54 protein-coding genes and 1 tRNA gene (2 of these 55 cut by a window edge) are annotated in these 57,419 nt (G+C 44.1%); 26 read left to right on the forward strand and 29 right to left on the reverse strand.

The genetic code is table 11. The features are described from left to right. Together bchB and ACL6C3_RS30585 are read right to left on the reverse strand one after the other, a co-directional pair. Positions 1-329, reverse strand: the beginning of a protein-coding gene (gene bchB / locus ACL6C3_RS30580) for a ferredoxin:protochlorophyllide reductase (ATP-dependent) subunit B (protein WP_413163914.1). 1,198 nt of this gene lie to the left of the window's left edge; the window shows 329 of its 1,527 coding nt (coding positions 1-329); it begins with the start codon at positions 327-329; its stop codon lies beyond the left edge, outside the window. A 559-nt stretch (positions 330-888) separates the two neighbouring features. Continuing rightward, positions 889-1,794 (reverse strand): alpha/beta fold hydrolase, encoded by a 906-nt coding sequence (locus ACL6C3_RS30585; protein WP_413163916.1) that lies wholly within the window; start codon positions 1,792-1,794, stop codon positions 889-891. Positions 1,795-2,154: 360 nt separating this feature from the next. Between ACL6C3_RS30585 and ACL6C3_RS30590 the strand changes: the two genes are divergently transcribed. The 3 genes from ACL6C3_RS30590 to ACL6C3_RS30600 all read left to right on the forward strand — a co-directional run bounded on the left by ACL6C3_RS30590 (position 2,155) and on the right by ACL6C3_RS30600 (position 4,063). Then, positions 2,155-2,460 (forward strand): Mo-dependent nitrogenase C-terminal domain-containing protein, encoded by a 306-nt coding sequence (locus tag ACL6C3_RS30590; protein WP_413163918.1) that lies wholly within the window; start codon positions 2,155-2,157, stop codon positions 2,458-2,460. Between the two features lie 316 nt (positions 2,461-2,776). Then, positions 2,777-2,974, forward strand: coding sequence for a heavy-metal-associated domain-containing protein (locus ACL6C3_RS30595; protein WP_413163920.1), 198 nt, complete (start codon positions 2,777-2,779; stop codon positions 2,972-2,974). Positions 2,975-3,028: 54 nt separating this feature from the next. After that, positions 3,029-4,063, forward strand: a complete 1,035-nt coding sequence (locus ACL6C3_RS30600) for an isochorismatase (protein ID WP_413163922.1) — start codon at positions 3,029-3,031, stop codon at positions 4,061-4,063. A 35-nt stretch (positions 4,064-4,098) separates the two neighbouring features. Here ACL6C3_RS30600 and ACL6C3_RS30605 read toward each other — a convergent pair whose 3' ends face one another. The 6 genes from ACL6C3_RS30605 to ACL6C3_RS30630 all read right to left on the reverse strand — a co-directional run bounded on the left by ACL6C3_RS30605 (position 4,099) and on the right by ACL6C3_RS30630 (position 9,047). Further along, a complete protein-coding gene (locus ACL6C3_RS30605) occupies positions 4,099-4,773 on the reverse strand; it encodes a hypothetical protein (protein WP_413163924.1) in 675 nt (224 codons plus the stop codon). Positions 4,774-4,854: 81 nt separating this feature from the next. Continuing rightward, a complete protein-coding gene (gene ribD / locus ACL6C3_RS30610) occupies positions 4,855-5,976 on the reverse strand; it encodes a bifunctional diaminohydroxyphosphoribosylaminopyrimidine deaminase/5-amino-6-(5-phosphoribosylamino)uracil reductase RibD (RefSeq protein WP_413163926.1) in 1,122 nt (373 codons plus the stop codon). Positions 5,977-6,560: 584 nt separating this feature from the next. Next, complete coding sequence (gene eis, locus ACL6C3_RS30615; protein WP_413163927.1) at positions 6,561-7,739, reverse strand: enhanced intracellular survival protein Eis; 1,179 nt, start codon at positions 7,737-7,739, stop codon at positions 6,561-6,563. A gap of 243 nt (positions 7,740-7,982) precedes the next feature. Then, entirely contained in the window at positions 7,983-8,408 is a 426-nt protein-coding gene (locus ACL6C3_RS30620) for a ferredoxin (RefSeq protein WP_413163928.1), read from the reverse strand. A 2-nt stretch (positions 8,409-8,410) separates the two neighbouring features. Further along, the gene (locus ACL6C3_RS30625) at positions 8,411-8,794 is read right to left on the reverse strand and encodes a DUF1257 domain-containing protein (RefSeq protein ID WP_413163930.1); all 384 of its coding nucleotides are present in this window, start codon (positions 8,792-8,794) and stop codon (positions 8,411-8,413) included. Between the two features lie 43 nt (positions 8,795-8,837). Continuing rightward, entirely contained in the window at positions 8,838-9,047 is a 210-nt protein-coding gene (locus ACL6C3_RS30630) for a DUF2997 domain-containing protein (RefSeq protein WP_413163931.1), read from the reverse strand. Between the two features lie 319 nt (positions 9,048-9,366). On the opposite strand from ACL6C3_RS30630, the gene bioU reads away from it, so the two are divergent. Next, on the forward strand, positions 9,367-10,368 hold the full coding sequence (gene bioU, locus ACL6C3_RS30635; protein ID WP_413163933.1) for a (S)-8-amino-7-oxononanoate synthase BioU: 1,002 nt from the start codon (positions 9,367-9,369) through the stop codon (positions 10,366-10,368). A 932-nt stretch (positions 10,369-11,300) separates the two neighbouring features. Here the strand turns inward: bioU and ACL6C3_RS30640 are convergent. The 4 genes from ACL6C3_RS30640 to ACL6C3_RS30655 form a co-directional block, all read right to left on the reverse strand. After that, complete coding sequence (locus tag ACL6C3_RS30640) at positions 11,301-11,933, reverse strand: hypothetical protein (protein WP_413163935.1); 633 nt, start codon at positions 11,931-11,933, stop codon at positions 11,301-11,303. A gap of 187 nt (positions 11,934-12,120) precedes the next feature. After that, positions 12,121-13,254: a type II secretion system F family protein gene (locus ACL6C3_RS30645; protein ID WP_413163937.1), complete on the reverse strand. Its 1,134-nt coding sequence runs from the start codon at positions 13,252-13,254 to the stop codon at positions 12,121-12,123. A 132-nt stretch (positions 13,255-13,386) separates the two neighbouring features. Next, positions 13,387-14,490: a type IV pilus twitching motility protein PilT gene (locus ACL6C3_RS30650; protein WP_413163939.1), complete on the reverse strand. Its 1,104-nt coding sequence runs from the start codon at positions 14,488-14,490 to the stop codon at positions 13,387-13,389. A 203-nt stretch (positions 14,491-14,693) separates the two neighbouring features. Continuing rightward, positions 14,694-16,697 carry a GspE/PulE family protein gene (locus tag ACL6C3_RS30655; RefSeq protein ID WP_413163941.1) on the reverse strand — a complete coding sequence of 668 codons (2,004 nt, stop codon included), beginning with the start codon at positions 16,695-16,697 and terminating at the stop codon, positions 14,694-14,696. A gap of 69 nt (positions 16,698-16,766) precedes the next feature. On the opposite strand from ACL6C3_RS30655, the gene ACL6C3_RS30660 reads away from it, so the two are divergent. The 7 genes from ACL6C3_RS30660 to ACL6C3_RS30690 all read left to right on the forward strand — a co-directional run bounded on the left by ACL6C3_RS30660 (position 16,767) and on the right by ACL6C3_RS30690 (position 24,846). Beyond that, positions 16,767-17,015: a hypothetical protein gene (locus ACL6C3_RS30660; protein WP_413163943.1), complete on the forward strand. Its 249-nt coding sequence runs from the start codon at positions 16,767-16,769 to the stop codon at positions 17,013-17,015. Positions 17,016-17,224: 209 nt separating this feature from the next. Next, a complete protein-coding gene (gene grpE / locus ACL6C3_RS30665; RefSeq protein WP_413163944.1) occupies positions 17,225-17,986 on the forward strand; it encodes a nucleotide exchange factor GrpE in 762 nt (253 codons plus the stop codon). A 240-nt stretch (positions 17,987-18,226) separates the two neighbouring features. Then, a complete protein-coding gene (gene dnaK / locus ACL6C3_RS30670) occupies positions 18,227-20,311 on the forward strand; it encodes a molecular chaperone DnaK (RefSeq protein ID WP_413163945.1) in 2,085 nt (694 codons plus the stop codon). A 107-nt stretch (positions 20,312-20,418) separates the two neighbouring features. Then, positions 20,419-21,552, forward strand: coding sequence for a molecular chaperone DnaJ (gene dnaJ, locus ACL6C3_RS30675; RefSeq protein ID WP_413163946.1), 1,134 nt, complete (start codon positions 20,419-20,421; stop codon positions 21,550-21,552). 6 nt (positions 21,553-21,558) lie between these two features. Next, positions 21,559-21,816, forward strand: coding sequence for a sulfurtransferase TusA family protein (locus ACL6C3_RS30680; protein WP_413163947.1), 258 nt, complete (start codon positions 21,559-21,561; stop codon positions 21,814-21,816). Beyond that, positions 21,813-22,982, forward strand: a complete 1,170-nt coding sequence (gene rsgA, locus ACL6C3_RS30685; RefSeq protein WP_413163949.1) for a small ribosomal subunit biogenesis GTPase RsgA — start codon at positions 21,813-21,815, stop codon at positions 22,980-22,982. Before ACL6C3_RS30680 ends, rsgA begins: the two co-directional genes overlap by 4 nt. Before the next feature lie 226 nt (positions 22,983-23,208). Next, entirely contained in the window at positions 23,209-24,846 is a 1,638-nt protein-coding gene (locus tag ACL6C3_RS30690) for an adenylate/guanylate cyclase domain-containing protein (protein WP_413163951.1), read from the forward strand. Between the two features lie 125 nt (positions 24,847-24,971). Here ACL6C3_RS30690 and ACL6C3_RS30695 read toward each other — a convergent pair whose 3' ends face one another. Next, a complete protein-coding gene (locus ACL6C3_RS30695) occupies positions 24,972-26,204 on the reverse strand; it encodes an ATP phosphoribosyltransferase regulatory subunit (protein WP_413163953.1) in 1,233 nt (410 codons plus the stop codon). Between the two features lie 85 nt (positions 26,205-26,289). Then, positions 26,290-27,201, reverse strand: coding sequence for a J domain-containing protein (locus ACL6C3_RS30700; protein WP_413163954.1), 912 nt, complete (start codon positions 27,199-27,201; stop codon positions 26,290-26,292). 77 nt (positions 27,202-27,278) lie between these two features. Between ACL6C3_RS30700 and ACL6C3_RS30705 the strand changes: the two genes are divergently transcribed. Continuing rightward, entirely contained in the window at positions 27,279-27,410 is a 132-nt protein-coding gene (locus ACL6C3_RS30705; RefSeq protein WP_413163956.1) for a hypothetical protein, read from the forward strand. Positions 27,411-27,486: 76 nt separating this feature from the next. On the opposite strand, the gene ACL6C3_RS30710 is transcribed toward ACL6C3_RS30705, so the two are convergent. From ACL6C3_RS30710 to ACL6C3_RS30720, 3 genes are read right to left on the reverse strand one after another with little or no spacing between them, the layout of a single operon-like run. Continuing rightward, the gene (locus ACL6C3_RS30710; protein WP_413163957.1) at positions 27,487-28,323 is read right to left on the reverse strand and encodes an inositol monophosphatase family protein; all 837 of its coding nucleotides are present in this window, start codon (positions 28,321-28,323) and stop codon (positions 27,487-27,489) included. A 6-nt stretch (positions 28,324-28,329) separates the two neighbouring features. Next, positions 28,330-28,902, reverse strand: a complete 573-nt coding sequence (locus ACL6C3_RS30715) for a thermonuclease family protein (protein WP_413163958.1) — start codon at positions 28,900-28,902, stop codon at positions 28,330-28,332. After that, a complete protein-coding gene (locus ACL6C3_RS30720) occupies positions 28,892-29,260 on the reverse strand; it encodes a 2Fe-2S iron-sulfur cluster-binding protein (RefSeq protein WP_413163959.1) in 369 nt (122 codons plus the stop codon). Before ACL6C3_RS30720 ends, ACL6C3_RS30715 begins: the two co-directional genes overlap by 11 nt. 218 nt (positions 29,261-29,478) lie before the next feature. Here ACL6C3_RS30720 and ACL6C3_RS30725 point away from each other — a divergent pair. Continuing rightward, positions 29,479-29,565, forward strand: a tRNA-Ser gene (locus ACL6C3_RS30725). A gap of 213 nt (positions 29,566-29,778) precedes the next feature. On the opposite strand, the gene ACL6C3_RS30730 is transcribed toward ACL6C3_RS30725, so the two are convergent. The 3 genes from ACL6C3_RS30730 to ACL6C3_RS30740 form a co-directional block, all read right to left on the reverse strand. Beyond that, positions 29,779-30,651 (reverse strand): NF038130 family PEP-CTERM protein, encoded by an 873-nt coding sequence (locus tag ACL6C3_RS30730; protein ID WP_413163960.1) that lies wholly within the window; start codon positions 30,649-30,651, stop codon positions 29,779-29,781. Between the two features lie 512 nt (positions 30,652-31,163). Next, the gene (locus ACL6C3_RS30735; RefSeq protein ID WP_413163962.1) at positions 31,164-32,327 is read right to left on the reverse strand and encodes an LL-diaminopimelate aminotransferase; all 1,164 of its coding nucleotides are present in this window, start codon (positions 32,325-32,327) and stop codon (positions 31,164-31,166) included. A gap of 143 nt (positions 32,328-32,470) precedes the next feature. Beyond that, complete coding sequence (locus ACL6C3_RS30740) at positions 32,471-32,815, reverse strand: thioredoxin family protein (RefSeq protein WP_413168445.1); 345 nt, start codon at positions 32,813-32,815, stop codon at positions 32,471-32,473. A 265-nt stretch (positions 32,816-33,080) separates the two neighbouring features. Here ACL6C3_RS30740 and ACL6C3_RS30745 point away from each other — a divergent pair, with 265 nt between their 5' ends. The 3 genes from ACL6C3_RS30745 to ACL6C3_RS30755 all read left to right on the forward strand — a co-directional run bounded on the left by ACL6C3_RS30745 (position 33,081) and on the right by ACL6C3_RS30755 (position 37,081). Further along, positions 33,081-34,280 carry an RNA-guided endonuclease InsQ/TnpB family protein gene (locus tag ACL6C3_RS30745; RefSeq protein ID WP_413168446.1) on the forward strand — a complete coding sequence of 400 codons (1,200 nt, stop codon included), beginning with the start codon at positions 33,081-33,083 and terminating at the stop codon, positions 34,278-34,280. A 216-nt stretch (positions 34,281-34,496) separates the two neighbouring features. Continuing rightward, a complete protein-coding gene (glpX, locus tag ACL6C3_RS30750; protein ID WP_413163964.1) occupies positions 34,497-35,534 on the forward strand; it encodes a class II fructose-bisphosphatase in 1,038 nt (345 codons plus the stop codon). A gap of 248 nt (positions 35,535-35,782) precedes the next feature. Beyond that, positions 35,783-37,081, forward strand: coding sequence for a glutamyl-tRNA reductase (locus ACL6C3_RS30755; RefSeq protein ID WP_413163966.1), 1,299 nt, complete (start codon positions 35,783-35,785; stop codon positions 37,079-37,081). A gap of 175 nt (positions 37,082-37,256) precedes the next feature. Here the strand turns inward: ACL6C3_RS30755 and recR are convergent, their stop codons facing one another. Beyond that, the gene (gene recR, locus ACL6C3_RS30760; RefSeq protein WP_413168447.1) at positions 37,257-37,826 is read right to left on the reverse strand and encodes a recombination mediator RecR; all 570 of its coding nucleotides are present in this window, start codon (positions 37,824-37,826) and stop codon (positions 37,257-37,259) included. Between the two features lie 246 nt (positions 37,827-38,072). Then, the gene (gene trxB, locus ACL6C3_RS30765; protein WP_413163968.1) at positions 38,073-39,440 is read right to left on the reverse strand and encodes a thioredoxin-disulfide reductase; all 1,368 of its coding nucleotides are present in this window, start codon (positions 39,438-39,440) and stop codon (positions 38,073-38,075) included. A gap of 295 nt (positions 39,441-39,735) precedes the next feature. On the opposite strand from trxB, the gene ACL6C3_RS30770 reads away from it, so the two are divergent. Next, complete coding sequence (locus ACL6C3_RS30770; RefSeq protein WP_413163969.1) at positions 39,736-40,395, forward strand: class I SAM-dependent methyltransferase; 660 nt, start codon at positions 39,736-39,738, stop codon at positions 40,393-40,395. Between the two features lie 4 nt (positions 40,396-40,399). Here the strand turns inward: ACL6C3_RS30770 and ACL6C3_RS30775 are convergent, their stop codons facing one another. Further along, positions 40,400-40,921: an O-acetyl-ADP-ribose deacetylase gene (locus ACL6C3_RS30775; protein ID WP_413163971.1), complete on the reverse strand. Its 522-nt coding sequence runs from the start codon at positions 40,919-40,921 to the stop codon at positions 40,400-40,402. Between the two features lie 122 nt (positions 40,922-41,043). On the opposite strand from ACL6C3_RS30775, the gene ACL6C3_RS30780 reads away from it, so the two are divergent. Together ACL6C3_RS30780 and ACL6C3_RS30785 are read left to right on the forward strand one after the other, a co-directional pair. Next, a complete protein-coding gene (locus ACL6C3_RS30780) occupies positions 41,044-42,330 on the forward strand; it encodes a GH25 family lysozyme (protein WP_413163973.1) in 1,287 nt (428 codons plus the stop codon). A gap of 467 nt (positions 42,331-42,797) precedes the next feature. Next, positions 42,798-44,753: a cation:proton antiporter gene (locus ACL6C3_RS30785; RefSeq protein WP_413163975.1), complete on the forward strand. Its 1,956-nt coding sequence runs from the start codon at positions 42,798-42,800 to the stop codon at positions 44,751-44,753. A gap of 249 nt (positions 44,754-45,002) precedes the next feature. Here ACL6C3_RS30785 and ACL6C3_RS30790 read toward each other — a convergent pair whose 3' ends face one another. After that, positions 45,003-45,683, reverse strand: a complete 681-nt coding sequence (locus tag ACL6C3_RS30790; RefSeq protein WP_413163977.1) for a hypothetical protein — start codon at positions 45,681-45,683, stop codon at positions 45,003-45,005. A 166-nt stretch (positions 45,684-45,849) separates the two neighbouring features. On the opposite strand from ACL6C3_RS30790, the gene ACL6C3_RS30795 reads away from it, so the two are divergent. From ACL6C3_RS30795 to ACL6C3_RS30805, 3 genes are read left to right on the forward strand one after another with little or no spacing between them, the layout of a single operon-like run. After that, positions 45,850-48,291 carry an NACHT C-terminal helical domain 2-containing protein gene (locus tag ACL6C3_RS30795; RefSeq protein ID WP_413163978.1) on the forward strand — a complete coding sequence of 814 codons (2,442 nt, stop codon included), beginning with the start codon at positions 45,850-45,852 and terminating at the stop codon, positions 48,289-48,291. A gap of 3 nt (positions 48,292-48,294) precedes the next feature. Next, positions 48,295-49,083: a DUF4058 family protein gene (locus tag ACL6C3_RS30800; RefSeq protein WP_413163979.1), complete on the forward strand. Its 789-nt coding sequence runs from the start codon at positions 48,295-48,297 to the stop codon at positions 49,081-49,083. Continuing rightward, entirely contained in the window at positions 49,084-49,857 is a 774-nt protein-coding gene (locus ACL6C3_RS30805) for a cobalt-precorrin-6A reductase (protein WP_413163981.1), read from the forward strand. A gap of 141 nt (positions 49,858-49,998) precedes the next feature. On the opposite strand, the gene ACL6C3_RS30810 is transcribed toward ACL6C3_RS30805, so the two are convergent. From ACL6C3_RS30810 to ACL6C3_RS30825, 4 genes are all read right to left on the reverse strand, one after another. After that, positions 49,999-50,697, reverse strand: coding sequence for a Uma2 family endonuclease (locus ACL6C3_RS30810; protein WP_413163983.1), 699 nt, complete (start codon positions 50,695-50,697; stop codon positions 49,999-50,001). A 46-nt stretch (positions 50,698-50,743) separates the two neighbouring features. After that, complete coding sequence (locus ACL6C3_RS30815; protein WP_413163984.1) at positions 50,744-52,249, reverse strand: FAD-dependent oxidoreductase; 1,506 nt, start codon at positions 52,247-52,249, stop codon at positions 50,744-50,746. Positions 52,250-52,283: 34 nt separating this feature from the next. Then, complete coding sequence (locus tag ACL6C3_RS30820) at positions 52,284-53,114, reverse strand: NAD-dependent epimerase/dehydratase family protein (RefSeq protein WP_413163985.1); 831 nt, start codon at positions 53,112-53,114, stop codon at positions 52,284-52,286. An 88-nt stretch (positions 53,115-53,202) separates the two neighbouring features. Beyond that, positions 53,203-53,760: an NUDIX hydrolase gene (locus ACL6C3_RS30825; RefSeq protein WP_413163986.1), complete on the reverse strand. Its 558-nt coding sequence runs from the start codon at positions 53,758-53,760 to the stop codon at positions 53,203-53,205. Positions 53,761-54,120: 360 nt separating this feature from the next. Between ACL6C3_RS30825 and ACL6C3_RS30830 the strand changes: the two genes are divergently transcribed. Beyond that, on the forward strand, positions 54,121-55,596 hold the full coding sequence (locus ACL6C3_RS30830) for an AMIN domain-containing protein (protein WP_413163987.1): 1,476 nt from the start codon (positions 54,121-54,123) through the stop codon (positions 55,594-55,596). Here the strand turns inward: ACL6C3_RS30830 and ACL6C3_RS30835 are convergent. After that, a complete protein-coding gene (locus tag ACL6C3_RS30835; RefSeq protein ID WP_413163988.1) occupies positions 55,593-56,114 on the reverse strand; it encodes a DUF3172 domain-containing protein in 522 nt (173 codons plus the stop codon). The genes ACL6C3_RS30830 and ACL6C3_RS30835 overlap by 4 nt on opposite strands. A gap of 154 nt (positions 56,115-56,268) precedes the next feature. On the opposite strand from ACL6C3_RS30835, the gene ACL6C3_RS30840 reads away from it, so the two are divergent. The 3 genes from ACL6C3_RS30840 to ACL6C3_RS30850 all read left to right on the forward strand — a co-directional run. Next, positions 56,269-56,478, forward strand: coding sequence for a hypothetical protein (locus ACL6C3_RS30840; RefSeq protein ID WP_413163990.1), 210 nt, complete (start codon positions 56,269-56,271; stop codon positions 56,476-56,478). Between the two features lie 128 nt (positions 56,479-56,606). Beyond that, positions 56,607-56,888, forward strand: a complete 282-nt coding sequence (clpS, locus tag ACL6C3_RS30845) for an ATP-dependent Clp protease adapter ClpS (protein ID WP_413163992.1) — start codon at positions 56,607-56,609, stop codon at positions 56,886-56,888. A 109-nt stretch (positions 56,889-56,997) separates the two neighbouring features. Then, positions 56,998-57,419, forward strand: the 5' portion of a protein-coding gene (locus tag ACL6C3_RS30850; protein ID WP_413168448.1) for a CPBP family intramembrane glutamic endopeptidase. 445 nt of this gene lie beyond the right edge of the window; 422 of the gene's 867 nt are visible here — the first part of the coding sequence; it begins with the start codon at positions 56,998-57,000; the stop codon falls past the right edge of the window.

Consider the following 57,419-nt stretch of genomic DNA (forward strand, 5'->3'; position numbering starts at 1 on the left):
CGTTCAACAAAATTCTGTAAATCTTCTTGTAAAATGCTAGAAGTACAGGTCGGAGTTAAAACAATTAAATCGGGTTTTTCTTCCTTATCTTTGCGAACAATATTATCAACAACTTTTTCTTGAGAACCCCGTGCTAAAACGTTGCGATCGACAACACTCGCCGTTACTGGGGTATAGTCCCGTTCCCGTTCAAGCATCGAACGCATGACGTTAAAATAGTCATCTCCCAAAGGTGCGTGCATGATCGCATGAACATTTTTAAAAGAACTGGCAATGCGAAGGGTGCCAATGTGAGCGGGGCCTGCATACATCCAGTAAGCCAATTTCATAAAATTTTTCTCCGTGTTTGTGTGATTTGATCTGAGTCTGTTGTGATTTTCTCAAATATTTTGCCGATCAAACTCAGGACTCATAAAACTTTAAATTTCCCTTTTGATGGCAAATTGATATGAAATCTAAAAAAGAATGCGATCGCATAGTAGAAGGCAATGGGGGCGGGTTTATATAAGTTGTTTGGGGGAGTACATGGATCTGTTCGGAACCCGCCCCTACATCTGTCGATTTTCCCGCCAATCCTATGCACGCAAACATTTTAGTATTTCATAGGATTTGTACTCAGGATTTAGTTTGCCACTCCAACAATACTTTTATTGTTTAATGACAAAATTCTTAATCTTTTTCGAGATTGTGTAAACTTAAATATATAAAACGATACAAAAGTTGATTTGGAGTGAAAAACCCGGTTTCTTTAAGAAACCGGGTTTTTGAGTTAGGATTAATTATTTAACAGTTTGTTGTTGCGCTTGAGCGCTATATAAATCGGGCGGTCGCAACGACAACAAGCTCTACTAGAATCCCCGTGCGCGTAAGAGTTACCGGGTTTTTGAGTTAATTACTTTTTAACAACGATCGCTCTGAGGTTAAAATCCAATCTAATAAAATCGGATTGACTAATTCGGGCGCTTCATCTTGCGGACAATGACCGACACCTTCTAAGGGAATAAATTGTTTAACCGTGTCAAATTTTCCATATTCGCGCCCCAATTCTATCGGTTCCCAAGGGTCATCGGTTCCCCATAAAATAATCGCCGGACAGGGTAAAATCGGCAACAAATCTTCGGGTAACGGCCCGTAAGAATAACTGGTAAATGCGACAAACACATCAACAGCACCCTGATCCCGTGCGGGAATTAATAACATTTCTACCAATTCTTCTGTTACCGCTTCAGGTCGTTTGTAAGCTTGTAAGAGAATTTTTTTAACGGTTTTCGGCGTAGCTAACTGTTTAAAAAATAGCTGACTGACCCATTTTACACCCAAAATTTTCTGAGTTACACCCGCCCCAAAACTGCGATACCAGGGAATTTGCGATCGCTTTCGTTCGTGAAGAAGTCGCAGCGAACAATTTAGTAAAGCCACTTCAATCACCCATTCGGGATAATCGACAGCCGCCTGCATCACCGCAATACAACCAATAGAATTCCCGACTAAAAATGCAGGAGTTCCGACAACTTCCCGACAAAAATCGCCAATTTGTTCGGCCCAAGTTTCAAAAGTATAAGCAATTTCTGAAGTGGGAATGGGTTTGGCTGAACCCCCAAACCCTAATAAATCTATTGCAAAAACACGACATTTCGCCGCCAATTCGGGGATATTTTTCCGCCAATGTCCCCAAGATGCGCCGAAACCATGCACTAAAATCACCGCAGGCCCAGTATTTCCTTCGGCGTAGTAACAGATGGGAAAGCCTTTCCACATCCAAGTTTGCGGTTGAGACAACGTTGAGAGCATCATCAGGACTTAATTGCAGACAGAGCGACAAATTATAAACCTTCTTTATTATTCCACAAATCCCTTTGATGAGGTTTGCTTATCTCAATGTTGGGGATAAACCAGACTAAATCGATTGATTTGATTTGATTAATCCGTTGGCAGTTCGAGCCAAAATCTATGACTTTCGATACAGAATCGACGCAAACATAAGCATAACTCATGCTACCCTTTGGTCAAATCCGACTCATTTATAAAACTTTTACAATAGTTTGAATATTTTTGTCGGTTTCTTTACCCATTTCCAGGAAAAGGTTTGTATATTAGTAAATAGAGAACAGAAAAAAGCAAAACTTAGTTGACGACAAGCAAACAGAGATAGCCATGAATCATACAGCACTCAACAACACCGCCATTAACAATACAACGATTAATGATCTAGTATCGCGTTTGTTTAATCCTTTGCGTGAATGGCTCGATAGCTTAGAAATTCAAGATCAAAAATTAGCTCTATTTCTTTATAAAGCGATTCCCGCCCAATGTCCGTTTGAACGCGAATTCAAAGTCGCAGGTCGCACTGTACTGAGAATTCCGCCCCTGTGCAAACTCAATCCTTTTTACGATCAAGTTGTCGGTTTGCGGTTTCGGGCGATGTGCTATTTAGTTGATGAATGTGGAATGAGTATCTAATATTCTTCTTTCCCAACTCGCAGAAACTCTAACTCGATTGTTTCAGTTTGGCACGCACAGAAAACTTTGATTAAAGATGTTGATGAACGCTATAAAATTAATTGAATTCATAGTCGCTCATCTGTTGAACTCTAGAAATTTCAGTGAGTCAAGTTGCGGAGAATGTCAAAACTCACTCACCAACGCTTAACCCCGTCAGACTCGTTACCCTCTGTCGGTAGAAGTCCCAACACAAGAGACTTTTTTCTCTCCCGAGAGATGGCAGCGATCGCAAATTCTGCTATTTTATAAGATGAGCAGAGTTCATGGATTGATTATGTCAGTAGAACTTAAAGTTCCCAGTATGGTTTGCGATGGCTGCGTAGACACTGTTACTAAAGCAATCAAAGGTATAGATTCAAACGCCAAAGTAGAGGTTGATTTGTCCACAAAAACGGTCAAGGTGGACGGAAACCCCTCAGAAGACTCTATCAAAGAAGCAATTTCCTCGGTGGGTCATACGGTAGAAGGTTAAATCATTTCTAACAGCTACACTGGTTGATAACGTGCTGATTTTTTCCCAAAACCGATGACATCATCCACTCCCCCCCAACTTCCTATCCCTACCCATTTTGATGCGAATAAAGTTGGGGAGGTTTGGCGCGTCTCCTACCAACAACGGGAAACGGAGGCTCAAAACTGGGCCAAACAGCATCAAATTCAACCCGCAGCTACCGATGAAATGCGAGTTTGTTTGCTGTTAATTGATGTACAAAATACCTTTTGTATTCCCGAGTTTGAGTTATTTGTCGGGGGAAATTCCGGTAAAGGCGCAGTCGAAGATAATATCCGTCTGTGCGAGTTTATTTATCGCAATTTAGGAAGCATTAGCAAAATTATCGCCACCCTCGATACTCACACGGCGATGCAGATTTTTCACCCGTTTTTTTGGGTCAACGACAAAGGCGAACATCCCCAACCGGGGGCGACATTAATTCAGTTTGAGGATGTTCAAAATGGCGTTTGGAAAGTTAACCCTGCGGTGGCGAGTAGTTTGGCAAATGGAGACTACCAAAGCCTAGAAAAACACGCCTTACATTATACCAAACAATTGAGCGATGGCGGCCGATTTCCCCTCACCGTTTGGCCCTATCACGGTATTTTAGGCGGAATTGGTCATGCGTTAGTTTCCGCAGTGGAAGAAGCGATTTTTTATCATACCATTTCCCGCCAAAGTCAAGCTCAATTTGAACTCAAAGGAAATCACCCTTTAACCGAAAATTATTCGGTGTTTAAACCGGAAGTTTTGGATACCTTTGGGGGTCGTTCCATTGCGGATAAAAATAACCCGTTAATCCAACAGGTGTTAGACTTTGATCGGGTGATTATTGCAGGACAGGCGAAAAGTCATTGTGTGAGTTGGACTGTAGAAGATTTACTCGCAGAAATACAACAACGAGATGACAATCTCGCCCAGAAAATCTATCTGTTAGAAGATTGTACCTCGCCTGTGGTTGTACCGGGAATAGTTGATTATACCGAACAAGCCGAAACCGCTTTTAAACGCTTTGCAGAAGCCGGAATGAATCGAGTTAAATCAACAGAAATTTCCTCCGGGTGGTAATCTATTTCTGCACTAAAAATTTTGGCTAAAAATGTTTAGGTTCCCTGCGGTTCAGTCTCCAATTCCGGGGGGATTTCTTCCGGTAATTCTTCCTCGGGTTCGAGTGTTTCAGCTTCGGGTGTCACCTCTGGCGGTGAATTTAACAGGGGAATTCGAGGTAAACGACTCGGGAGATTATTCAACGTTGCTGAGACTAAAGCATAACCCAAATAAGCCGGTAAAACAATAGCCGCCAAAAAAGCGATCGCCGCCAACCAAGAGGTAAAATCAAGAGAAGATCCGTAATGACTGCGATAGGGATCAAACCGAGGTAATTCCTCGCCATTTTCATCCCGTAAATTCGCAGGTCGTTTAAAGCGAACTCGGCGATCATCTAACTTTTCTAACATCGTCCAACCCACCTCCGCTTCTTCTTCACAAAGTTTGTGAAAAATAGCAGGATTTTTAAATAAATCCCGATTCGCTCTTACTATTTTATATTCCCATTCAAACAAATCAGAATCATCAACCTGTTTTTGATGTTCAGAATGACCATTGGGTTGTAACGGTTTGGATGGTTTGGTATTCGCGGATTCGTAAGGTGTCAAGATTTCCTCCTCCTCAATTTGTTGCTTTAACGTCCTTTGTTCCGAGTCGATCCAACTACTAATTAAAACGGCTTCAAACCCCAAACTACTCACCAGCAAGCTCAGAAATACAAGTTCAATCATAGGATTTAATTTTAATCCTCAATGGTGTTCCTTTCACCCCAAGGAATGATTGATTGATCGCGGGAATGTCTATTAATTATCTTAATCAAAAGGAGATGAGAGATAACCTTCGATTAAATAATCTGAGCCGATAGAGTGTAGGGTAACTCGTTCTAAAGTTAACGCCTCATTCATCAGAGTGAAACCCAAATCTCCCACAGGAGACGGAGCCGTTTTTCCCCCAATAATTTTAGGTGCAATAAACGCCCAAATTTTTTGAATTGTACCCTCTGCGAGCGCGATGGCGGCGAGAGTTCCTCCACATTCCCATAACACCGTTAAAAACTGACGTTCATACAAATGATCCATCACCGTTTTCGGCGTTAAAGGCGACAGAACAACCACTTCAACTCCTTTTTTCTCTAAATATTTTTGACAATCCGGATCGGCATCCTTTGTGGTTAAAACTAAAGTGTTTGCTTCTGTAATATCCCATAAATTTGCTTCGAGAGGTAGATCCAACTTGCGACTCATCACCACCCGTAAAGGGTTCGGTTCACCCACATGATGAGTCGTTAAATGAGGATTATCTTGGCGCACCGTATTTCCCCCCACAATTACCGCATCACAAGCCACCCGCAATTGATGAACCTGTTGTCGTGCCGGGGGACTGGTAATCCAAGCGCTATGACCCGTCGTCGTGGCAATTTTGCCATCAAGAGTCATCGCATACTTTAAAATACCCAAAGGTTGATGGTGCAGAATCCGATGAATAAATCCTTCATTTAACTGTTGACAAGCCTCTTGTTCTACACCCACAATCACCTCAATTCCGGCTTGCTTCAATCGTTCAATTCCCTGACCTCCAACTAAAGGATTGGGATCGATCATTCCCACCACAACTTTAGCTACTTTAGCCTTGATTAAAGCTTCAGTACAGGGAGGGGTTCTTCCGTAATGATTGCAAGGTTCGAGGTTCACATAAACCGTCGCTCCAGTCGCCTGTTCTCCGGCGTCTCGCAACGCAAACACTTCCGCATGAGGTTCACCCGCCAAGGGATGAAAACCCTCTCCAACAATATTACAATTATCTTGAACAACCACACACCCGACCATCGGATTCGGTGCCGTTTTTCCTAACGCCTGACGCGCCAATTCCAAACAACGGCGCATCATCTGGCGATCAAATTCTGTCGGTATCGGGGAAGCGTTCGGGGGGGTCATCGGTTCGTTTACAAGAATTTTTAATTAGAGTGTAGCGAATTCTGAGAAAATAGAGGAAAATACAGTCTTTTACAGTCACTCATTACCACCTCACCCCCTCACCCGTGTTGTAGGGGCGGGTTCTGTAAAAATTGATCATTTCTGACCAATAACTGATATAAACCCGCCCCGCTTTTGAGTCATCGCCTCACCCTCTCACCCGTGTTGTAGGGGCGGGTTCTGTAAAAATTGATCATTTCTGACCAATAACTGATATAAACCCGCCCCGCTTTTCAGTCAACACTCAACAGTCAACACCGAACCCGTTTTTTCAGTTGTCAGTGATCCGTTTTTCCCAGACTCCGGGGCGGGTTTATATTCGTTATCAGCAAGGAGTTGATCAATTAATTCCTGAACCCGCCCCTACAAGACCCAGGCGGGTTTATATTCGTTACTTTTTCCAAGGCCATCGAGTCCCCATTTCTGTCAACGCTGAAAAAATGAGGTAAATCACTAAAACACCGACACCGATTAAAAATGGAATCAAATCATCAGGCATAATTGAGTGAATAGAATAAAATAAAGTTAATCATCTCAACAGTCATTTAGAAAAAATCGGGCATAGCCGGAGGAGCGGTTGGGAACAAATATTCAGCAATTTGTAAGACCGCTTCTGTACATTCAAGCCAACCCATGTGTTGTAACTGTCGCGGAGATAACAAACCCGTGTAAAGCGGCGCCAACGATTCAATTTTTAGTTTAAATTCTCCCCGACCTCCCCGCCTAACCTGTCCGTTTCCTGCGGCAACTTCTAATACAAAATTACCTTCATTTTCCTCAAGTAAATCATCAATAACCGATAAATGCAATTCTGTTTCAAGATTGATCGGATAAGCGCGAGACTCCAACGCCGCGACCAAATTAACAATTCGCACCATCCATTCTTCGTAGTCTACCAGTTTGGCTTGGTGTTCAGTTAAAAGCATCAGTTTGGGTTCGATTGCGCCCCCATACCATCGACATTTAGCAACTTGAGAACGGTGACTCGCCAAAAACGAAAATAGACAATTTGTTGCATCCGGAGTCAATGTTAGCCAGTCGCGAATTTCTAAAGACCAACTTCCCCCAACCGCTTTTTGTTGAAAAATTATATAACCTTGAGGCAAACTAGACGAACCGATCCAATATCCATAAATTTCTTCGTTTTCTGCGGTTTTGATAATATTTTGCCACAGCACCGGATGGCGATCTAAACTTCCATTCTCGGGATCGGTTTGGTGATGATAAACATCAATTAACGCCTCTATTTCTAAACGCTTCATTCTCTCTAATTTCAGTTGAGAGGGTTTAACTTTTAACGTTGATAGCGGTAATTCCCACAAACAACGAGTTCCCCCATATTCATATCCCACTCGACGATAAAGAGATTGAACCGCAGGATAAAGCGTAGAAATTGCCATCTTTTCGGCGTGAAGTTCTTTGAGAGTTTCCCTCAACAATTCCAAAGCCATTCCTTCACCCCGATATTCCGGCGCTATCCCCACCGCAGCCAGTCCCGCCATCGGAATATAACGACCCCCAAACCATTGACCCATGCGATAAATTGCCAGTCCTCCGGCTACTTTTCCTTGATGGCGAATTACGCGAAAATTATCTAAACCAATACTGCTACCATAGTCTTCCCATTCCGACTGAGGAAAGCTAAAACATTGACAGAGTATTTTCCCTAAAAGCTGGCTTTCATCGTGATCGCTAGCGACAGAAACTTCCCATATATTTTTCATAAAAAGCGTTATGAATTATCAATTATCAATTCTCAATTCTCAATTCTGAATTTCCACATATCACCACCTCCGGTCTTTCCCCACCTCCGTAACTGATCACTGTAAACTGTAAAAACTGGTCAGTGGTTACTGATCACTGTAAACTGTAAAACCCTTTTTCCAGAAAAAACACCAGACTTCACCTAGAGGTGCTGCTGGTGTATCAATATCAATCAGCATAGCTGCAAATAGGCGGGGCGATTTTTATCCTTTGCGTTTCCGATTGGCTATAGAAGCCTCAACCGGAAATCCGACAACCGGGATCACTTGATGCTCGCGTTCGGCTTCAAGCTCTTTTAACTCGGTATAATCGACCCAGTGAATGCAATCAACCGGACAAGTATCAATTGCTTCTTGAATCACCTCTTCGGAATCACCATCTTGCCGGAATACTCGACTTCGCCCATAACCCGGCTCAATATAGAACGTATTACGGGCAACATGGGCGCAGTGCTTGCAGCCAATACAAGTGGGTTCATCGACATAAACCCCCTTTTGCCGCAATGCACCCCCCAACTCCGGCTCAAAGCCTGAACGCTCTGGCGCATCCCGCAAACCCCCTCCAAGTTCCGGTTCAAACCCTGAACGTTCTGGTGTTGGGTTGATCGACGATGCAGACCATTCAGACATAATTAAGCGCTCCAACGTTGGACAACGAGACGAATTGAACCGTCTTGATTTTGCTGTTGTTCGGCAATTTGAAAGCCTTGTTTGTTGCTTTGGCTGACAACGGTATGATAAGCGTAGCGTTGAGTTACCTTGTTCACAAACACTTGAACCGGAATCGGTTGTTGCCAATATTGCAAATCAGCAACTAATTCATACTCGTTGCCATTCCAGCTAAAGCCGATATCATATCCATTATCTTGTTCAATGGTAATCTCGGCCGGACGAGTTTGACCTTGGTAGCCACGAACTTCTTTCGAGCCTTTCCAGTCAATTCCTAAATCGGTTAAAGCGGCTTTTAAAGAAGTCAGATTCCGAATTTGTGTTTTGATTTGGCTAAAGTGTGACATAGACCTTGATGTTGAACGAATTGAATGAATTCGCAGGTAAAGTTTACCAATTGCTAAAGTTGACCTGGGCAGTCGCCGTTTGAGATTGATGCTGTGTTTGTGCAAAATATTCAGAAGTTGTCTCCTGAGTTAGCACAACACCCAATTCAGCTTCAATGGCTTTAGTAACCTCCTCGCAGGAAGCACCGACAATGCCAGTAACTTTCTCCTGGACTCGGCCATCGGGATAGATCACGAACTCTAAGGTTTCCATAGATTGAGCAGGCTGCTACAAGAGTTGCGGGACGTTTATTGACACTGCTCGGGCAGTGACAACCGTTTTGGCGATCGCTTCATTATTTTACCGACTGCCACATCCCTACATCAATTTTGACGAATGGATGTAAAACGAGTCATAGGTTTACAAAAGTTATTAATACCTGAAGCAATCCGAGAATTATATGTTAAGTTTCGCGTAGATTTTACCTAGAGTCAAGGTGGTAGGCTACTTGTCTTCCTTGCGTTGTATTCCCAATGATGACCGATAATAAAAGATTGTCCGATCCCAAAACTATGCTAGGAGTCAAACAGCAATGACCAATTTCACCTCATCTCCCATGCGGGTTGGTATACTCGGATTTGGAGGTTTAGGACAAGCCGCCACCGCCGTTTTAGCCCCCAAACGCGAAATGCTCTGGGTTGCGGCAGCCGATCAAAAAGGCTATGCTTATTCTGCCACCGGACTCGATCGCGATCGCTGTGTTGCCGTTTACCGAGATCGAGGATCACTGGGTTATCTCGAACCCAACGGCACCCTCAGCAACCAAAGCATCGAAGAATTAGTCAAAACCGCCCCGGACGTTGACGGCTATTTTCTCGCCCTACCCAACCTACCGAACAACTTCATGGCGTCTGTGGCGCGTCAGTTTATCGAACTCGGTTGGCGGGGTGTATTAGTCGATGCCATCAAACGCACATCGGCCGTAGAATTATTACTCGAACTGCAAGACGACCTGCAACAAGCCGGAATTACCTACATGAGCGGTTGTGGTGCCACTCCGGGGCTGTTAACCGCCGCCGCCGCCCTCGCCGCCCAAAGCTACACCGAAATACACAGCGTTAAAATTACCTTTGGCGTCGGAATTGCCAATTGGGAAGCCTACCGTGCTACCATTCGCGAAGATATTGGTCATTTAAGCGGCTACGATATTGAACGCGCTAGGGCGATGAGCGATGCAGAAGTCGAAGCTTTACTGAATGAAACCAACGGCTTACTCAAACTCGAAAACATGGAACACGCCGATGATATCATGTTAGAATTAGCCGGAATTTGTAGCCGCGATCGCGTTACCGTTGGCGGAATTGTTGATACTCGCAACCCCAAAAAACCTTTGAGTACCAACGTTCAAATTACAGGCCGAACCTTTGAAGGAAAAATCTCAACCCACACCTTCACCTTAGGCGATGAAACCAGTATGGCAGCTAACGTTTGCGGGCCTGCTTTTGGTTATCTCAAAGCCGGAATTCAACTACACCAACGGGGAATTTACGGCTTATTTACCGCAGCGGAAATCATGCCTCAATTTGTCCGTTAATTCACAATTACCAATCAAACTTTTGTAGGGGCGGGTTCTAATTTTATTTATGTTTTCTCACTCTCAACCTATCAAAACCCGCCCCGTCCGCAAAACAGAATTCCAATTAAAATTGTAGGGGCGGGTTCTAATTAAATGTATGTTTTCTCACTCTCAACCTATCAAAACCCGCCCCGTCCGCAAAACAAAATTCCAATAAAAATTGTAGGGGCGGGTTCTAATTAAATGTATGTTTTCTCACTCTCAACCTATCAAAACCCGCCCCGTCCGCAAAACAAAATTCCAATAAAAATTGTAGGGGCGGGTTCTAATTAAATGTATGTTTTCTCACTCTCAACCTATCAAAACCCGCCCCGTCCGCAAAACAAAATTCCAATAAAAATTGTAGGGGCGGGTTCTAATTAAATGTATGTTTTCTCACTCTCAACCTATCAAAACCCGCCCCGTCCGCAAAACAAAATTCCAATAAAAATTGTAGGGGCGGGTTCTAATTAAATGTATGTTTTCTCACTCTCAACCTATCAAAACCCGCCCCGTCCGCAAAACAAAATTCCAATAAAAATTGTAGGGGCGGGTTCTAATTAAATGTATGTTTTCTCACTCTCAACCTATCAAAACCCGCCCCGTCCCCAAAACAGAATTCCAATTAAAATTGTAGGGGCGGGTTCTAATTAAATGTATGTTTTCTCACTCTCAACCTATCAAAACCAGCCCCGTCCGCAAAACAAAATTCCAATAAAAATTGTAGGGGCGGGTTTAGATCAGCCCCTAGATCACCGGGGCGGGTTTATATCAGTTATTGCTGGGAAACATAGATTAATTCGGAACCCGCCCCTACAAACCCGGCACCCGACACCCGGGCGGGTTTATATCAGTTATTGCTGGGAAACATAGATTAATTCAGAACCCGCCCCGACAACAAGGTTGACCGTTTACTGTTCACGTTCTCCCCAAGATTTCCACTCGGGATGATGTTCAAAATCTAACACATCAAGTTCATCAATAGACTGATAATCTACAGAATCTACAGTTGTATCTAACGCCGGAATAACAAAGGGTAAATTAGCCCCTTGTAGTCCTCGTTTAATGCGTTCAGGTGTTTCGGAAAATAACACAAACAAAGGATAAATTTTCTCCCCTTCTTGGGAATAAATATGGCTATAATGATGAGGCATCACCCATTCATAGCCTTGGTCCAAACAAACCTGAGTCATTCGCCAACGCATCAATAAATCGGAAAAATCTTCATTGGGGCGATGAATAAAGATAAAAATTTCCGCCCCAACTTTCACTTTCCACTCCGGGTCGCACATCATAATTCCCAAATCACAGGGTAAACACATCGCTTGACCCGGTGCAATACTTATCCCCGATTTTCCCGTATAAGAAACCCCATCTCGTAAACGCACAACGGGTAAAGGAATCGTGATTAAACTTTCATCCGGGCGTCGCATACTTGGAATCATTTCCAAATAGGTTCGATGCTGTTTTAACAGGGCTATAGCTGCTTCTGAATTACTATATTCAGCCAGCAGAGTTTCATAATGAGATTGTTGAACAGGCATTGTTATTTAAGGTAAAGGGCTGTCAAAAAACAAAATGGAGTTAATCAAAACCCAAAGCTGATTTTAGATTAATTCCTAATTTTCACTCGGTTGACTTTTTGCCATTCGCTTCTGTTGACTCCTAATCTTATTTAAACTTAAACATGAGGGCGACTAAAATTATTTAAAACCACTAACTTTTTCGGGCTTACAACGACTCGAACACTTTAAACATCGGCAAATACATCGATAACAAAACCGACGCAACAATTCCACCCACAACCACAATCATCATCGGTTCTAACGCACTGGTTAAACCTTTAACCGCTTCTTCAACTTCTGTTTCATAAAACGCCCCAACTTTCATTAACATTTTATCCAGTTCCCCAGATTCTTCACCAATGGCAATCATTTGAATTGCCAAGTTTGGGAAAACATTACCTTCTTGCAGCGCTAAACTAATTAAACCCCCCTGTTGAATTTCATTTCTTGCGTGTTCAATTGCATTGGCAATCGCTTGATTTCCCGCCACATCTCGCACAATTTCTAGGGAGTTCATAATCGGTACACCAGAGCGTGTTAAACTTCCGAAAATCGTACAAAAACGAGCCACAGCCGACTTTTCAATTAACGGCCCAAACAAAGGAAGTTTCAGAAATATTTTATCCATCGTTAGGCGACCGCCAGGGGTTTTATAAAAGGCTTGATAAGCGATAGAAAGTGCAATTAAAGTACCAATAACAATCGCTTGCGGAATCGGCGGCCAAGTGGTACAAAAGTCACTAATTGCCAGCATAACCTGAGTAAACATGGGCAAATCTGTACCAATTTGCTCAAAAATTCCGGCAAAAGTAGGAAGCAGGAAAATCGTCATCGCAAAGAAAACGGCGAGGGCAATAAATAAAACCGTTTTCGGATAAGACATGGCGGATTTAATTTCACTTTGGGTTTTGTGGTTTTTTTCCATCATCACCGCCAGACGTTCTAATACTTCATCGAGTACACCACCGACCTCACCGGCGGCGACCATACTGATGAATAACATATCAAAAACATCGGGAAATTTCCGCATCGATTCTGAGAGGGCGGTTCCTTCTTCCACATCCGCTCGAATCGTATTCAAAGCCCGTTTTAAACGCGCATTATCGCACTGTTCCGATAACACACTCAAACAACGAGCCATCGCAATTCCCGCGTTAAACATCGCCGCAAATTGACGGGCAAAAATCGCCAAATCTTTAACCGTAATCTGGGCGAGAGCGACGTTAAGATCTTCTTCTAACTTTTTGAGGTCAAAACCTTCTTTTCTAGAGTGACTTCGGAGTTTATTTGTAGTCGTCATAGCTACCCTTTTATACAAGTTTATTTTCAGCTAAACTTCCCTTATAATTAGGGATTTAGGATTAGAAACTTGGTGAAAATTATAAAAATATTTTACCCCAAACCCATTCTAATCCTCATCCCAAATTAGTCATTAATGCGCTTTAGCTTTTTGTGCTGTTCCTTTGGGTGCGGGGCCGATCAAACGTTCAAGTTCATCGGGTTTTGAACTCTTGCTCATTGCGGCTTCCCAAGATACTTTCCCTTCTTGAAACAGTCTCGCTAATGCCATTTCCATTGTTTGCATTCCCAGTTTAGCTCCCATCTGAATTTGAGAGTAAATTTGAGTGGTTTTTCCTTCGCGAATTAAGTTACCCATCGCCGGAGTATTCAACATAATTTCTTGTGCCGCACAACGACCGCCACTAATTGTCGGAACCAAGTTTTGACTACAAACTCCAACTAAAGACCCCGAAAGTTGCGCTCGAATTTGCGGTTGTTGAATGGGAGGAAATACATCTAACATCCGGTCTACCGTAGCCGCCGCCGAGTTCGTGTGCAGCGTTCCAAACACTAAGTGACCCGTTTCTGCGGCCGAAATCGCCAAAGCAATTGTTTCTAAATCCCGCATTTCCCCCACGAGAATAATATCCGGATCTTCCCGCAAAGCCGCTTTCAACGCATTAGCAAAACTCTTAGTATCTTCTCCTTTTTGCCGTTGGTGAAACAAGCTTTTAATATTCGGAAAAACGTATTCAATCGGGTCTTCAACCGTGAGAATATGTTCGCTGCGGGTGCGATTAATTAAATCCAACAACGCCGCCATTGTTGTTGTTTTACCCGAACCGGTTTGACCCGTTACCAAAACCATTCCCCGAGGTCTTTCTGTCATATCCCGAATAGTTTGGGGAACGCCCAATTTATCCGCGTTGGGAATTTTCGACGCCAACGCCCGCAAACAAGCCGCCCAACAGCCCCGTTCGCGATAAACATTCACCCGAAAACGAGCCAAACCTTTAACACCGTAAGCACAGTCAAGTTCCCATTCTTGTTCAAGTTGCTTACGCTGCATATTATTCAACATTTGGAAGATAAGAACTTGCACTTCTTCCGGTGCCAAACATTCTCCAAACTGAGTCTGAGGCGTCAGTTTACCACTAATGCGGAAAAAGATGGGCGCACCCGCTTGGATGTGCATATCAGAGCCACCTTGTTCGATCAAGGACTCCATCAAATCTTCAATCATCAAACCCGCCATAATTATTAATCCTCCAAATGTAAAAAATCAAAAGTTAAAAGGCAATCATGCAATCATGCAATCATGCAAAAGGTAAAAGTCGGGAGTCAGAAGTCAGAAGTCGTGATGTCAGTCGTCAGGAGTCAGAAGTCACCGAAAAAACTGATCACTGACAACTCTAATAACTGGTGACTGGTGACTGGTGACTGGTGACTGGTGACTGGTTAATCGGTAAACCGGGGAGTCATACAGTAGGGACAATCGAGCCATTCGGGTCGAAGTTCGGCTTGGCAACCCTTACAGGTCAAGCCCTGCTTGCGTTTAGCCTTCAGTTCCGCTTCTAAACCCGAGTCGGTAAATGTCACCCGTTCGACTTCTTCAAAGGTGGTATGACCTTCGCGGACCAGTTGTAAACTGTAAGCCAGTAACGTTTTCATCCCCTCCTCAACCGCCACTTCCTTAATTTGTTCGGTGGGGGCGCCTTGGGTGATTAACGTTTGCAGGCGTTCGGTGACTTTCAGGAACTCGTAAACCCCGACCCGACCTTTGTATCCCAAACCGCCACATTTTTTACAGAGTTCGCCCCGTTCAGCGTGGGCTTTGCGTTGGTCGGGGGCGATGGTATTGGCTTTGAAAAACTCCACATTCACCTCTCGCGAAGCCGACAAGCCATAACGTCCGAGTTCTTGCGGGGTCGGTGTATAGGGAATCCGGCATTCGGTACACACCCGACGCATCAAACGTTGGGCGAGAATACCCAGTAACGCCGCCGACACCATGAACGGTTCAACCCCCATTTCATCCAAACGGGCGATCGCCCCGGCGGCGTCGTTGGTGTGTAATGTAGTTAAAACCAAGTGTCCGGTCAAAGCGGCTTCAATCGCCGTTTTTGCCGTTTCTAAGTCCCGCGTTTCTCCCACCAGCAACACATCCGGGTCTTGTCTGAGGAAAGCCCGGAGAATATTGGCGAAGGTCAAGTTTTTTTCGCGAATCACCTGACATTGAGTAATCCCCGGTAAAGCGTATTCAATCGGGTCTTCGGCCGTACTGATGTTAATGGCGGGGTCATTGCGTTCGGCGAGAACCGAATACAAAGAAGTCGATTTACCCGAACCCGTCGGCCCTGTTACCAAGATTAACCCAAAAGGTCGGCCGGCGGTTTCCCGTACCATCGCCAGGGTTTCCGGATCGGTAATCAGTTTATCGAGTCCGAGTTGAGTTGAGGAACTGTCGAGAATCCGCAGTACAATTTTTTCACCGTAGCGACTCGGTAAGCTGTTTACCCGAAAGTCTACGGTTCTGCCTTTGAACCGGCGGCGAATTCTTCCGTCTTGGGCTTGACGGCGTTCGGCGATGTCTAATTCGGCGAGAATTTTAAAGCGAGAGGTAATTGCCGGAACAACTTTTTTGGGAAATTTGAAATATTCCTGCAAAACCCCGTCTTTCCTCATCCGAATCCGCATCTCATTTTCTTGCGGTTCGACGTGAATATCGGAGACTCCCTCAGATAAGGCTTTGGCGAGAATCACGTTCACCGCTTTAATTACCGGGGCGGTTTCGGCTTGTTCGATTTCATCGGCTAGGTCAACCCCACCGGCTTCATCGGTGACATCTTCTAAGTCCATTTCCTCGAAGTCGCCCGAGGTGAACTGAAGTTTTTCTTCTTCCCGACGGGCGGCTTCAACCTGCTTGCGTTTGAGATCTTCTTCGCTGTAGGCTGAGATTAACTGCTGGTAGTCGCCTTGGGTGATGACTTTCTTTTTGAGAACCCAGCCTTTCGGACGCAACAGTTGGTTTTTGAGTTCGTTCTCGGCGCTGAGGTTGTCCGGATCGACCATTGCAATCAAAGCAGCCTGGGGTTCGCTGTTGAGAATTTGCAATGGGATAAACCTATGGCGTTTGCAGGTTTCAATCGTGGTTTCTAAGGTGTCAAGCATTTGTTCAATTTGCTCAACCGATACCTGTTCGACCTCTAAATCGAAAGCATCAACACCGTAAATAATTTTTTGCTCAAAAAGCTGTTGTTTTTTATACTGACGTGCGAGTTCGGGCGGCAAAGGTTTCCCCGTCACCGCTTCTAAGACTTCAGTAAGGGATTTCCCATTTTTGCTCGTTTTCAGGGCTTGCTGAAGGTCTTCCGGGCTGATGTATCCCGATTGAATTAACTTATTACCGAAAGGAGTGGTGCTGGTCGCAACTATGGCGCGTCGCTGAGATATATTAGTCATAGGGTCGGTAACAATCTCTTAGTAATATAGGTTTCCCAAAGCATTTGAGAAAATTTCGGAGTCGGTCTTGTGCAGCCTCTAGATTTCCCGCTCGTCGAGTGGACTCTTAACCCGGAAGTCAAGGCTGCCCCGTTGCACGTTCAATCCCTGATTCTCAGCCGATGTATGCTGCTCATTTTTACCCGGATTGGCTTCGGCGCGATCGAGCCGTTGAGGTCAACTCCAAAGCCGAATCGATCGCGATCGCACCAGGCTCAATCTTTTAGCCCGATTTTAGCGGCCGGACGATTGCCGGACTGCGCGATCGATTGGGGTTAACGATGACCGGCAGATTGGGGTAGGATCTGAATAACTGATGCTAAGTTCAGGGAAACTTATTCTCAGATAATAGCTTTTGCCAACTCCCATCGCTGTGATTTAGGATCTGATTTTGGTTAAAATTTTTGAATAGACAGATGCGCGCAGGGAGGATCGCGAGAGCTAACTCAGCACCAGACCTGTATTAAAGCTCCATCGCTCAGTTTTGTATGATGAACCCAGACCAGCAAGAACAGATGATGTCAAATCCAAGCACTGATACTCCTGAAGCTACAAGCTATCAAAATGGTACGGCCACAGATGCCGACAATTTATCCCCCCAAGTCGCCCAAGAGCAAGCGGCGACTCCCGTTGATGCCGAAGTAGACGACCAAACCTCCCCGGAACCCTCAGATTCCCCCCAATCCGAAATGCAAGAAGAAGCCAGCAGCGAGCAAATCCAAAAAGAATTGGTCGCCCTTATTCAAGCCAACCAACAGTTAACGGCTCAACTCGATGACATCAACGGACAATATCGCCGTCTGGCTGCGGATTTTGAGAACTTTCGCAAGCGGACTCAAAAAGAAAAAGAGGATTTAGAGATACAAATCAAGTGCAATACCCTCAAAAAACTCTTACCGGTGATTGATAATTTTGAACGGGCTAGATCTCACATTAAGCCTCAGTCCGACAGCGAAATGAACATTCACAAAAGCTATCAAGGCGTTTATAAACAAATGGTTGATTCCCTCAAGCAGTTGGGTGTGTCGGCTATGCGTCCCGAAGGTGAACCCTTCGATCCTAATCTGCACGAGGCGGTAATGCGCGAAGCCTCCGATACTCATCCAGAAGGGACTGTGATTGAGGAACTGATGCGGGGCTATCTGCTCGGAGAACGGGTTCTGCGTCACGCGATGGTTAAAGTCGCCACCGGCCCGGAATCTTCTGGCTCCGGAGACACGGATTCGGAAGTCTCCGCCGCTGCCGAATAAACCAGACGGTTGCTTTTTTGTCAAGATCTGTTCTTAGCAATCTACAGGTGTTGAGGGGAAAAGGTAAACCCTTGATCGATTCGGGAAGATTTACTTCGGTTAAGCCAGGGGTGAATTCTGGCTGACCCGACCGGGAAATGCTCCGAACTTTCCCGCAGTTCATCTGGATTCATCGCCCCGGCGTTTCCCCTCAACATCGACATCAATACACTTTCTGCACACCTACACCGCCGAGACCTTATGGGAAAAGTCATTGGCATCGATCTAGGCACCACAAACAGTTGTGTGGCCGTTCTCGAAGGGGGTCAACCGACCGTGATCGCCAACTCCGAGGGCGGACGGACAACGCCCAGTATTGTGGGATTCGGCAAACACAACGAACGCTTAGTCGGTCAACTGGGAAAGCGACAAGCATTAACCAATGCCGAAAATACAATCTACAGCATCAAGCGGTTTATCGGCCGCCGCTGGGAAGATACCGAATCTGAACGCAGTCGGGTTCCCTATGAATGCGTTCCCGGTAAGGATAACACCGTTGACGTCAAGATTCGAGAGCTAGTTTACACCCCCCAAGAAATCTCGGCGATGGTGTTGCAAAAGCTCAAAGAAGAAGCCGAAAGTTATCTCGGAGAGTCCGTCGATCAGGCGGTGATTACGGTTCCTGCTTACTTTACCGATGCTCAACGCCAAGCCACCAAAGACGCCGGAACTATTGCGGGTTTAGAAGTCCTGCGGATCATCAACGAACCCACCGCCGCCGCTTTATCCTACGGTTTGGACAAACAAGAGATCGAGCAGAAAATCTTAGTCTTTGACCTCGGAGGCGGCACTTTTGATGTCTCAATCTTACAATTGGGAGATGGCATCTTTGAAGTGATCGCCACCGCCGGAAACAACCATTTGGGCGGAGATGACTTTGATAATTGTCTGGTCTGCTGGATAGTTGAGGTCTTTCGCCAACAGGAAGGCATTGATCTGTCGGGGGATAAAATGGCGCTCCAACGGATGCGCGAAGCCGCAGAAAAGGCAAAAATAGAACTCTCCAGTCGGACGACCACCACCATAAATCTGCCCTTCCTGACCGCCGATGATTCCGGCCCAAAACATCTCGAAGTCGAATTGAGCCGCAGTCAATTTGAGGAATTGGTCAAAAGCTTAGTCGATAGTACCATCGAACCGGTGACTCAAGCGTTGCGAGATGCCAACCTCCAACCCGACAATATCGATCGGATTATTTTAGTTGGCGGTTCGACTCGCATTCCCGCCGTTCAACAGGCGATCAGCCAGCATTTTGGCAACCGCACCCCTGATCGCTCTGTCAACCCCGATGAAGCGGTGGCTTTGGGGGCGGCCATTCAAGCCGGAGTCTTGGGCGGCGAGGTCAAAGATCTTTTGCTGTTGGATGTCACCCCGCTCTCGTTGGGTTTGGAAACCTTGGGGGGCGTGTTTACCAAAACTATCGAACGCAACACCACCATTCCCACCAGTCGCTCCCAAATGTTTTCTACCGCCGTAGACGGACAGACTTCGGTAGAAATTCACGTTCTCCAAGGAGAACGGGCGATGGTCAAAGATAACAAAAGTTTGGGTAAATTTTTATTAACCGGAATTCCCGCCGCCAAACGGGGTGTTCCTCAAATAGAAGTCACTTTTGACATCGATGCCAATGGTATTTTAAAAGTCTCGGCGATCGATCTCGGCACCGGACGAGAACAAAGCATCAGCATTACCAATACAGGCGGTTTGAGCGAAGCCGAAATTGAGCGGATGCGACAAGAAGCCGAACTCTATGGGGATGAAGACGAACAACGCCGAAAAATTGCCGCTCTCAAAAATCAATGTGCCACTTTGTTTGAAAACTGCAAAGAAACCCTCAAACAAAACCCCCAACTGCTGACACCACAACTCAAAGAACGCATTCGCACTGAAGCCGCCGTCCTCAAAAAAGCCGTCGCCAACCCGGATGTCACCTACGACGAAATGAAAGAACGGGTCGATGCTTTCCAAGAAATGCTTTACGAACTGGGGGCGGCGGTCTACGAAAAAACCGAACCTGAGTCTGCGGTTGCACCTCCCCCCGAGGAAAGCTCGCCAATGGTAGACTTAGAAGAGGATGAAGCCGTCTCTGAAGATTTCTCCTCAGAGGATGATTTGAGCAACGCCGAATCGGCTTTCGAGCCTGAGGAGGTTTCCAAGCAGGAAGATGCGATCGCCGCCGAACCCGCTTTTGGGCTGGAGGAGGTTCCTGAGGACGTTGCTTCGGAAGCCGGAGAGATTTTAGAACCGGACCCCGGCAATCCTTTTATTATCAATTCCACCAGTTAATCTGGAGTTGGAATGTAGGGGCTGATTTTCAGTTCAAAACTTCACTCTAGAGTAACTCCTTACCGTTTTTGTCGTTATTGTGATTTAGATTTCACCAATAAAGTTCTATGGCAGCCGATTATTATGAAACACTTGGTGTTGCTCGCGACGCAGACAAAGAGGAAATTAAGCGTGCTTACCGTCGGCTAGCTCGCAAATATCACCCCGATGTCAACAAAGAACCGGGAGCAGAAGAACGCTTTAAAGAAATTAATCGTGCCTATGAGGTTCTCTCAGAACCCGAAATCCGGGCGCGTTACGATCGTTTTGGTGAAGCAGGAGTTGCCGGAGGAGCGGGAGCAAGCGGCTTTAACCAAGACTTCAGCGACAGTTTTGCCGATATCTTTGAAAGCTTTTTCAGCGGTTTTGCGGGCGGCGTGGGAGGCCCTCAAACTCGACGGCGCACAGGCCCGGTTCGAGGGGATGATTTGCGTCTGGACTTGCCTTTAGATTTTAAAGAGGCAATTTTTGGCGGCGAAAAAGAAATTCGCATCAAACATCTGGAAACCTGCGAAACCTGTAACGGTAGCGGCGCCAAACCCGGAACTCGTCCTCAAACTTGTTCAACTTGCGGGGGAAGCGGTCAAGTTCGTCGCGCCACTCGCACCCCCTTTGGCAGTTTTACTCAAGTTTCGGTTTGTCCGACTTGCAACGGTGTCGGTCAGATGATTGAAGAAAAATGCACCAGTTGCGGCGGCCAGGGCTTGAAGGAAGTCACCAAAAAACTGAAAATTAATGTTCCCGGAGGGGTTGACAACGGTACACGTTTGCGCGTTGCCAATGAAGGGGATGCGGGTAAGCGGGGCGGCCCTCCCGGAGATTTGTATGTGTTTTTGTCGGTCTCTCCCGATTCGCATTTTAAGCGAGATGGGATTAATATTCTCTCCGATGTCAAGATTAGTTACTTACAAGCGATTTTAGGCTGTAACTTGGAAGTGGAAACCGTTGATGGGCCGACTTCGGTGAAAATTCCGGCCGGAACTCAACCGGGAACGGTTTTAACTCTCGAAAATAAAGGCGTTCCTCGTTTGGGAAATCCTGTGAGTCGCGGCGATCATTTGCTCACCGTATCGGTTGAAATTCCGACTCGGGTGACGGCTAAAGAACGAGAACTGTTGGAAGAATTGGCGAAAATTCACGGGGAACGCACCGGAAAAGGCGGTTTAGAAGGGTTTCTCGGCAATTTATTTCACCAAAAATAACTCAAGATGACTAATTTCACCACTTCTACACCTGATGCTCAAATCGACCTGCGAGGGACTCCCTGCCCGATCAATTTCGTGAGAACGAAATTAAAATTAGAACAAATGGCACCGGGGTCGCTGTTGGAGGTTTGGCTTGACTCTGGCGAACCCATTGAACAGGTTCCCGATAGCTTGAGGATGGAAGGCTACCCGATCGAACAGATAGAAGATCGTTCCGGTTTCTTTGCCCTTCAAGTTCGACGTCCGCCCGCTCAAGCATGAGTTTAGTTGAACAGGATCGCACTGTCAACTTGGATGCTCATCAAGTGATGGGGACGGTTGTTGCTGTACAGGCGAATTTTTATCAGGTACAGTTGGCTCCTTCGTGTTTGAGTTTACCAGAGGCTCGGGGATTGGCCGATCCTTTCTTGCTGTGTACTCGCCGCACTCGCTTGAAAAAAATCGGTCAGAAGGTGATGGTCGGCGATCGCGTGATTATTGAAGAACCGGACTGGACGGGGGGACGGGGGGCGATCGCGGAAGTGCTTCCCCGTCAAACAGAACTTTCTCGTCCTCCAATTGCCAATGCTGACCAAATTTTGTTAGTCTTTGCGGTGGCTGAACCGGATCTCGATCCTCAGGCATTGAGTCGATTTTTAGTCAAAGCCGAGTCAACCGGGTTAGAGGTTTGTTTGGCTTTAAATAAGTGCGATTTGGTGACGTTTGAACAGTTACAAGAGTGGGGAGAACGCTTATCAAGTTGGGGTTATCAGCCCTTTTTTATGAGTGTTTTTCAGGGGCTAGAATTTATTATAGAGAATGAAAAGGAGATTAAAAAACATCCGATTTCTGATGTTAAATTGGCGGTTAATCATTCTCTAATTCATCAATTGCAAGATAAAATAACGGTAATTTGCGGGCCGTCTGGAGTCGGAAAATCCAGTTTAATTAACTTACTCATTCCCGATATCGATCTGCGAGTTGGCGAGGTTTCGGGGAAATTGGGACGGGGAAGACATACCACCCGACACGTCGAATTATTTGAACTTCCCTCGAAAGGATTATTAGCAGATTCTCCCGGTTTCAACCAACCGACGTTAGAATGCGAACCGCAAGAATTAGCTTATTATTTCCCGGAAGCCAGAGAAAGATTAGCCGCAGGAAGCTGTCAGTTTAGTGATTGTTCGCACCGAGATGAACCCAATTGTATTGTTAGAGGAGATTGGGAACGCTATTCATTTTACCTCGATTTTTTAGAAGAAGCAATCAAACGTCAAGAAGCGTTACAACAACAACCGGATGCAGAATCAAGTTTAAAATCCAAAACTAAATCCGGGGGAAAACAACAGTACGAACCTAAATTGGAAAGCAAGAAATATCGCCGTTCTTCTCGCAGAGTTCAGCATCAAACTCTACAAGATTTGTGCGAAGAAATGGAAGATATTTAATATAAATTATTAATTGTTTAGTTATTTTTACCGAAGAAGTCCGGCTTTTCACCGAAGCGGGATTTTTGAGCTTGATCGCGCAGAAGTTGCACTTTTAAAAAAGTAGAATATAATTGAACTGTAGACAAAACGTTCCGAAATCAGGAATTTACATCTGTATCAATATCAATCAGTCAAAAAAACGTGATAGATATTTAATCCCCCCTAAAAATAGGGAAAATTTATTATGCTTCCGCTTAAATTATTATCAACAAATTTGGCTGAAACTTGGAACCCAAAAAGTATTAGTCGTCAGTTTAAATTAGCATCAGTTACCCTTTTGGGGTTGGTAACAGGAGTAACGCTAACCAGTCTAATTTCGCTTCATTTTGTACGTCAGAAAACTGAATTAACGATGTTGAAGTGTGTTGAACTCCAACAGTTAGTTTTTAAGATGAATCAAGTATTAGAAGAAACAAACGAGCTTGAACAAGGTTTTTTTGAAGAAATTTTAACTTTAGGGGTTGAACGCGCTCGTCAAAATCATCTGAAAGATCACGACAAGAATGTTGCTCAAATTCAGGAAGTTAGCCAACAAATTAGCCAATTAATTCGAGAGCAGAATTTCAGCCGAAAACTCCACGAAAGTCACGAGGATTTATTAGCATATAATCGGGCGATTGAGCAGTATAATAAAGAATTTTCTCGCGCAGACATTGTAGCCGAAAACTTGGGAAATCAAAATATTGGTTTAATTACAAAAAATCAAGAGATGCTACAGCTTTTACATGAAAATATACAATATGCAGGTAATCTAAATGTGATCGAAGGTTATCACGATTTAATTGCCGGCGCACAAGCTTATTTTTTAACTCGTAAAACCCCGGAAAAAGAGAATCTAAATCAAGTAATTAATCGGTTACAAGAATTAACAAAAGTCGATTTATATTTAACCAATTTTGAAAAAGAAGAATCACAAAAATATTTAGATCGATCTAAATTTTATTTTGAGAAAATCAGTGTATTAGAAGATAATATTAATCAAATTAGCGAACAATTTCAGCAACACAGCCAAGCCATTTCTAATCAATTACTCTCACTCTCGAATGAAGAAATAAAATTGGCTCATCAAGACATCAGAAGAACTTCACAACAAATGAGTTTTATTCTCCTGAGTTCTATTATAGCAATGGTTGGCTTATCGGTTGTAATTTGGCGATCATTTCAGTTGGCTTTAAAACAGCTTGAAATTGAACAGGAAAAGTCCGAACGTTTACTGCTAAACATTTTACCAGAACCGATTGCTTTTCGCTTAAAAAACCAACCCGGAACCATTGCAGACAACTTTGAAGAAGTCACGGTTTTATTTGCAGATATTGCGGGTTTTACTCAGCTTTCAGCAAAGATATCCCCGACAGAATTAGTCAATCTTCTCAATGAAATCTTCTCCGAGTTTGACCAAATCACAACTGAGAATAACTTAGAAAAAATCAAGACAATTGGAGATGCTTATTTAGTCGTCGGTGGCTTACCAAACCCTCGCGGCGATCATGCAGAAGCCATTGCAAAATCAGCCTTAGAAATGCAGAAAAAATTAATCGAATTCAATCAAAAATACCATCAAAACCTTCAAATTAGAATTGGGATCAATACCGGACCCGTTGTTGCGGGAGTCATCGGTGCGAAAAAGTTTATTTATGACCTTTGGGGTGATACAGTCAACATCGCCAGTCGGATGGAATCTCATGGAATTATCGGAGAAATTCAAGTGACTGAAGACACCTATCAACACTTAAAAGACAAATATAAATTTGAGAAACGGGGTTTAATTAACGTTAAAGGAAAAGGAGAAATGAGTACATACTTGCTTAAAGGAATAATCTGAATTAAAAACCTTCAATCAGTATTCGCCATCTCTACTTCTCCTTCTTGAAAACTAATAATTGAGCAACAAAGTTTTAAGCAGGACTCGGGAGTTACTCTTGCTAGAAATGTCTATTTTCTTCCGAACTAACTGACCGGTTCAATTCTCGGAACTCCTTCTAAACTGACCCAAGCAATTTGATGAATACCCCGACAACGAGCATAATCCCGCAAATCTTCTACATTTTCTCGATGACCTAACTCCATTTCCACCCGAACTAATTGAGTAGATTCTCTCAATTTTTCCGCATAAGCAAAAGCCGCAGCATAGGCTTGGGGAGTTTCCGGAACAACTAACCAATCACTGGTGGGAACGTCTTGGGGAAGTTGATTTATTCCCAATAAAACCTGATGCAAGTCTTCAATATTAAAAGAAAAACCAATACCCGGTTGAGTTTCGCCCTGAGGATGATAAAGTCCTAAAAGTTCATCATACCGTCCGCCCTGGGCCAAAACTCTCGCCCCCGACTCCGTACTACTAACAACATCAAACACAATACCGGTGTAGTAGTCAAACGTTTGAATTAAACTCAAATCTAAAACAATTTTCGGCTGATAAATTTGAGGAGAATAACAGTTTTGCAACAAGTCAATTAAAGACTTTAAATTATTCAAAGCCTGTTGTTGTTCGGAGTCTAACTCCAACTGGGAGACTTGGGAAAGAACCTCCTGCGGCTGTCCCCGCAAGTCAAACAGAAATAGCGCCCGTTCTCGCAACTCCTGAGACATCGGTAACGCTTCGAGGGTGATTCGATCTAAATTGGCGATCGCCTCCCTTACAGGCTCTTTGAGCTTGTCTGGAAAGGCAGATAAAAGCGATCGCGTCAGTCCGGCTTCCCCCAAAATTAAATGGCAGTCGCTCAGGTTCACAGCTTGCAAACATTCCTGCAATAACAGTAAAATCTCGGTATCGGCTAACAAACCGCCCGCACCCAGTAACTCAACGCCGGCTTGATAAAATTCCTGCTGGCCGCCGTAGTTGGTTTTACCGCCTTTGCGGAAAATATTGGCATTGTAATATAATCGCTGCGGCCACCAACTTCCACCCGCCATGCGCGTCACCACAGTACGGGCGATGGAGGCGGTGAGTTCGGGCCTGAGTCCGAGTCCTTGGTCTTCGGCTTCGAGTAGCTGAATAACCGTTGAACGTTGAACCGCTCCCCCCGCCATCAGAGTATCGAGACGTTCGAGAGTTGAGGTAATAATCCGATGATAGCCCCAACGATGAAAAACTTGTTGTAAATGCTGTTCGATCCAAAGTTTTTGAGTAACATCGAGGGGAAGTAGATCTCGCGCACCGAGAGGGAGTTGATGAACCATAACCTCAATTTTTGATTTCAGATAAGGGATATTTGCTTTGGGGTTTTCGGTGTTAGGATATCATTTTTTGGTCGTTCTACTGCTGTTATTTCTTTTTCCCGCCAAACAGACCCCCAAACAAGCCGCCCCCCGGCTTTTGTTGGGGAGACTTTTTATCTTTGGAAACGGTGGCTTTTTCCAGTTGTTTTTTCGCTTCTAACGCCTCGGGTTGTTTGGGATTAAGTTGTAAAGCCCGTTTAATGTGGGGAGTCGCGAGTTTGGGTTGATTTTGTCCGAGATAGGCTAAACCCAGTAAACCGTGACAGCGACTATTTTCGGGTTCTTGTCGAATGGCATCTTTGAGTTCTAAAATGGCTTGAGCGTAGTTTTGAATTGCCATTAATTTTTCAGCCCGGTTACACGCTTGTTCAACCGCAGAGTCTTTTTTCGGAGGAGGTGGAGGCGCGGGAGTTGGGGTTTCTGGCTCGGCTTTTTTCGCTTCTGATGCCGGTGGAGGAGCGGCTACAGTCGAACCGCTTTTCGCCGCTTTTCGCAGCAAATAGACCTGATTTAATTCGCTAATTTCTCCGACAACATCTAAAACCTTTTGGGGAGATTCAAACTGTTTTTGTGCGAGTTGTTCGAGTAAAGTTTCGTAGGTTTGTTGATAGTTGGCTGCGGTTAAAAGTTGTTTGGCAATGTCGCTTTGAACTTGCAAGTTTCGCTGTTCTTTAACCACTCGTTCGCCGAGGGTTTTCAGTAGTAATTCATATTCTTTGCGTTCGCTTTCTTTGGAAAATCGGTTATAAGCCGGACTGACTAATTTGGCTAGTAATTGTTTGGCTAACTCCTTTTCTTCGGGATTTTTAAACGGACAAGTATCGGGATGCAAACGACGAGCAATTCTTGTATAACGTTTACGAATATCAGAAAACTCTGCATTTAGAGGAACACCTAAAATAGCATGGCTATCGGTAAACCCCAATTGAAATAGCCCTTGTTTAACCTCAAAAGACATAAGACTTCGCCTTCCTTTTTGACTTAGTAATTCTCCACCGATATCAACGCTTTAAACATAAGATTAAGCTGCTATTTTTGAGAACTATTCACCGCGATCGCATTCGACCTCTTGGCGATCTGGACTTTCTCAACGTTCTAAAAGTTCAAAGCTACAGCGTCCAAGAATTTTTAGTTTTTACAGAAAAAACGAATCAAGATAGAGTCTAAATCTAGATCTAACTTGCCGATTATTCCATAGATCCTAACAATATTTTAGCGAAACTTGAGCCATTTCCGTCATCTCTTATGGCGATGACCATGAAGATAGCGGTGGCGTTTGCTTTAACGCCTGACTTAAACTCGGGTGTAAATGACCGTTGGTGGCGAGAATCCGGCCGGATTTTATATCTAAAGGACTGCTATCATAGGCGGTAACTTGACCTCCGGCTTCCTCTACAATCACAATCCCTGCGGCAATATCCCAGGGAGACAGTCCCCGCTCCCAGTATCCATCCAACCGTCCACAAGCCACATAAGACAAGTCCAAAGCCGCCGAACCCCCCCGACGCACCCCCTGAGTTAGATGAGTCAGATGACAAAATTCAGCATAATTATTATCCGACGTTTCTCGGCGATCATAAGCAAACCCGGTAACGAGTAAACTATTAGCTAAATTATCAGTTTTAGAAACATGAATCGGTTGACGGTTGCGAGTTGCACCCAAACCTTTAGCACCTCGAAAAAGTTCACCCCGCCAAGGATCAAAAACCGCTCCGACAGAAGGAATACCATCAATAAGCAGAGCAACCGAAGTCGAGAAAAAAGGATATTGGTGAGCAAAATTCGTTGTTCCATCTAACGGATCAATTGCCCAGAGAAACAAGCTGTCACGATTGCCCAATTCTCCCGATTCTTCTGTAAGAATAGCATGATTGGGAACATGGCGCTTGAGAATATCAAGAACCGCCATTTCCGAAGCTTTATCGGCTTCGGTGACTAAATCTCCCGATCTCCCTTTTTCTTGAATATCTTGGAGATTCCCCAAACAAGATTGTAAGACAGCGCCCCCCGCTTGCGCCGCGAGAGTGGCAATATCTAAAAAAGTTTGGAGTTGATCGGGCGTTATATTTGGTGTGTTCATCTGGGATCATTTTTGCTGATTCTGACGGCGAAACTCAGCCGGAGTTAGACGCATCGGTTGCTCCGGGTTCCAAATTCCTAGACCTAAAATCCGGGCTTCATACTGAGCATACAGCAAACGTTGGCTATATTTTGTATTGGGAATGTGTTCATCGGCCAGAACATAACCCTCTTTAACCAGTTGCTCATTGATCAGTACCCCATCCAACCACACATAGGCTAACACGCGATTGTAGGGATCGCTCTGTTCGCGATCGAATTCTAACAACACCTCTTTTCCTAAAGCCATTGTTTCGAGGTAACGTTGCGCCAGCAGTCCCCAAGGTTCTTGTTTGAGGTCCGGCGCCCCAATACCAATCAGTCTAACCGATTGCAGTGCCGGTACAACACTGCGAGGATCGATAATTTCTAGGGTTTGTCCGCTGACCACTCGTTCAACCCGAGTCATCGGTCCCAGAGGTGGGGGTTGAGGCGTTGAACAGGCCGCCAAAACTAACCCCAGAGCGATTACAATCAATGACAAACGGTAGAATAGCCGATTTTGTGGAAAAGGTAACGCCCGGAGTCGATTAATCTTCATCTAAAGGCAATCCTGCTTTCACCTTCCCTTTCCCGAAGTAGCGCCCAAACTGGAGTTCATAAACTTCGTCTTCGTCTTGGGTTTCTACTTCCAAGTCCGATCGCGGATAACTCACACACAGTAAAGCATACCCTTGTCTTTGCAATTCTGGCGACAGTCCCATCGCTTCCGGTTGATACAACTGTCCCGAAATGACTCGCACCGCACAGGTGGTACAGGCGCCATTGCGACAGGAAAAAGGTAAGTCAGCACCTTGATTTTCTCCACATTGAAGAATATAGCGATCTTCTGGAACTTGAACGGTGTAGCGTTGATTTTTCTGGCGATGATGAATGTGGATGGTGTAAGAACGGGACATAGAAGGTTTTTTGTCGTTTTCAGGATAAACAGTCGATTCCAAGATTTAGGGCCTATTGTCCCCTAGCTATTATATCGGACTGGCGTCAGTCCCGGCTGAGAACCGGTGTTAATCTCCAAAAACCCCCTTGAAAAATTTTTGGCGATCGCTCTTGCAAAATCTATTGCTGTTCTGCTATTATATGTATCTTGTGAGTAAATAATAAAATACTTGCCTCTGGAGAGGTGGCCGAGTGGTTGAAGGCGCAGCACTGGAAATGCTGTTATGCAGTAATGTATACGAGGGTTCGAATCCCTCCCTCTCCGTTCCCAAGCTTGATCTTAAGCTTTAAGAACTTAAAATCGCTACTAGCCTGTTGATTGGGTGAGTAACGTTGCTACAGTTATCCAAACTTGTGCTATTGACTATAAATGCTTCACCGCATTTGAGCAAATCATCCGTTGAAATTATCCCACAAAAAAAGGGAGCCAAACGGCTCCCCCCCCAATGACTCAGACTATAAACAGAAGTTGCAAAGTTTAAGCTTTGTTGGCTTTGCGTTTGGCTGCGGCGAACAGTCCACCGACTGCCATTAATCCTAACATTGTAGAGGGTTCGGGAACCGCAGCAACAGGAGGCTGACCTGCTTTACTCCAAGCGTAAACCCCACTGTAAGATTTTCCAGCGACATCATCTAAAGCAACGAAGCCGGAGTTGGTCGCATTGAAGCCATAAACATACTCAGACTGACCGTTGATTGTTACTTTAGCAATTTCGCTGATTTGCAAAGCATCAATTTGACCCAGTGCGCCACTTAAAGCATTGAGTTCAGCGCCAAACAACATAGCGGTCATCTGATTGCTCAGAGCAGCACCAATCATCATATTAACGCGAGGTTTCAGGTCAAAGAATCCCATTGTTTGCATGGAAATCGCGCCGGTTTCATCTAGAGAGAATTCAGCAACGTTAACATCTCCAGAACCGACAACGCCCGTAAACATATTTTTGGCAATAGTTTGTACATTAGAGCTTAATCCACCCCAAACTGCTTTTAAAGGAGCGTAAGCATCCATTAAATCAGCAACCCATTTATCTTGGAAGGTGAGAAATTCTGCATCGGTAACGCTAGAAACGTTTACGGTGTAGTCTCCAGCAACAGCAGTAAAACCAACATTTTTATCATCGCTTTCGCCTGTGTAATTTAGCTCAACGTTGGTGGTTAAATCGCCGTCGGTTAAAGCATCAATTGCAGCACCTTCACCGCCAACCCAAAGATTATTAATGTCGTGGGTATAGGTTTTATAATCGGAACCGTTCATCCCGAGAACTGCGGCTTGAGCGGGTGCGACAACGGCGCTCATTCCAACTACTACTGAGGCTCCTACAACAAATTTATTTAATAATCCAGCCATGATGAATTCTCCTGAGTTTTTAACTTGTGTGTTCTGAGTTGATTTTTTAGGTGATAATGATTCTGTTTTAACCTAGAGTTTTCTGGTGTTTTTGTGATTCACATCACCCAAGCTTGTGAGAATTAGAGAGTTTTTTTAGAGATGCCCATAAACTTTGGTAGGGAGAGGTTGCTAGCCTTTAAACATAGATGATTAAACATCTGTACGAACTTCTTTCTTTTGATTTTTCTTTCGGTCTACAGCCATTATAAACAGACTTCCACCGGAAAGTCTATAAATTTTTGATGAATTTAGTTTAGCCTTTGTAAAGGGGAATTAAATCAGTAATAGCACCCAAATTTATCTTTAAAAATTATCTACGTGAAATTACTGAGGAGTGTAAAAAAAGTCATTTTTAATGATTGTATTTGCGTAGAAACTCTGATGAGGTTCTGGAATTCCACAAGAAAAACCCGGTAACTCATAAGAAACCGGGTTTTTGGGATAGAACAAGGGAGAACTTAGCCGGATTGTTACAAAAACTGGGCAATTCTCTCGACCGCTTGGGTTAAAATCTCGGGTGGACGAACCAAAGCAAAGCGAACATATCCTTCCCCCGACTTCCCAAAGCCAACACCGGGAGAAACCGCAACGCCGGTCTGTTCAACAAGCCGAGTACAGAAACCCACCGAGTCTTGAGTCCAGGGTTCGGGTAACTTCGCCCAAACGTATAAGGTCGCCGAGGGTGTGGGAACATTCCAGCCCATATCCCGCATGGCGTCAACAAACGCATCCCGTCGCTGTCTAAACGTGTTAACCGTGTCTTGAATAAACTCCTGGGGTTCGTTTAAAGCGGTAATGGCGCCGTTGAGAATGCCGCGATATTGGTTAAAATCAATCACAGCCTTTACTTTTCGCAGCGCTTGAATGATTTCCCGGTTGCCAATGGCGTAGGCGATGCGGAACCCGCCCATATTGTAGGACTTGGAGAAAGTAAAAAATTCGATCGAAACGGTTTTTTCGCGATCGGCTTGCAAAATAGAAGGCGCGACCGCACCCTCAAACACAAAGTCCCCATAGGGAAAGTCATGGACGAGAACTAAATTATGTCTCTGACAAAAGGCTACGGCTTTCTCAAAAAACGATAAAGGAGCGATCGCCGTCGTGGGATTATGGGGATAGCTTAACACCATCATCCGGGCTTGGCTTAAAACCGCTTCGGGAATGTCTTCAAAAATCGGTAAAAAGCCGTTTTCTGCTAACATCGGCATGGTGTAAACTTGACCGCCCGCCAAATACACCCCCCCAAAATGAGAAGGATAACCAGGATCTTGTAAAAGAGCAAAATCCCCCGGATTGAGAATGGCTAAAGGTAAATGGGCGGTTCCTTCCTGACAGCCAATGAGTTGTAAAACTTCGGTTTCCGGATCGACGGGAAGACCATATTTGCGGGTGTACCAGTTGGCGACGGCTTCGCGAAACGCCTGGGTACTGTGAAACAAAGCATAACCGTGAGTCGAGGGGTCAGCCAGCGAGTCGCGGATGCGATCTATAATGCGATCGGCAACCGGGAGATCGGACGAACCGAGAGATAAATCAATCAGATCTCGTCCGACAGATAAGGCTCGGGCTTTGGCGCGATCCATATCCGCAAAGACGTTAGATCGCAGCAGGTCTAAACGGTGAGAAAACTGCATAAAGCCAATAAATGATTAATATGGGGAAAATCAACAAAAAAACAGAACGGGTAGGATTGAACTAAAGGCTTTAGGTCTTAAAACCTGGTTCATCCGCTCCCACCCGTCCTTACTGGTCCGCTGACATTCGATCAATTTGGGGATCAGGAGTTTTCGCTTTTCTCAAGTCCTCGTTGAACGAAGTCGATTAAATTTTGTTTCGTCATTGCTCCTTCGTGAGACTCGATCATTTGCTGATTGTTAAAAAACCTCAGTGCAGGTACGCCTTCGACCTTGCAGGTTTTAACAGCGTTCGGATTGGCGTCTACTTCGAGTTTAACAACCTTGACGCGATCGCCATAGGTTTGAGCAACCGCTTCAACAGAAGGCGCAACCAGTCTGCACGGGCCACACCAAGTTGCCCAGAAATAAGCTAAAACGGGCTGTTCAGCCTCGAGAACTTCGGTTTCAAAATCAGAATCTTGAATAACAATCACGTTATTGCTCATGGTTTTTTGTACTGGCATTGCCGATCACCAGGGTGAATGGAAAGAAACAGTTGAACCGGAGATCGGGTTTCGGTTCAGTCGAATCGGATCTCAGTTGGCTTTGCTATTTTTAGATTAAACCAAAATGTCGTATTAATCGGAATCGCTTAACTGAACAAGCGAAAATCCCCACCTTAAAGAAGATGGGGATGTAAGCCGTAGCGTGGGGAGAGCAACAATCTCTCAGTACGTGCTATAGTCTTATCATGTTGTTTTGAAAATGATAATGCTCAAAGCCTGCAAATTTAGAATATATCCAACCCTCGAGCAAGAGATAGCCTTAGCGAAGAACTTTGGCTGTGCAAGATGGTTTTGGAACTACGCTCTAAACTTGTGCCAGCAAACATATATAGAGACAGGGAAGGGATTATCAAGAAATGCGATTCAAGGGTTACTCCCCAGTTTAAAAAAAGAGTACCCTTGGCTAAAAGATGCCTATTCTCAGTGTCTTCAATATGTGTCTTTGAACTTATCAACTGCCTATAAGAACTTCTTTGATAAACGAGCTAAATACCCTCGATTCAAGTCAAAGAAAGGTAGGCAATCTATAAGCTTTCCTCAAAATACTAAATTCAAGGGAGATTTATTAAAGCTCCCTAAGATTGGTTGGGTTTACTGTCGTTTTCATAGAGAATTTGTAGGGACTGTCAAAATAGTAACAATCTCAAAAAACCCAGATGGCAGATATTACGCATCTATTTTGGTAGATGATGGTATTGAGTCTCCTGAACCCTCAAGAGAAGGGAAAGCTATAGGAATTGATTTAGGTCTTACTCACTTTGCAATTACGAGTGAAGGTTCTAAGTATGATAACCCTAGACACATAGCGAAACACGCAGCTAACCTCAAAAGAAAACAACAGAAATTAGCGAGAGCAAAGGATGGTAGCAATACTCGCAAGAAAACGTCTCGGTTAGTTGCTAAAGTTCAGTCTAAAATTGCCAGATGTCGAGAGGATTTTCTACACAAGCTATCCCGCAAGATAATCAACGATAACCAAGTGATTGTTGTAGAAAATCTAGCTGTAAAAAACATGGTTAAAAACCACAATTTAGCTAAAGCGATAAGTGATTGTGGATGGGGAATGTTTTGTACAATGCTTAGTTATAAAGCTGAGTGGGATGGAAAAGTTTATCTCGAAGTTGATAGATTTTTTCCAAGTTCAAAGATTTCTCACCTAACAGGATATCGGTTTGAAGATTTGAAACTCTCAGACCGAATGTTGTATGACCCCATAGCTGAAAAATGGTTAGACCGTGATATCAATGCAGCAATAAATATTAGAAATGAAGGCTTGCGGATTCTGTCGTTGGGAACCAGCGATACTGCCATTCTGAGGGGAAGTAAGACGGGTGGCAAAACTTCGGTTTTGTCAGACGCATTTCCCGGTGAAGATGGAAGCCCCGTCTCCTGCGAGGCGGGGTAGTTCACTCGGGAATCGAGTCATCGCAGGCTCCGGCAATTCATCGCCGGAGTACCGATGACAGCTTGACCCAGAGCCAGGAGCAGGACAACTCTGAAGCAAAACTTAACACAAACCACCTGCCAGAGAATGCCAAGCCGATCCCCGCCTCTGATAGACTTTAACACTGGGAGTGCCTAATCGAATCCGGCAAGCTCAGATGTTGGGAGGATCAAATTCGTGGATAATGTCATTGGTTTAGAAATCATCGAAGTTGTTGAACAGGCGGCGATCGCCTCGGCTCGATGGATGGGTAAAGGTGAAAAAAATACCGCCGACCAAGTTGCCGTTGAAGCAATGCGGAAGCGGATGAACCAAATTCACATGAGAGGCCGTATTGTAATCGGTGAAGGTGAACGGGACGAAGCACCGATGCTCTACATTGGTGAGGAAGTTGGGATTTGTACTCAAGAAAATGCTTCTAACGTTTGCGACCCGGAACAATTGGTTGAAATCGACATTGCGGTTGACCCCTGTGAAGGGACAAACCTGGTAGCCTACGGTCAAAATGGTTCAATGGCGGTTTTAGCCATCTCCGAAAAAGGCGGTTTGTTCGCCGCACCGGATTTCTACATGAAGAAGTTGGCGGCGCCGGCTGTTGCTAAAAATCACGTTGATATTCGCAAGTCAGCCACCGAAAACCTGAAAATTCTCTCGGACTGCTTGAACCGCAGCGTTGAGGAAATGGTGGTTGTGGTGATGGATCGTCCCCGTCACAAGGATTTAATCAACGAAATTCGCTCTGCTGGGGCGCGTGTTCGTCTCATTAGTGATGGTGATGTCTCGGCGGCGATTTCTTGCGCGTTTGCGGGAACCAATATTCACGCTTTGATGGGCATTGGTGCGGCACCGGAAGGGGTGATTTCTGCGGCGGCTATGCGCTGTCTGGGGGGTCATTTCCAAGGACAACTGATTTATGACCCGGAACAGGTGGGAACGGGCTTAATCGGCGAAAGCAAAGAAGGCAATTTAGAACGGTTAAGATCGATGGGAATTAATGACCCCGATCGCGTTTATAATGCTGAGGAATTGGCATCTGGGGAAACGGTATTATTTGCCGCTTGTGGAATTACGCCGGGAACGCTGATGGAAGGGGTTCGCTTCTTCCACGGCGGCGCACGGACTCAGAGTTTAGTTATTTCTTCTCAGTCCAAAACGGCTCGATTCGTTGATACGATTCATATGTTCGATAATCCGAAATCTCTACAGCTACACTAAAGGTAGTGGTGTCAGGAATGGGGAATTAAACAGTCACCCGTTGCCAATTACTCTTTACCAGTGATGCAATCATTGATTCTAAGTTCATTGAGAATGACTGAGTGAAAGGGTTCGATCTGGAATTCCTCATTCCGGTCTGTGAGCTAGAAATCTTTCTTCTAGCTCGTCGGATGGAATTTACGGCTTAGGATGTTCGGCCGATTATCAAAGCAAATCACTAACAAAAAAGATTAACAAACAACCGTTTTATGAATATTGCAGTTGTAGGTTTAAGTCACAAAACGGCTCCCGTTGATGTTCGTGAAAAACTGAGTATTCCAGAACAACAAATTGAAAGCGCGATCGCTCATTTGTTGAGTTATCCTCATATCGAGGAAGTTGCTATTCTCAGCACGTGTAACCGCATGGAAATTTATGTGGTGGCGTCTGAAACTCAACCGGGTATTCGAGAGGTGACTCAGTTTCTTTCGGAGTTGAGTAAGTTAGGGTTAAATCAATTGCGCCCTCATTTGTTTACGTTGCTGCATGAAGATGCGATTATGCACTTGATGCGAGTTTCGGCGGGTTTGGATAGTTTGGTGTTGGGTGAGGGTCAAATTCTCGCTCAGGTTAAACAAACTCACAAATTGGGTCAACGCTATCAGGGAATTGGTCAAATTCTCAACCGCTTGTTTAAACAAGCCATTACCGCCGGAAAACGGGTGCGTACAGAGACGAATATCGGCACCGGTGCGGTTTCGATCAGTTCGGCGGCGGTTGAACTGGTACAAATGAAATTGGATGATCTCAGCGGCTATCGCATTGCTATTATCGGTGCGGGGAAAATGTCGCGCTTGTTGGTGCAGCATTTACTGTCGAAAGGGGCGAGTGATATTGCCATTATCAACCGTTCCCTACAACGCGCCGAAGAATTGGCGAGTCAGTTTCGTGAGGCGCAATTAAAGTTACATCCGCTCTCGGAAATGATGAGTGCGATCGCCGAATCTGATATTGTATTTACAAGTACGGGTGCAACTGAACCGATTTTAGATCGCGCCAAATTAGAAGCGACTTTAGACCCCCATCAATGTTTAATGTTGGTTGATATTTCGGTTCCCCGAAATGTGGCGGCTGATGTTAGTGAACTCTCGAATATTCGGGCGTTTAATGTTGATGATCTTAAGGCGGTTGTTGCTCAAAATCACGAAACTCGCCGTCAAATGGCTCAAGAAGCTGAGGTTTTACTCGAAGAAGAAGTTGAGGCGTTTGATGTTTGGTGGCGGAGTTTGGAAACGGTGCCGATTATTAGTTGTTTAAGACAAAAAATTGAAGGCATTCGAGAACAAGAATTAGAAAAGGCTTTATCCCGTTTGGGTTCGGAATTCGCCGAGAAACATCAAGAGGTGATCGAAGCTTTAACGCGGGGAATTGTTAATAAAATTCTCCACGATCCGATGGTACAATTGCGGGCGCAGCAGGATATTGAAGCCCGACGTCGGGCGATGACAACTTTAGAAATGTTGTTTAATCTCGAATCTGATACTTCTTCTAGCGAACTTTATAGCTAGTTCATTCTTGTTAATTGCCTCGGGGCTTTTTCAGAGATTAAATTCTTTGAAATTTGGTGATCGCGTTAACGTTGGGAGAAGCAAAATATTCTAAGTTTTAGGATAAAGTTAGAGATTTTGTTGGTTCTAATGTTGGCGCGATTTGCCGATAATCTGGGAGAATTTTCAAGCTATATTAATCAAGTTCTCGTCTTCCTTCTAATGCGCGAGCGAGAGTAATTTCATCGGCATATTCTAAGTCTCCGCCCATCGGTAAACCAAAGGCAATTCGGGTAACTTTTGTAAAGGGTTTAAGCAGTTGTCCGACATATAACGTAGTGGTTTCTCCTTCCACACTCGGACTGATGGCAATAATCACTTCTTTGGCTTGATTTTGACTCACCCGACGCACTAAAGGTTCAATGGTTAATTGTTCGGGTCCGATGCCATCCATCGGCGAAATTACACCGCCCAAAACATGATATTTTCCTTTATATTCTCGGGTTTTTTCAATCGCCACAACATCGCGAGAATCACTGACAACACAGAGGGTTTCATTGTCTCGCTGCGGGTTTCGACAAATCTCACAAATGGGTTCAGCCGATAGATGAAAACACACCTTACACAAGCCGACCTGTTTTTTTGCATCTAATAACGCTTGGGCGAGGGCTTCGACTTCTGCATCGGAACGTTTAATAATATACATCGCCAAACGTTGGGCGGTTTTCGGACCAACTCCGGGTAGGCGTTGGAGTTGTTCGATCAAACGGGCGAGGGGACGTGTGTAAACCGTTGGACTGCCTCCAATCGCGATCAAAAGGGAATAGGGAATAGGGAATAGGGAATAGAAAGATATCCTGACCTTTAACCCTTGTGTTATAAATTATCACCTAAAATTATAACATTTTTATCCTACATCCCTAAAACAGTTGTGCGATCGCCAGAAGTACACTTCAAAAACCCGGTTTCTCAAATAAACCGGGTTTTTAATCCCTATTTTTAATCCCTACAACTATAAATTGCTTTCAATCAATTCGCGATACAAACTCTTGGGTTGAACGCCATTGAGATGTTTAACAAGACCTTTGTTTTTGAAAAACTGAACGGTTGGGGTACCATTTACGCCCGCATTTTGAGCAATTTCGGGATTTTCTTCGATATCGATTTCGACAAAGTGAATTTTTCCGTCAAACTCATCAACAACTTTATCTAAAATCGGCTTCAAACGGTGACAAGGCCCACAAGTCGGAGACACATATTTCACCATAATTAAGCGATCGCTATCGTGGTACAATTTCCGCAGCGCATAGCCGCCCACATGACGAGTTTTTTGGGGGTCGAAGGTTTCTTCGGTATCGGCAACACTTTCTGAAGGCGTTTCTTCTGTTTTGGCGGGTTCTGCGGTTTCTGTTTGTTTAAATTCCTGAACTAACCCGTTGGCCGATAACCAGCGTTCTGCTAACATGGCTCCCATACAGCCGCTACCTGCTGCGGTAATGGCTTGGCGGAATTCATGGTCTTGAACGTCTCCAACGGCATAAACGCCCTCTACAGAGGTTTCTACACCGCCATGTTTGGTGACAATATAACCGACGTCATCGAGTTCTAGCTGTCCTTTGACAATTTGAGTGTTGGGCGTGTGACCAATAGCATAAAATAACCCGCCTACAGACAGTTCTGTTTCTTCTGCGGTTTGGCTATTTTTAACCCGAATCCCCTGCATTTTACCATTGCCGAACACATCGACGGCTTCTGTATTCCAGTGAACGGTAACTTTTGGGTTGTCGAGTACCCGTTGCTGCATGGCTTTGCTGGCTCGGAGTTCGTCCCGACGGACCAATAAATGAACGTGGGAACCATATTTGGTTAAATATACCGCTTCTTCTGCGGCACTGTCTCCGCCCCCGATAACGGCCAATTCTACGCCTTTGAAAATGGGACTCGCCCCGTCGCAGATGGCACAGGCGGAAATTCCGTGACTCCAAAATTTCTGCTCGCTCGGGAGGTTCAGGCGTTTGGCTGTGGCTCCGGTTGCCAATATAATAGTATGGGTTTTGAATTCTCGTTCGTCTGAACGCACGGTAAACGGACGTTGACTGAGATCGACTTCGATCACGTCTTCGGTGTAGAGTTCGGCGCCCCAACGTTCGGCTTGGGCTTTCATTCTGTCCATCAGTTGCGGCCCGGTGATGCCTTCGGGAAAGCCGGGAAAGTTCTCAACTTCGGTGGTGGTCATTAGTTGGCCGCCGGGTATTCCGCCCATTTGGTAGCCTTCAAAGACTACAGGCTTGAGGTTGGCTCGTCCGGCGTAGATGGCGGCGGTGTATCCTGCTGGCCCCGAACCGATAATCACAACGTTTTCTACTGCTGGATTGCTCATCGCTTGTTAAAATAAACTCATAACGACTTCGTTTAAGCTTATTATAGCGAAAATTGGGGCAAATTTCAAAGGGGGAAAAGGCAGGAGTCACCGAGTCACCGAGTCAGTGTAGGGGCCGGTTCGGTCTTGATTTATAACCTCTCACAGACAACTGATAAAACCCGCCCCGGAGTCACCGAATAAACTGGTCACTGCACGGTACTTGATCACTGTTGACTGTTTCAGTGGGCCGCATCCCAACAACAAAGCTGGTAAACTGTTAGGGGATTTGATCGCGTCTCTACAAATATTAATTATGCAAAGAGTTTTAGAACCGGAAGTGATGGATACTTGGGAGGAAGCGGTTGAGTATGACTCAATGGACTTCACTGCTGTTAATGCTGACTTTGCGGAACATACCGTTCGTTTGGGGCCAACAACTGCCCAAGTTTTGGATGCGGGAACTGGAACCGCTCGGATTCCGATTTTAGTTGCTCAACTGCGTCCCGAGTGGCAAATTATCGCGATTGATTTGTCGGACAATATGCTGAAAATTGGTCGGCAAAATGTTGAGCGAGCGGGGGTAGAAACTCAAGTCAAATTAGAGCGAGTTGATGCCAAACAACTTCCCTATTCTCAGGGCGAGTTTGATCTAGTTATTTCTAATAGTATTATACATCATTTGAGCGATCCAATTCCTTTTTTGAGAGAATTAAAACGGGTTCTCAAAGCCGAAGGGGGAATCTTTTTGCGGGATTTGTTGCGGCCCGGGGATGAACCGACAAGAGATGATTTAGTCGAACGGTATGCGGGAGATTGTAACGACCATCAAAAGCAACTGTTTCGAGATTCGTTGCACGCGGCTTTTACCCTCGAAGAAGTTAATCAAATGATCGCGGAAGTCGGGTTGGAAGGGATGAAAATTTATCAATCTAGCGATCGCCATTGGACGGCAGAACGATCTTATCAAAGTTGAGAAACTATTGGGTCATAGATTCAACGACTTTTTGTAAACCATGATAATCTTCTTGACGATAAGCAACTAAAATTACCCGTTCGATAGAAGTTTGAGGATTGTTCTTAAAAAACTGTAGAATTTCACCCACTGCAATTTCAGTGGCTCGTTGAAAAGGAAACCGATAAGCACCCGTACTAATGGAGGGAAAAGCGATAGTTTTTATAGCATTTTGTTGGGCTAATTTTAAACTATTGCGATAACAACTGGCTAATAATTCATCTTCGCGGCGATCGCCACCTTGCCAAACCGGGCCAACAGTATGAATCACCCAACGACAGGGAAGATTGTAACCTGCGGTTATTTTAGCTTCTCCCGTTGGACAGCCCTGTAACTGACGGCATTCTTCGAGTAAACCGGGACCGGCCGCCCGATGAATGGCGCCATCAACGCCACCGCCACCCAACAAGCTTTCATTGGCTGCATTGACAATTGCATCGACTTGTAGTTGAGTAATATCCCCTTGAATCACTTGAATTTGAAACATGGCATCAATTAAAAATTACAAAATTCTCTAGGTAAAATCTGACAGTATCCTGTATTATTGTTGAATCGACAGTAGGATGAAGATAGTTTTTTGTTTCTTATCAAATTTTACCACCTAAACCGATGAGTATTCGCGGTATTGACGTTTCTGATTATCAACCGAATGTAGATTGGAAAGCCGTTGTCGATGCGGGGATTACCTTTGCATATATCAAAGCAACCGAAGGTCAAACCTTTGTAGCTGAAGTTTTTGATAGCTACTGGAAACAATGCAAAGCTATTGGTCTACAGCGGGGAGCATACCACTTTTTTCGACCCGTTAGCGATCCCAAAAGACAAGCGGAGAACTATCTGAAAACCGTTAAACTAGAAGTGGGAGATTTACCCCCGGTTTTAGATATAGAAACCACCGACGGTTTAGACAGTCAAACGCTGTGCGATCGCGCTCAACAATGGATAGATATTGTTGAACGAGAAACGGGATTTCGTCCGATTATTTACACTTATCCGGGATTTTGGGAAAGTTTAAATACAAAACGGTTTTCGGACTATCCATTATGGATTGCTCATTATACCAAAGCGGAACAACCGATGATTCCTGGAGGTTGGAAACATTGGCTTTTGTGGCAATTTACAGATCGAGGTGAAGTAACGGGGGTAAAAGGTGGAGTTGATGTTAATTTATTTGAAGTTTCTACAGTAGGAACGGCGGGATCAAAAGTCGAGGATTTGCAAAAATTATTAAAAGATCGGGGATTTGATCCGGGTCCAATTGATGGAATTTTTGGGAATGGTACGAAAACGGCTTTATTAAAATTTCAGAAATCTAAGGGATTAACAGAGGATGGAATTGGGAGTTTAAAAACCTGGACGGCGTTATTAACTAAGTTTGAATCCGCAGTAATTCCCACGCCGGAACCCACACCCGTACCGACACCCGTACCGACACCGGAACCGACGCCGGAACCGATCTTAGATATTATTGCCATCTGTAAAGCGTACAAAGGAGAATCGCTTCAAACTGAGGCGTTAAGATGGTTACAGCAGCAAATTTCCGAGACAATTTTGTTGGAATTTGCCCGACGTTGGCGGAATTTATCTCGGCCTTCTACTCGTTCGATTGATCTGGTTGATGTGTGTAAATATTATCGGGGATTATCTTATCAAGATGAGTCTTTGTTGTGGTTAATTCGACAAGTTTCTTCGACAACGCTGAGAGAATTTGAACGGAAGTGGAATCAGCCGAAAGTTCCGGTTGTTCAGCCAGATATTCGCTTGGTGGATGTTTGTAAGTATTACAAAGAACTTCCGAATCAAAAAGAAGCTATTGAATGGTTACAAACTCAAATTTCTCCAGAAACCCTTTCGGAATTTGCCCGACGTTGGCGAAACCAAAGTCCGAAATCTTAAAAGGATTTGGATTAAAATTCGGACTAATTTTTTCTCTGTTGGGTTAGAGGTTTGGGGTGCAACCGTTGCACCCTTTAACAGTAAGCATCTCGACCCAATTCCCCATTCCCAATTCCCCATTCCCAATTTTTATAACATTTAATATAAAGTTTAAGAGAACCGAGAGTAATTTTTACCCAGTGGAACTCGAAATCAGATTTACACGAAGATTTACACAGGATTAAAATTTCAAATCGAGTTGAAATCAATTGAAAACACAGGGTTTTGAGCGATATTTGTAACCCGAGTCCGTCGGGATAGGGTAAATAATGGGTTATGATAAGCCTCAATAGGGTTTTACCTGAAAGTAAAAATCAAATTGAATCATAATCAAATCGGTGATCAAACCCCAGAACAGGTTAAGATATCACCGCAGCCCAAAACAAAAGGCATTTCAACCGTAGTGAGTAGCCGAACCCGTAACGCTTATGGAAACAACTTCCTTTGACATTACCGTGCTGATGGTGATCACCATCATCAGTGGGATAGGTGCTCAAGTGTTAGCGGACTTTCTGAAAGTTCCTGCGATCGTCTTCCTGCTGCTGTTTGGGATTTTAGTTGGCAATGATGGCTTAGGGCTAGTTCACCCCAATTTACTCGGCGAAGGGTTGGAAGTGATCGTTTCTCTGTCCGTTGCTTTAATCCTGTTTGAAGGCGGTTTAAGCTTAGAATTACGCGCTCTCGGACAAGTTTCCGGAAGCATCCGCAATTTAGTCACCTTTGGTACCCTGATCACGCTCACGGGGGGCGGAATGGCGGCCCACTGGTTGGGCGAATTTCCCTGGCCGATCGCCTTTCTGTACGCTTCGTTGGTGGTCGTTACTGGGCCAACCGTGGTCGGGCCGTTATTAAAACAGGTTTCTGTCGATCGCCGTGTCGCCGCCTTGTTAGAAGGGGAAGGGGTTCTGATCGATCCCGTTGGTGCAATTCTGGCTGTATTGGTCTTAAACGTCGTTTTAAGCGGGAATGCGAACCCTTTAGAATTGTTCCAAGAGTTGATGATCCGTCTGGGAATTGGTGCCGCCATTGGGGTAGCGGGAGGGGGTTTACTCGGTTGGAGTTTGAAAAAAAGCCAAACGCTGTCGGAGGAGTTAAAAAACCTGATTGCGTTGGCCGCCCTTTGGGGTTTGTACGATTTGGCCGAAGTGGTTTACAGTGAGTCTGGACTGATGGCCGCCGTCGTTTCGGGAATTATGGTGCGGACCGTTGGTGTACCGGAAATGCGACAATTGCGGCGCTTCAAAGGTCAGTTAACAATGCTGTGCGTGTCGGTATTGTTTATTTTACTGGCTGCGGATTTGTCATTAGAAAGTATTGTCGCTTTGGGTTGGGGAAGTGTTTTGACGGTTTTGGCGTTGATGTGGATTGTTCGTCCGATCAATGTCTGGCTTTGTACCCTCAATAGCAGTTTAAATTGGCGTCAAAAAGCCTTTGTTTCTTGGGTGGGTCCTCGAGGAATTGTTTCGGCTTCGGTTTCTTCATTGTTTGCAATTTTGTTAACGCAACGGGGAATTAACGGGGGAGATTCAATTAAGGCTTTGGTGTTTTTAACGATTATTATGACGGTCGTGACTCAAGGGTTAACCGCCCGTTGGATGGCGAGTTTACTGAGAATTAATTCCAGTGCGGCGACCGGTGCGGTAATTGTGGGTTCTAATTCTATTAGTCGTTTGATCGGAACTTTGTTTCAAGAACGGGGTGAATCTGTGGTCATTATTGACACGAATCCCGAAGCTTGTGAACAGGCGAAAAAAGAAGGATTGCGGGTTTATCAAAGTAGTGCGTTAGATCCGAATGTGCTAGAAGAAGCGGGACTCGAATCAATTGGTACGTTTTTAGCGATGACAAGTAACGGAGAGGTTAATCTTGTATTAGCTGAACGTGCGGCTGAAGAATTTAAACCCCCTCGCGTGTTGGCGCTTTATCCTCGCGATCCGCAATCGAAAACCTCAACCCATAAAGAAAAAGTACAGCAGGCGTTTATCCCCGATTTTCCTTTAAAAAAATGGAACGAGTTTATGGAAAATCAAGAGGTAAAGTTAGGGGAAACCGTTCTAAAACAACCGGGATTAGAGTTTCAAAGATCGCATTTACAAGCGTTAATTCGTTCCGGTGAGTTGATACCGTTATTAATCGAAAGACAGGGGAATTTGCAAGTTTTACCGGCTTCGGAAACTTGGCAACTTGAGGATCGGATTATTTATCTTCTCCACGATGCAAAACCCAAACTTCTCAGACGGTTATCCGGTTCGCAACAATCAACTTTAACCTTAGAAAAACATCCCGTTGTTGAAGAAGTTCCCATTCCCACTCCCACACCAAAAGTTAAAGATAAAGATAAAGATAAAGAAGATGAAGCGTTAGAAGAAGTTCCCGTAGATTAGAAGAAAACCCCTCCCCAACCCTCCCCTGCGAGGAGAGGGAGAAGTAATATTATGTCAAATTAATCAATAATTATTGTGTAGGGGCGGGTTCTATTAGATTTATAATACCCATAATAAATTGAACTAAACCCGCCCTCTTTTTCAGTAATATGATCTCAAATTAATCCATAATTCTTCTGTAGGGGCGGGTTCGATCAGATCTATAATACCCATCAGAAAATCAACTAAACCCGCCCTTCTCAAAATTAATTAAGCAATGTTTGGGTATTGTAACCAGAATTGATTAACCTGTTTTTGCCACTGTGTCCAATATTTATTCATCTCCGGACTGTCTATAAAAGTAATATCGACTTCGTTGGGAGTAATTGTAATTAAAATTCCGCTATTAATTTGCACGTTATAGGGACGGAAATAATGTCGATTTAATCCCGCCGCATAAGCCGCCAGTTGTAATTTTTGTTCGTCGTAGATGCGAATGCGATCAGAAAATTTAAACTCAAAAACCATTTCATCGGGTAAATTATCGAACTTTCCCACACAATCCACCCGTCCGGCGTAACCTTCATAATAGTGGAAAATCGGACTTTCTACCAGTCGAATATTATGAATTTTGTTGAGGACGGGTAACGCCCGTTGCCAATGTCGCTGAAGAATTACCGGACAAGATTTATCCCCATTGTTGAAATAGTTTTCAATTTGGCGGTGTCCGAGTCTTCCAATTTGACAGGCTAAATTCGCTTCAGAACCTTTATTTTTTCTCCAAGAAGCGAGTCGTGCTTTTTCCGCAGGCGATCGCATTTTATCGCGAATCGTTGTAAAACTCGGAAGAAAATTTCCGCGAAGGTCTTGCATCCCACCCATACCATTTTTAGTACAGGCTTTTCCAAAGTAAGGGGGAAGGGGGTTATTTGACCAGAATTGGTTTTTCATCGTTTTTTCGCTTCTCTGTTTTAGCGTGATTAACTTTGACAATTTCTATCATCGGTTAAAATCCCGGAAGCACTGTCTAAACAATGATTAGAGAATGTATAACTTATGTCGATTTTTTGTGTAACTTTTGACGAATCAGCTATAATTAATCAAAAACATTGAAAACATGGCACGAACACACCAATCACGTTCAGCAACTCCACAGGGTTTGGAACTCGCAAACGCAGCACTTCAAAAGGTGAGTCAGGGTAAAAAGACTGTACTCGCAGGTTTTACAGGAGTTTCACGCAGTACAGTCAGCAAATTTTTTAATGGTAAACCAATCAGTCTTGAGAATTTTCAGGCAATTTGCCAAGAGTTAAAACTTGACTGGATGGTTGTTGCCGGACTGTCTGAAGCAACCGAAACCAAAACAAATATCGCCGACGCTAATCAACCTGATGAGATTAATGATTTAGTACAAAAAACACGCCAGCAAATTCAGCCCTATATTCAAGAAGGTTGCGGTACGATGCGGGTACTGGATATGACGCAACCTATTGAGTTAGGAAAAATATACACAAACGTTAATATTTTAGAGAAAATTACGGGACGAACTTGGCGGGAAATCGCCCAATTGCAAGAAAAAGTCAGTCGAGAAAATTTTGAACGTTGGTGTCGGGGTACAGTAACAGAAGAAAGGATTCCCGGTATAGAAGCGGCTGAAAAGTTCTCGAAGTTGATGATATTGGGAAAACCAGGGGCGGGAAAAACAACATTTCTCAAGCACTTGGCAATTCAGTGTATTGGTGGAGCGTTTCAAGCCGAACGAGTTCCAGTATTTATCACCTTAAAAGATTTTGCAGATATTAAGGAACACCCAAATTTATTAGAATACCTTCAAAATTTATTGAAAAGTTATTCTGATGAAATGGAAGATATTTCGACTCTATCAAGTCTGTTAAAAGCAGGAAAATTTCTAATTTTGTTAGATGGCTTGGACGAAGTTAGAGAAATTGACTCTAGCCGAATATTGACAGAGATTAAAGATATTTCGCAGCAATTTCCTCAAAACCAATTTGTAATCACCTGTCGGATTGCAGCAAAAGAATACACATTTGAAAAATTTACTGAAGTTGAAGTTGCAGATTTTAACGAAGAACAAATTGCTGATTTTAGTCACAAATGGTTTCACAGTAAAAACGATCCAGTAAAAGCAGAAGGTTTTCTGGAAAAGCTAAAACAAGATGAATCCATTATGGAACTCGCAACCAATCCTCTACTCCTAACTTTGTTGTGTTTGGTGTTTGAAGATGTGGGCAGTTTTCCTTCTAATCGTACCAGACTCTATGCTGAAGGTATTGCAAAGCTGTTAAGAGAATGGAATATCTCATGCGAAAGAGAGCGTGATCCAGTTTATAAAAAGCTCTCCCCTGATTATCGTGAAGAACTTCTCTGTATAATTCCATGGAACACCTTTCAACGTGGAAATTACTTTTTTTATCAGGAAGAACTAGCCAAACTTATTCGAGATTATATTCAAAATTTACCGGGAATTACTCAAGAAGATTTACTCAAGCTAGATCATAGAGCCGTGCTAGATTCAATAGAACTACAACATGGATTATTAGTCGAAAGAGCTAGAGGAATTTACTCTTTCTCACATCTAACATTTCACGAATATTTTACGGCTCGTAAGATTGTTATCAGTTGTAACCAGCAGTATGATCACAATTATTCTATGCTTAAAAACTTGATCGGTAATTTTAATCAAGAAAATTGGAGAGAAGTATTTTTGCTGACTACAGCGATGCTGGATAGCGCAGAAATTCTGGTTCAAGAATTTAAAAACGTTATAGATCAAGTTTTGTCAAAAGATCAAGAACTACAAAATTTATTGAAATGGGTTTATCAACAAACTAAACCTCTTGAAACTTCCTACAAAGCTTCAGCAATGAGAGCATTCTACTTGGCTTTTACTCAGAATCTAGAAAAGAATCTTGAAACTCATTTATGTTTTAAAATTGATCCATTATTTGATGATGAGTTTAAATCGTTATATGATCAGGTTTATGGTTTTTTTTCTCGTCCCAATTATTTAACATTGGAGTTCGTTTTCATTTTACTAGCAAATAAATTTACTGGAGGCTATTTTAATTTGCCAATTTCTAAAATTAAATTACCCAATGGAGATTATGAGCCAGAGCCAGAAGCAGATAACTTTTGGTCACGCTGTTACGGCCCATTACCTAATAATTGCTACCTCAGCTTTAGTATTCATAAAATTTTGCCTCCTGCGATATATTATATAGCCAAAGATAGTCCTGAAACACTTTGGATATGGCAGTACCTAGATGATTGGTGGGCTATGAATAATCCGGCTTGGACTGAGCAACTGATTGATTTGATAGAAAAGTATAGAAACTTAGGATTTAATCAAAAAATTAACAAGAATAAAAAACAACTATTACTATCTTATTATAATGCCTGCAAGCTTTTATTTGAATGTTTAAATAGTGATTGTTATGTGAGTCGAGAGGTTCGACAAGAGATAGAAGAAACGTTATTATTGCCTATAGAGGAAATTGAAAAGTGGAAACAAAACAGACAATTAAATGATAGAGGATAAATTATGCCATCGCCTTTCCCCGGAATGAACCCCTACCTTGAACATCCCGAAATCTGGCCCGGTTTTCATCACTGGCTGATCATTTCTATTGCAGAATTCCTAACGCCTGAACTTCGCCCAAAATATTCGGTTTCTGTTGAAGTGAGAATGTATGAAACCACCGGGGAACAGTCGCTTTTGGTGGGAATACCTGATGTTTCCGTACAGCGTTCTCGACAAGTTTCTCAAACCGAAAAAATCAATATTGCTGTCGCCGAACCCGCCACAAAACCCCAGAAAGTCACCGTTCCCGTTCCCGAAAGTATCCGACGGGGTTATCTGGAAATACGGGAAGTTTCGACAAAGGAAGTCATCATCGTGATAGAACTGCTTTCACTTGTTAACAAACGCCCCGGAAAAGGACGGGAAACCTACAACAATAAACGGGAACAAATCTTCGGAAGTCGCACCCATTTTGTCGAAATAGATTTGCTGCGAATGTGGGAACCGATGCTGATATTTGCGGAGGGAATAGAATCGGATTATCGAATTTTGGTCAGCCGGGGTGAAACTCGTCCTAGTGCGGATTTATATGCGTTTAATTTGCTGGAAAAAATTCCCGCTTTTCCTTTACCTTTGCGTTCGGGAGATACCGAACCGATGTTAGATTTACAGCTACTTTTAAATCAAGTTTACGATCGCGCAGGTTACGATCTTAAACTCGATTATACCACAGAACCCGTCCCGCCTCTCTCCGAAACCGATACAATTTGGGCGGATAATTTGTTAAAAGAAATTGAATTGAGAGAATAAATGTTTACTTCTTGTGGTAAGATATGGTTAATTGGGGGAACGAGCGAAAGTGCAACCTTAGCCAAGGCGATCGCTTCCGAACAAATTCCCTGTATAATTAGCGTAACCACAGATACCGCTAAAACCCTTTATCCTCCCGAGTCTTCCCATCTGAAAATTTGGGTGGGAAAATTGGATAATCATCAAATTTCTGCATTTATTCAACAGGAAAATATCATCGCGATTTTGGATGCTTCTCATCCCTACGCTGTGGAAATTTCCAAGTTAGCGATCGCCACGTCTACAGAATATCATATTCCTTATTTGCGCTACGAACGACCCCGCTATCAAACAGAAGATTCTCAAACGATTCATTTAGACAGCTTTGAAACCTTGTTAACGGGGGATTACCTCGCACAACAACGGGTAATGTTAACTCTAGGATACCGCAATTTAGCCCGTTTTAAAAGTTGGCAGGAACGTTCAACTTTGTTCGTGCGAATTCTCCCGTCTGAGGTTTCGTTAAAAGCCGCCTTGGATGCCGATTTTACCCCCGATAGGATTATAGCAATTCGTCCGCCCATTTCGCCAGAACTCGAAAAAGCACTCTGGAAACAGTGGAATATTTCCTTGGTTGTTACCAAAGCGTCCGGCGTCGCCGGCGGAGAAGAAACCAAGCGAAAAGTTGCTTCAGAATTGGGAATTTCCTTGATTATTGTTGACCGTCCGCAACTCAATTATCCTCAACAAACGAGCGATTTAGATACTGCTATTCAATTTTGTTTAAATCAATAGGAGCGGGTTTATTAAGGTTGTTTTTGGGAAATCTATATTTGTTCGGAACCCGCCCCTACAGTATTCTTTTAAAAAATAGTCGCTTCGTAGTTGCGCTTTAGCGCATAAAAAATAAGCCAGAGCAACAACTACAAACTTGAATTACTGCAATTGTTCGGGGTCAATTCCGGCTTCTCGCAGCCGTTCTTCTAATATTTTGATTCGCGCTTCTGCAAGTTCGGCACGTTGGCGTTCTTCTTCCGCACGTTTTTCGGCTTCTTCTGCGCGTTTCGCCAGTTCGACGGGGGTTAGAAATCGTTTTCCGTCGGGATAATAAATTTCTAGTGTTTCTGCTGTCAGTTCAAAGCGAATATTCAAACGAGGACTTACCCAATTTTCAATCGCATCAATAACGGTTAACTCCCCCTCAGAACGCATCCAACCACAAAATTCTATTTTTCTCGGGTCAAACAGATAATATTCCTCAACGCCGTATTTTCGATAAAATTCAAACTTTTTCGCCATTTCTTTCTGGGTGTTCGAGGGAGAAAGAATCTCAAACACGACTTGGGGCGAAATATTATCTTCTAACCATTGTAAATAGGAACCCCGTTCGCCTTTTTGTCTACCAAAAACCACCATAATATCGGGCGCTTGAGAAATATTGTTACTTCCTTCTACCGGATACCAAAGCAAATCCCCCGCTACAAAAACATCTTCAACCTCAGCAAACAAAATGTCTAAATTCTCTTTGATTTTTACAATCCAACGAAACTGCAAAGTATTATCAGCCATTGGTTGACCATCACTTTCGGGATAAATAATTTGGGATGGAGTTTCAGTTTCTAGATTTTGAACCATTGCTAGTTACCTCCAACTGTTAGATATTAGAAACCCGGTTTCTCTGTTATAACCAAATATTCGGAAAAATTGAATTGCTAACCTGTCGAACCGATTTGTTTATTTGTCGCAAAGTTTGAATGTGTTCTTCGTCGGGTTGAACGGGAATGATAGACGCTTTTTCGCCGATTTTAAACTTGTCTACGATTAAATTTGCGGCTTCCAAACCGGTGACGTAGGCTTTTTCTTGCGACCACGAACCGTGACGGTTAATCACCCAATCCCCACTCATAAATACGTTCTCAAAGCCGGTTTTAGCCGGGAGTAAATATTGATAACTTCCGGGGAAGAAATGCGTGACCGCCTGTCGCAATTTTACGACGCTTTTATCGATAATTTTCGCTTCTCCAAAAGCGGGAATACAAGTGGTTAAATAACCCTGCACGATTTTAACGATTTCATCATCAGTCAACGGTAAAAATTGATTGGCGTGATAAAAATCCGCTTCGATAACTGTTCCCGGTTCGTCTTTAAATTCATCGTGTAAGGCGTTCAAATCAAAAAACGTCCAACCCGTCGTTTTATCGAACCCAAAACACGCATTGGAAGCGCGAATAATATTAATTTTCCGGTCAAACCACAGCCGAGTTGATAACACATCCACCGCATTTAGGTTATTAATATTTCGGAATTCTGGGCGGTTTTGCAAAGCCGAACTTCCGGCTAATATTTTCTTCATTCCGGTAATTCCTACCCCGAAAATTACCGCATCCGCCGAGAATATTTCATCCCCACAAACGACCGCTTCCGCTTGACCCAATTCGTTAACTTTGATATCGCTAACACGCTTATTTGTTAAGACTTTTCCGCCCAATTGTTCGATCTGTTTTATCCAGGGTGAAAAAATGTGATCGCCCACCGTTCCCCGACACCAAACGACATCAAAATCCGGCTGATGTGCTAATATAAAATAGTACAACATTCCTAACGCTGCGGCTGCGGAACATTGTTCGCCGGGAGCAAATAACCCCACTAATAACATCGGGTTAAACGCATCGTTATAAAGTCTGGCAGAAACACCGTATTGTTTAAAAAGTTCTCGGGCTGTGATACAATCATATCGTCGCCAAGCTTCGTCGGAATTGTCAAAATCAACGACGGCGTAAAGTAGGGGTAAAGCGGATAGGCGATCGCTTAACGGTAGGCGTTTAAATTGGGTGTAAATAAACGTTCCGAGGGGGGTTGGAAGGTAAGGTAAATCTTGAAAAATTGGCGATTCTACTTCGAGTCCTGCGGGGGAATATTGGGCGGATCTCGTCCAAGGGGTAAACGGTTTTAAACCCAATTCATCCACCAAAGAAAAGATGTTTTGATAGGGATACCAAAACCCATGTATTCCGGCTTCTACTGAACGTCCTCCGGGCGTTTTCCAACCCGCAACTAAACCGCCAGGATGGGGACTCGCTTCCAACAAAGTCACATCATAACCTTGTTTGGCGAGGTGATAAGTTGCACCCAAACCAGCCCAACCCGCACCGACAACGACAACTTTTGGAGATTGTATTTCAGACATATTTGTTAAATTTTAGAGTTCAGATTTTCTAGGTTTATACAAGGGTTTGAGGGTGAATAAATTGATATCCTGATTCTTGGAGTTTTTGATTGGAAACCCGAACGTTGTAAGGTCGATTATTCGGTTGAGAGACATCCCAAGTTACGTTAGAAACATCATGTTTTTGACACAGAGAATTAATTAAATCCCGCAGCATCAGATTAGAATTATCGACCAAATTATAAATTCCTCCTAACTGATTTTGACGAACAAATTCTATCGCCCCGACGATATCATCCAAATGTATCCAAGCCGTCGGATAACGTCCGTTTCCCGGTTGAGTTGTCCCAAACATTCGACTAAAAATTTTGACAATTTCTCGACCCGGACCATAAATTCCACCCAGTCGCAAAATACAAACTTTCAGATTTTCTGAGGCTAATTCGAGTAAAATTTCTTCGGTTTTGTGGAGGATTTGATAATTTTTACTGGATGGGGCTACAGGTGAATTTTCATCAACAGTCGCTCCATTTTGATCGCCGTATAACCCATAACTTCCGGTATAAATTATATGCTTAACTTCGGGAACTTGAGGTAAAACTGCTGCTAAGGTTTGGGCGGTTTTCTGATAAGCTTGTTGATAGATTTGCGGATCTCTACCTTTGGCACCGACACTCAACAAAACCGTATTTTGACCCTGCAAAACAGACTTTAACCCTTCTGCATCATTTCCATTAACAACAACCACTCGGTTAGCGATCTTTTCTAAACTTTCCACCCGTTGCGGAGTCGTGGTTGTCGCCGTAACTGTTAAGCCAAGGGTTTGACTCCAATAGCGAGAAACTGCACTCCCGACATAGCCACAGCCAATAATTGCAACATTCATAGATAATATTATCGTTTGCTCAGAAAACCTTTATTATGATAGCAAGCTTGAGTGTTTTTTTCAGAATCTAGTTTTTCGAGTGTATTACCTAGAGCGAAATTCCCAACTTTTGGAATCCCAAAAATAAAGCGGCTACGGTTCCCGCCACACAAATTTCGCCCCGGTTGATATATTCTATCACTTCATTAACGGGAACTAAAACGACTTCAATTTCTTCGGTAATATCTAACTGACGTGCTTGTATTTTTTGAACATTAGCCGCTAAAAATAAATGAACGGAGTTTGTATCTTTGACCGGATTATCGTATAATGTAGCTAACTTCACCATAGATTCGGGAACATAGCCGGTTTCTTCGGTAAGTTCGCGAGTGGCGGCGACTTCGGGAGTTTCTTCGGTGGGGTGAAAGCTTCCAGCAGGTAATTCTAATAAAACCTGACCGACCCCGTGTCGATATTGACGAACAAAGACAATTTCATTCTGGGGTGTTATCGGTAAAACCAAAGCAATATCGGGGCGAACATTGACATAAAAATCATCGATAATTGTTCCATTGGGCAACTCAACCGTATCTTTTCTAACCCGACACCATTGATTATCTAATATAAGTTTAGAATCTAATTTTTTCCACTGAATGATTTTTTTCATGGCTGCAAGTTTCAGTAAAATTACGGAGAAAACGGGCGAATTTATCAATGTTATATCATATCCAACTAATCAATAAGCGTACTGGTAGGGGCGGTTTTTTTCATGTTATTTCTGATAAACATACATTGGTAGAAAACCCCTGTTCGGTTGGAGTAGGGGCGGGTTTATAAATATTATTTGCGAGAAACATACATTTGTACGGAACCCGCCCCTACAGGATAGGTAATTGTTGATTAGGGGTTTTACAACCGGAAGGAAAATCGATTTTTTTAGGGTTGCTTTTTGACCTAAAACATGATAATAAATGCTCAGAATGACATATTTAAAACCGCTTAAACTTTAACCCCGACAGACAGAACCATGCAAACCCCAACATTCAAACAGAAATTTCAGCAAATCCCATCGTCGATCGCATCTGTTGTCTCTGTGTTGTATGGTAGCCTGTTAATGAGAACATCGGGCGCGATCGCATTGTCTGCCGTTTTGGGCGGATTAACAGTCAATTTACCGGTTTATGCGGCAATTTTAGAAGACTGGAAAATTGACCCGGATACTGGTATAGTAGAAGTATTATTGCCCGAAGGCGTGCGGCCTCGTTTGTCGGTGGGGACCGAACCTCCGCGTTTAGTGGTCGATTTACCCAATACGGAAATTGGCATCAACCTGACCGAACGCTTTGAGTCGGGAGTGATCAGCCAAGTCAGTTTCAGCCAAGCCGAACCCCAACTCGCCCAAATTGTAATAGAATTTAGTCCGGGAGTGGTTTTGGACGAACGGGAAATCGATTTTCGGCCGATTGGTATCGAAAACCTCTGGGTATTGCGTCCAACGATTGTAGACCGTCCCGAACCCGCACCGCAATTTCCCACCGCCCAAACCCAACAGGCGCCCGCCACAGTTAATCAAACGGTCGATGAAGTCGATCAAACCGCTTCCGAGTCCGCTGCTGATTTAGAAGTCTCCGAAGCCACACAAACAGAACAACCCTCGCCCCCCCGAGAAACACTCACCCTGGAAACCCCCCAAACCCCGACGACAGCGCCCGGTTTTCAGCCGCCAACCGCCCCCGAAGAAACGCTGATTCCCAACCCCAGACCGGCGCCGGCTTCGGATATAGAAGCGCTGAGAATCCAGTTGGGACAACCGAATCAACCCCAACCTCAGACCAACCCGTTACTTGAAACGACACCATCCCCACCCCCGACGGTCGGCGCCCAAGCCCAACCCGTTCCACCTCCACCCCAGGATGATACAATCCGCTTTGGTCAACCGTTACCGAGAACTTCCCAACCTCAAAACAGGGTTTCTTCGAGAACCATTGACCGACGTCCTCCGAATGTGTTGCTGACGTCGGGAACTCAACTAACCCTCCGTTATCCTAACCCGAATGAAGTGCGGTTAAAAGATAAACCCGAACGGCAGGAGGTTTTACTCTTGCAAGGCGGTATAATCGATCAGGAGGGAAATTATATCGTTCCACCCAATACGCCGATTGTGGGATATTTTGAAACCAGTTCTAAAGGCAGTCGATTTATAGCCGAAGCGATTAATTTAGAAGGGCGCAGCATTCCCATTCAAGCCGAATCTGGTTGGATTCCCGGTCGATTAGACCCCGAACCGAAAAACGTTCTTCGCGATACCGGAATTGGCGGGTTGGGGCTATTTTTGCTTACAGGTTTTACAGGTGTCGGTTTGTTGGTGGGGGCGCTTGGGGGTGCCGCCGTTGGTTTGGCTACCTCTCCCCAACCCACCACCTTAGAACCGAATCAAGTGATTGAAGTGCGTCTGACTGAAGAGTTGCGTCAATCACAATTTGTTTATATTCCCGAAGATTAGAATCGATCAGATTCGGGTCTCGGACGTGCGGGAGTCATTCCACCGGGTTGAGTCAGGAATAGATTCTCGGCACTATCATTTTGATAGATACAACTAATCTCAGGACTACTATCCAACTCGCCGGTATAACCAAAGGTGTTCATCCGCTGTTTACACTCTCGTTCTTGTTCCGAAGAAATTAGATCTCTCTGTTTGAGAATTGTCCAGTTACTCGTCCGCAAGACACAACCGGGCTGCATTCGGGGTTGGGAGACATAGACGTTAAACGGGTTCAACGTCACAAAAACCCGCATATCTGTCACCATCGCACTCGCCCCGAATTTAATACAAGTTTCGGTACTCGGTGCGCTGCGGTCAATAAATTGGCTAGAAGCGACGTTTTCCGGGGTAAAGGTCGTGGTCGAACTAATGGCAATTCCAATCCCAATCCCTAATACTAATACACCACCAATCACGGCTAAAGCCGTAAAGTTAAAAGTTGACCGAGGTGCAGACGATGTGCGGGTTTTACGTTTCATATTCGCTTAAAAGCAAGAAAAAATTTATAAAGAACAACAATTACAGACGTTTATCTTTCGGGTGTCAACTCGATTTACTGTACTACCGCTATTTTAACAACTTGTCAACCGAACTGGGCGTCAAATAGCTGTCAGGTGTCAGGACTGTAGGGAGATGGGGAGAAAGAAGTCAGAAGTCAGAAGTCAGAAGTCAGAAGTTCAGGAGTTGGGAGTCACCGACAAACTGTTTACTGTAAACTGTTATCACTCTATGCACGAACTTCGCTCTCTTGCGAACTTCGCTCTCGACGGAAGCCGCCAAGTCGCAAGGAACGCGCTCTCGACGGAAGCCGCCAAGTCGCGAGTTCGCGCTGGTAATGAGTGACTGGTGACTGGTGACTGTAAAAGACTGGTGACTGTAAAACCCCTTGTCGGGACTGACAAGATTCATTACACTATGTAAAGTGAATCACTAATCTTAAATTTAGGAAACCCATATAAGGAGATAGAGCCGTGTCTGTCGAAACAGTCGAGAAGCGTTCAACAGTCCGTAAGCTCGCACCACGTTACCGCGTATTGCTTCATAATGATGACTTTAACGGGATGGAGTATGTGGTGCAGGTCTTGCTCCAGACTGTACCGAGTTTAACTCAACCCCAAGCTGTTAGCATTATGATGGAAGCTCACACTAATGGTTTGGCTTTAGTGATTACTTGCGCCCAAGAACACGCTGAGTTTTATTGTGAAACGCTGAAAAATCATGGCTTGAGTAGTACCATTGAGCCAGATGAATAATACATTACTCTCAAATTAGACACCCGGATTGATTTTCACGCCTGAAAATGTTTCCGGGTGATGGCTTTTTTTGTTTATTTATTGGTGCTTTTATTCTTATCTTTTGAAACTGAATCTCAGTCTGATTTCTACTTTTCCCGCTCCCCTGAGACTAACTTTGTTTATTCTCCTGTTGTTGGGGTTGTGGCTACCGTTGGCGGTTCCGATTTATGTATTGGGAAATGACCCAAATACCGTTAGTATTATTACTTTGCTGTTGCTGTATGTCGAGTTTATTTTGTTAGTGCGTTGGTGGGGAAAATCGATTTATTCTCAACCTCGAATGCTGCAACGTTACGGTTTATTTGTCAATTCTCAAGCGGTTTGGTTGTTCCTCAGTGGGTTGAGTTGGGGATGTTTGAGTTTGCTCAGTTTGTTCGCCCTAGAAGCTCTACTCGGATGGTTAACATGGTATCCTAATTCTCAGCTATTTCCTCAAGTGATTTTAGAAGGACTGGCGATCGCATTTGGGGTGGGTTTTGCTGAGGAATT

Source organism: Capilliphycus salinus ALCB114379, from assembly GCF_047276495.1.
Taxonomy (GTDB): Bacteria; Cyanobacteriota; Cyanobacteriia; order Cyanobacteriales; family Microcoleaceae; genus Capilliphycus; species Capilliphycus salinus.

Coding starts and splice junctions, on each gene's coding strand:
- ACL6C3_RS30780 (WP_413163973.1), top strand. CDS start 41,044: ATGAGTATTCGCGGTATTGACGTTTCTGATTATCAACCGAATGTAGAT.
- ACL6C3_RS30680 (WP_413163947.1), top strand. CDS start 21,559: ATGACTAATTTCACCACTTCTACACCTGATGCTCAAATCGACCTGCGA.
- ACL6C3_RS30715 (WP_413163958.1), bottom strand. CDS start 28,902: ATGAAGATTAATCGACTCCGGGCGTTACCTTTTCCACAAAATCGGCTA.
- ACL6C3_RS30820 (WP_413163985.1), bottom strand. CDS start 53,114: ATGAATGTTGCAATTATTGGCTGTGGCTATGTCGGGAGTGCAGTTTCT.
- ACL6C3_RS30720 (WP_413163959.1), bottom strand. CDS start 29,260: ATGTCCCGTTCTTACACCATCCACATTCATCATCGCCAGAAAAATCAA.
- ACL6C3_RS30620 (WP_413163928.1), bottom strand. CDS start 8,408: ATGTCTGAATGGTCTGCATCGTCGATCAACCCAACACCAGAACGTTCA.
- ACL6C3_RS30740 (WP_413168445.1), bottom strand. CDS start 32,815: ATGAGCAATAACGTGATTGTTATTCAAGATTCTGATTTTGAAACCGAA.
- ACL6C3_RS30840 (WP_413163990.1), top strand. CDS start 56,269: ATGGGGAGAAAGAAGTCAGAAGTCAGAAGTCAGAAGTCAGAAGTTCAG.
- eis (WP_413163927.1), bottom strand. CDS start 7,739: ATGAAAAATATATGGGAAGTTTCTGTCGCTAGCGATCACGATGAAAGC.
- ACL6C3_RS30710 (WP_413163957.1), bottom strand. CDS start 28,323: ATGAACACACCAAATATAACGCCCGATCAACTCCAAACTTTTTTAGAT.
- bioU (WP_413163933.1), top strand. CDS start 9,367: ATGACCAATTTCACCTCATCTCCCATGCGGGTTGGTATACTCGGATTT.
- ACL6C3_RS30695 (WP_413163953.1), bottom strand. CDS start 26,204: ATGGTTCATCAACTCCCTCTCGGTGCGCGAGATCTACTTCCCCTCGAT.
- ACL6C3_RS30690 (WP_413163951.1), top strand. CDS start 23,209: ATGCTTCCGCTTAAATTATTATCAACAAATTTGGCTGAAACTTGGAAC.
- ACL6C3_RS30800 (WP_413163979.1), top strand. CDS start 48,295: ATGCCATCGCCTTTCCCCGGAATGAACCCCTACCTTGAACATCCCGAA.
- ACL6C3_RS30790 (WP_413163977.1), bottom strand. CDS start 45,683: ATGAAAAACCAATTCTGGTCAAATAACCCCCTTCCCCCTTACTTTGGA.
- ACL6C3_RS30775 (WP_413163971.1), bottom strand. CDS start 40,921: ATGTTTCAAATTCAAGTGATTCAAGGGGATATTACTCAACTACAAGTC.
- ACL6C3_RS30590 (WP_413163918.1), top strand. CDS start 2,155: ATGAATCATACAGCACTCAACAACACCGCCATTAACAATACAACGATT.
- ACL6C3_RS30785 (WP_413163975.1), top strand. CDS start 42,798: ATGGAAACAACTTCCTTTGACATTACCGTGCTGATGGTGATCACCATC.
- ACL6C3_RS30650 (WP_413163939.1), bottom strand. CDS start 14,490: ATGGCGGGTTTGATGATTGAAGATTTGATGGAGTCCTTGATCGAACAA.
- ACL6C3_RS30810 (WP_413163983.1), bottom strand. CDS start 50,697: ATGGTTCAAAATCTAGAAACTGAAACTCCATCCCAAATTATTTATCCC.
- grpE (WP_413163944.1), top strand. CDS start 17,225: ATGATGAACCCAGACCAGCAAGAACAGATGATGTCAAATCCAAGCACT.
- ACL6C3_RS30640 (WP_413163935.1), bottom strand. CDS start 11,933: ATGCCTGTTCAACAATCTCATTATGAAACTCTGCTGGCTGAATATAGT.
- ACL6C3_RS30805 (WP_413163981.1), top strand. CDS start 49,084: ATGTTTACTTCTTGTGGTAAGATATGGTTAATTGGGGGAACGAGCGAA.
- ACL6C3_RS30815 (WP_413163984.1), bottom strand. CDS start 52,249: ATGTCTGAAATACAATCTCCAAAAGTTGTCGTTGTCGGTGCGGGTTGG.
- dnaK (WP_413163945.1), top strand. CDS start 18,227: ATGGGAAAAGTCATTGGCATCGATCTAGGCACCACAAACAGTTGTGTG.
- dnaJ (WP_413163946.1), top strand. CDS start 20,419: ATGGCAGCCGATTATTATGAAACACTTGGTGTTGCTCGCGACGCAGAC.
- ACL6C3_RS30630 (WP_413163931.1), bottom strand. CDS start 9,047: ATGGAAACCTTAGAGTTCGTGATCTATCCCGATGGCCGAGTCCAGGAG.
- ACL6C3_RS30625 (WP_413163930.1), bottom strand. CDS start 8,794: ATGTCACACTTTAGCCAAATCAAAACACAAATTCGGAATCTGACTTCT.
- ACL6C3_RS30700 (WP_413163954.1), bottom strand. CDS start 27,201: ATGTCTTTTGAGGTTAAACAAGGGCTATTTCAATTGGGGTTTACCGAT.
- ACL6C3_RS30795 (WP_413163978.1), top strand. CDS start 45,850: ATGGCACGAACACACCAATCACGTTCAGCAACTCCACAGGGTTTGGAA.
- ACL6C3_RS30605 (WP_413163924.1), bottom strand. CDS start 4,773: ATGATTGAACTTGTATTTCTGAGCTTGCTGGTGAGTAGTTTGGGGTTT.
- ACL6C3_RS30830 (WP_413163987.1), top strand. CDS start 54,121: ATGCAAACCCCAACATTCAAACAGAAATTTCAGCAAATCCCATCGTCG.
- ribD (WP_413163926.1), bottom strand. CDS start 5,976: ATGACCCCCCCGAACGCTTCCCCGATACCGACAGAATTTGATCGCCAG.
- ACL6C3_RS30835 (WP_413163988.1), bottom strand. CDS start 56,114: ATGAAACGTAAAACCCGCACATCGTCTGCACCTCGGTCAACTTTTAAC.
- ACL6C3_RS30770 (WP_413163969.1), top strand. CDS start 39,736: ATGCAAAGAGTTTTAGAACCGGAAGTGATGGATACTTGGGAGGAAGCG.
- trxB (WP_413163968.1), bottom strand. CDS start 39,440: ATGAGCAATCCAGCAGTAGAAAACGTTGTGATTATCGGTTCGGGGCCA.
- ACL6C3_RS30600 (WP_413163922.1), top strand. CDS start 3,029: ATGACATCATCCACTCCCCCCCAACTTCCTATCCCTACCCATTTTGAT.
- rsgA (WP_413163949.1), top strand. CDS start 21,813: ATGAGTTTAGTTGAACAGGATCGCACTGTCAACTTGGATGCTCATCAA.
- ACL6C3_RS30735 (WP_413163962.1), bottom strand. CDS start 32,327: ATGCAGTTTTCTCACCGTTTAGACCTGCTGCGATCTAACGTCTTTGCG.
- ACL6C3_RS30645 (WP_413163937.1), bottom strand. CDS start 13,254: ATGACGACTACAAATAAACTCCGAAGTCACTCTAGAAAAGAAGGTTTT.
- ACL6C3_RS30585 (WP_413163916.1), bottom strand. CDS start 1,794: ATGATGCTCTCAACGTTGTCTCAACCGCAAACTTGGATGTGGAAAGGC.
- ACL6C3_RS30595 (WP_413163920.1), top strand. CDS start 2,777: ATGTCAGTAGAACTTAAAGTTCCCAGTATGGTTTGCGATGGCTGCGTA.
- ACL6C3_RS30825 (WP_413163986.1), bottom strand. CDS start 53,760: ATGAAAAAAATCATTCAGTGGAAAAAATTAGATTCTAAACTTATATTA.
- ACL6C3_RS30745 (WP_413168446.1), top strand. CDS start 33,081: ATGCTCAAAGCCTGCAAATTTAGAATATATCCAACCCTCGAGCAAGAG.
- ACL6C3_RS30655 (WP_413163941.1), bottom strand. CDS start 16,697: ATGACTAATATATCTCAGCGACGCGCCATAGTTGCGACCAGCACCACT.
- ACL6C3_RS30730 (WP_413163960.1), bottom strand. CDS start 30,651: ATGGCTGGATTATTAAATAAATTTGTTGTAGGAGCCTCAGTAGTAGTT.
- ACL6C3_RS30755 (WP_413163966.1), top strand. CDS start 35,783: ATGAATATTGCAGTTGTAGGTTTAAGTCACAAAACGGCTCCCGTTGAT.